Annotated in this window: 48 protein-coding genes and 1 tRNA gene (1 of these 49 cut by a window edge); 18 read left to right on the forward strand and 31 right to left on the reverse strand. The window is 69.6% G+C overall.

Annotation, left to right across the window (positions count from 1 at the left end; all coding sequences use genetic code 11):
• Positions 1–90: 90 nt before the first annotated feature.
• Both glmS and ACFVBH_RS32940 read right to left on the reverse strand, forming a co-directional pair.
• The gene (gene glmS / locus ACFVBH_RS32935) at positions 91–1929 is read right to left on the reverse strand and encodes a glutamine--fructose-6-phosphate transaminase (isomerizing) (protein WP_379007671.1); all 1839 of its coding nucleotides are present in this window, start codon (positions 1927–1929) and stop codon (positions 91–93) included.
• Positions 1930–1946: 17 nt separating this feature from the next.
• A complete protein-coding gene (locus ACFVBH_RS32940; protein ID WP_354988208.1) occupies positions 1947–2216 on the reverse strand; it encodes a hypothetical protein in 270 nt (89 codons plus the stop codon).
• Positions 2217–2380: 164 nt separating this feature from the next.
• Between ACFVBH_RS32940 and ACFVBH_RS32945 the strand changes: the two genes are divergently transcribed.
• Both ACFVBH_RS32945 and ACFVBH_RS32950 read left to right on the forward strand, forming a co-directional pair.
• Positions 2381–2908 (forward strand): peptidylprolyl isomerase, encoded by a 528-nt coding sequence (locus tag ACFVBH_RS32945; RefSeq protein ID WP_354988207.1) that lies wholly within the window; start codon positions 2381–2383, stop codon positions 2906–2908.
• Positions 2909–2936: 28 nt separating this feature from the next.
• Positions 2937–3818 (forward strand): rhomboid family intramembrane serine protease, encoded by an 882-nt coding sequence (locus ACFVBH_RS32950; protein ID WP_379007676.1) that lies wholly within the window; start codon positions 2937–2939, stop codon positions 3816–3818.
• A 42-nt stretch (positions 3819–3860) separates the two neighbouring features.
• Here the strand turns inward: ACFVBH_RS32950 and ACFVBH_RS32955 are convergent, their stop codons facing one another.
• Complete coding sequence (locus tag ACFVBH_RS32955; RefSeq protein ID WP_379007679.1) at positions 3861–4301, reverse strand: PH domain-containing protein; 441 nt, start codon at positions 4299–4301, stop codon at positions 3861–3863.
• Between the two features lie 73 nt (positions 4302–4374).
• The gene (gene crgA, locus ACFVBH_RS32960; protein WP_354988204.1) at positions 4375–4641 is read right to left on the reverse strand and encodes a cell division protein CrgA; all 267 of its coding nucleotides are present in this window, start codon (positions 4639–4641) and stop codon (positions 4375–4377) included.
• A gap of 341 nt (positions 4642–4982) precedes the next feature.
• Here crgA and ACFVBH_RS32965 point away from each other — a divergent pair, with 341 nt between their 5' ends.
• Genes ACFVBH_RS32965 through ACFVBH_RS32975 form a run of 3 tightly spaced genes read left to right on the forward strand, consistent with a single transcriptional unit; the run spans position 4983 to position 6808 of the window.
• A complete protein-coding gene (locus ACFVBH_RS32965; protein ID WP_354988203.1) occupies positions 4983–5621 on the forward strand; it encodes an aminodeoxychorismate/anthranilate synthase component II in 639 nt (212 codons plus the stop codon).
• Positions 5622–5643: 22 nt separating this feature from the next.
• Positions 5644–6357: a dihydrofolate reductase family protein gene (locus ACFVBH_RS32970; protein ID WP_354988202.1), complete on the forward strand. Its 714-nt coding sequence runs from the start codon at positions 5644–5646 to the stop codon at positions 6355–6357.
• Complete coding sequence (locus tag ACFVBH_RS32975) at positions 6332–6808, forward strand: deaminase (RefSeq protein WP_354988201.1); 477 nt, start codon at positions 6332–6334, stop codon at positions 6806–6808. Before ACFVBH_RS32970 ends, ACFVBH_RS32975 begins: the two co-directional genes overlap by 26 nt.
• A 106-nt stretch (positions 6809–6914) precedes the next feature.
• Here ACFVBH_RS32975 and pknB read toward each other — a convergent pair whose 3' ends face one another.
• The 7 genes from pknB to ACFVBH_RS33010 all read right to left on the reverse strand — a co-directional run bounded on the left by pknB (position 6915) and on the right by ACFVBH_RS33010 (position 16957).
• On the reverse strand, positions 6915–8822 hold the full coding sequence (pknB, locus tag ACFVBH_RS32980; RefSeq protein WP_354988200.1) for a Stk1 family PASTA domain-containing Ser/Thr kinase: 1908 nt from the start codon (positions 8820–8822) through the stop codon (positions 6915–6917).
• Positions 8819–10393, reverse strand: coding sequence for a protein kinase (locus ACFVBH_RS32985; RefSeq protein ID WP_354988199.1), 1575 nt, complete (start codon positions 10391–10393; stop codon positions 8819–8821). The genes pknB and ACFVBH_RS32985 overlap by 4 nt, the downstream gene beginning before the upstream one ends.
• Positions 10394–10427: 34 nt before the next feature.
• Positions 10428–11897 (reverse strand): peptidoglycan D,D-transpeptidase FtsI family protein, encoded by a 1470-nt coding sequence (locus ACFVBH_RS32990; RefSeq protein ID WP_379007686.1) that lies wholly within the window; start codon positions 11895–11897, stop codon positions 10428–10430.
• Positions 11894–13366 (reverse strand): FtsW/RodA/SpoVE family cell cycle protein, encoded by a 1473-nt coding sequence (locus ACFVBH_RS32995; RefSeq protein ID WP_354988197.1) that lies wholly within the window; start codon positions 13364–13366, stop codon positions 11894–11896. Before ACFVBH_RS32995 ends, ACFVBH_RS32990 begins: the two co-directional genes overlap by 4 nt.
• Complete coding sequence (locus ACFVBH_RS33000) at positions 13366–14826, reverse strand: PP2C family serine/threonine-protein phosphatase (RefSeq protein ID WP_354988196.1); 1461 nt, start codon at positions 14824–14826, stop codon at positions 13366–13368. Before ACFVBH_RS33000 ends, ACFVBH_RS32995 begins: the two co-directional genes overlap by 1 nt.
• Positions 14823–15290, reverse strand: a complete 468-nt coding sequence (locus ACFVBH_RS33005; protein ID WP_354988195.1) for an FHA domain-containing protein — start codon at positions 15288–15290, stop codon at positions 14823–14825. The genes ACFVBH_RS33000 and ACFVBH_RS33005 overlap by 4 nt, the downstream gene beginning before the upstream one ends.
• Positions 15291–15511: 221 nt before the next feature.
• Positions 15512–16957, reverse strand: coding sequence for an FhaA domain-containing protein (locus ACFVBH_RS33010; protein ID WP_379007691.1), 1446 nt, complete (start codon positions 16955–16957; stop codon positions 15512–15514).
• Positions 16958–17240: 283 nt separating this feature from the next.
• Between ACFVBH_RS33010 and ACFVBH_RS33015 the strand changes: the two genes are divergently transcribed.
• A tRNA-Leu gene (locus ACFVBH_RS33015) sits at positions 17241–17323 on the forward strand.
• Positions 17324–18078: 755 nt separating this feature from the next.
• Here the strand turns inward: ACFVBH_RS33015 and ACFVBH_RS33020 are convergent.
• Positions 18079–19149, reverse strand: a complete 1071-nt coding sequence (locus ACFVBH_RS33020) for a stage II sporulation protein M (protein ID WP_379007693.1) — start codon at positions 19147–19149, stop codon at positions 18079–18081.
• An 87-nt stretch (positions 19150–19236) separates the two neighbouring features.
• Here ACFVBH_RS33020 and ACFVBH_RS33025 point away from each other — a divergent pair, with 87 nt between their 5' ends.
• The gene (locus ACFVBH_RS33025; RefSeq protein WP_354988192.1) at positions 19237–20022 is read left to right on the forward strand and encodes an RDD family protein; all 786 of its coding nucleotides are present in this window, start codon (positions 19237–19239) and stop codon (positions 20020–20022) included.
• 129 nt (positions 20023–20151) lie between these two features.
• Here the strand turns inward: ACFVBH_RS33025 and ACFVBH_RS33030 are convergent, their stop codons facing one another.
• The 5 genes from ACFVBH_RS33030 to ACFVBH_RS33050 are packed head-to-tail and all read right to left on the reverse strand — an operon-like array spanning position 20152 to position 24971.
• Positions 20152–21447, reverse strand: a complete 1296-nt coding sequence (locus ACFVBH_RS33030) for a DUF58 domain-containing protein (protein ID WP_354988191.1) — start codon at positions 21445–21447, stop codon at positions 20152–20154.
• Between the two features lie 3 nt (positions 21448–21450).
• Entirely contained in the window at positions 21451–22479 is a 1029-nt protein-coding gene (locus ACFVBH_RS33035) for an AAA family ATPase (RefSeq protein WP_379007697.1), read from the reverse strand.
• Positions 22455–23525 carry a DUF4129 domain-containing protein gene (locus ACFVBH_RS33040; RefSeq protein WP_354988189.1) on the reverse strand — a complete coding sequence of 357 codons (1071 nt, stop codon included), beginning with the start codon at positions 23523–23525 and terminating at the stop codon, positions 22455–22457. The genes ACFVBH_RS33035 and ACFVBH_RS33040 overlap by 25 nt, the downstream gene beginning before the upstream one ends.
• The gene (locus ACFVBH_RS33045; protein WP_354988188.1) at positions 23522–24394 is read right to left on the reverse strand and encodes an MYXO-CTERM sorting domain-containing protein; all 873 of its coding nucleotides are present in this window, start codon (positions 24392–24394) and stop codon (positions 23522–23524) included. The genes ACFVBH_RS33040 and ACFVBH_RS33045 overlap by 4 nt, the downstream gene beginning before the upstream one ends.
• Before the next feature lie 10 nt (positions 24395–24404).
• A complete protein-coding gene (locus ACFVBH_RS33050) occupies positions 24405–24971 on the reverse strand; it encodes a TetR/AcrR family transcriptional regulator (protein WP_379007700.1) in 567 nt (188 codons plus the stop codon).
• A gap of 93 nt (positions 24972–25064) precedes the next feature.
• Between ACFVBH_RS33050 and ACFVBH_RS33055 the strand changes: the two genes are divergently transcribed.
• On the forward strand, positions 25065–26654 hold the full coding sequence (locus ACFVBH_RS33055; RefSeq protein ID WP_379007703.1) for an MFS transporter: 1590 nt from the start codon (positions 25065–25067) through the stop codon (positions 26652–26654).
• A 397-nt stretch (positions 26655–27051) separates the two neighbouring features.
• On the opposite strand, the gene ACFVBH_RS33060 is transcribed toward ACFVBH_RS33055, so the two are convergent.
• Positions 27052–28986 carry a DUF4407 domain-containing protein gene (locus ACFVBH_RS33060; protein WP_379007705.1) on the reverse strand — a complete coding sequence of 645 codons (1935 nt, stop codon included), beginning with the start codon at positions 28984–28986 and terminating at the stop codon, positions 27052–27054.
• Positions 28987–29887: 901 nt separating this feature from the next.
• On the opposite strand from ACFVBH_RS33060, the gene gltB reads away from it, so the two are divergent.
• From gltB to ACFVBH_RS33075, 3 genes are all read left to right on the forward strand, one after another.
• Positions 29888–34561 (forward strand): glutamate synthase large subunit, encoded by a 4674-nt coding sequence (gene gltB / locus ACFVBH_RS33065; RefSeq protein WP_354988184.1) that lies wholly within the window; start codon positions 29888–29890, stop codon positions 34559–34561.
• A 119-nt stretch (positions 34562–34680) separates the two neighbouring features.
• Complete coding sequence (locus ACFVBH_RS33070; RefSeq protein ID WP_354988183.1) at positions 34681–36150, forward strand: glutamate synthase subunit beta; 1470 nt, start codon at positions 34681–34683, stop codon at positions 36148–36150.
• A gap of 388 nt (positions 36151–36538) precedes the next feature.
• Positions 36539–37435 (forward strand): cutinase family protein, encoded by an 897-nt coding sequence (locus ACFVBH_RS33075; protein ID WP_354988182.1) that lies wholly within the window; start codon positions 36539–36541, stop codon positions 37433–37435.
• Between the two features lie 114 nt (positions 37436–37549).
• On the opposite strand, the gene ACFVBH_RS33080 is transcribed toward ACFVBH_RS33075, so the two are convergent.
• From ACFVBH_RS33080 to lysX, 3 genes are all read right to left on the reverse strand, one after another.
• Positions 37550–38164 (reverse strand): histidine phosphatase family protein, encoded by a 615-nt coding sequence (locus ACFVBH_RS33080; protein ID WP_354988181.1) that lies wholly within the window; start codon positions 38162–38164, stop codon positions 37550–37552.
• Positions 38165–38219: 55 nt separating this feature from the next.
• Positions 38220–38453: a hypothetical protein gene (locus ACFVBH_RS33085; RefSeq protein ID WP_354988180.1), complete on the reverse strand. Its 234-nt coding sequence runs from the start codon at positions 38451–38453 to the stop codon at positions 38220–38222.
• Between the two features lie 124 nt (positions 38454–38577).
• Entirely contained in the window at positions 38578–41937 is a 3360-nt protein-coding gene (gene lysX / locus ACFVBH_RS33090) for a bifunctional lysylphosphatidylglycerol synthetase/lysine--tRNA ligase LysX (protein WP_379007712.1), read from the reverse strand.
• 99 nt (positions 41938–42036) lie between these two features.
• Between lysX and ACFVBH_RS33095 the strand changes: the two genes are divergently transcribed.
• The gene (locus tag ACFVBH_RS33095; protein WP_354988179.1) at positions 42037–42258 is read left to right on the forward strand and encodes an RNA-binding S4 domain-containing protein; all 222 of its coding nucleotides are present in this window, start codon (positions 42037–42039) and stop codon (positions 42256–42258) included.
• A gap of 68 nt (positions 42259–42326) precedes the next feature.
• On the opposite strand, the gene rraA is transcribed toward ACFVBH_RS33095, so the two are convergent.
• On the reverse strand, positions 42327–42830 hold the full coding sequence (gene rraA, locus ACFVBH_RS33100; protein WP_379007715.1) for a ribonuclease E activity regulator RraA: 504 nt from the start codon (positions 42828–42830) through the stop codon (positions 42327–42329).
• A gap of 171 nt (positions 42831–43001) precedes the next feature.
• Between rraA and ACFVBH_RS33105 the strand changes: the two genes are divergently transcribed.
• Entirely contained in the window at positions 43002–45245 is a 2244-nt protein-coding gene (locus ACFVBH_RS33105) for a serine/threonine-protein kinase (RefSeq protein WP_379007868.1), read from the forward strand.
• On the opposite strand, the gene ACFVBH_RS33110 is transcribed toward ACFVBH_RS33105, so the two are convergent.
• The 7 genes from ACFVBH_RS33110 to ACFVBH_RS33140 all read right to left on the reverse strand — a co-directional run bounded on the left by ACFVBH_RS33110 (position 45214) and on the right by ACFVBH_RS33140 (position 49889).
• Positions 45214–45696 carry a DUF1707 and DUF4190 domain-containing protein gene (locus ACFVBH_RS33110; RefSeq protein WP_379007717.1) on the reverse strand — a complete coding sequence of 161 codons (483 nt, stop codon included), beginning with the start codon at positions 45694–45696 and terminating at the stop codon, positions 45214–45216. The two genes, ACFVBH_RS33105 and ACFVBH_RS33110, sit on opposite strands and share 32 nt — an antisense overlap.
• Positions 45697–45905: 209 nt before the next feature.
• Positions 45906–46367 carry an SRPBCC family protein gene (locus tag ACFVBH_RS33115; protein WP_354988175.1) on the reverse strand — a complete coding sequence of 154 codons (462 nt, stop codon included), beginning with the start codon at positions 46365–46367 and terminating at the stop codon, positions 45906–45908.
• 77 nt (positions 46368–46444) lie between these two features.
• Positions 46445–47380, reverse strand: coding sequence for a CopD family protein (locus ACFVBH_RS33120; RefSeq protein WP_379007722.1), 936 nt, complete (start codon positions 47378–47380; stop codon positions 46445–46447).
• Positions 47381–47420: 40 nt separating this feature from the next.
• Entirely contained in the window at positions 47421–47954 is a 534-nt protein-coding gene (locus ACFVBH_RS33125) for a copper resistance protein CopC (RefSeq protein ID WP_379007724.1), read from the reverse strand.
• Positions 47951–48598 (reverse strand): YcnI family protein, encoded by a 648-nt coding sequence (locus ACFVBH_RS33130; RefSeq protein ID WP_354988172.1) that lies wholly within the window; start codon positions 48596–48598, stop codon positions 47951–47953. The genes ACFVBH_RS33125 and ACFVBH_RS33130 overlap by 4 nt, the downstream gene beginning before the upstream one ends.
• A gap of 48 nt (positions 48599–48646) precedes the next feature.
• Positions 48647–49165 (reverse strand): hypothetical protein, encoded by a 519-nt coding sequence (locus ACFVBH_RS33135; RefSeq protein WP_379007726.1) that lies wholly within the window; start codon positions 49163–49165, stop codon positions 48647–48649.
• An 88-nt stretch (positions 49166–49253) separates the two neighbouring features.
• Positions 49254–49889: a DUF6474 family protein gene (locus ACFVBH_RS33140; protein ID WP_354988170.1), complete on the reverse strand. Its 636-nt coding sequence runs from the start codon at positions 49887–49889 to the stop codon at positions 49254–49256.
• Between the two features lie 231 nt (positions 49890–50120).
• Here ACFVBH_RS33140 and ACFVBH_RS33145 point away from each other — a divergent pair, with 231 nt between their 5' ends.
• The 3 genes from ACFVBH_RS33145 to ACFVBH_RS33155 all read left to right on the forward strand — a co-directional run bounded on the left by ACFVBH_RS33145 (position 50121) and on the right by ACFVBH_RS33155 (position 54267).
• On the forward strand, positions 50121–51770 hold the full coding sequence (locus ACFVBH_RS33145) for a TM0106 family RecB-like putative nuclease (RefSeq protein ID WP_379007730.1): 1650 nt from the start codon (positions 50121–50123) through the stop codon (positions 51768–51770).
• Positions 51767–53722 (forward strand): molecular chaperone HtpG, encoded by a 1956-nt coding sequence (gene htpG / locus ACFVBH_RS33150; RefSeq protein ID WP_379007732.1) that lies wholly within the window; start codon positions 51767–51769, stop codon positions 53720–53722. Before ACFVBH_RS33145 ends, htpG begins: the two co-directional genes overlap by 4 nt.
• Before the next feature lie 344 nt (positions 53723–54066).
• Entirely contained in the window at positions 54067–54267 is a 201-nt protein-coding gene (locus ACFVBH_RS33155; protein WP_354988167.1) for a cold shock domain-containing protein, read from the forward strand.
• A gap of 96 nt (positions 54268–54363) precedes the next feature.
• Here ACFVBH_RS33155 and ACFVBH_RS33160 read toward each other — a convergent pair whose 3' ends face one another.
• Complete coding sequence (locus ACFVBH_RS33160) at positions 54364–55131, reverse strand: SDR family NAD(P)-dependent oxidoreductase (protein WP_354988166.1); 768 nt, start codon at positions 55129–55131, stop codon at positions 54364–54366.
• Positions 55132–55293: 162 nt separating this feature from the next.
• On the opposite strand from ACFVBH_RS33160, the gene ACFVBH_RS33165 reads away from it, so the two are divergent.
• Together ACFVBH_RS33165 and ACFVBH_RS33170 are read left to right on the forward strand one after the other, a co-directional pair.
• Positions 55294–56205 carry an SDR family NAD(P)-dependent oxidoreductase gene (locus ACFVBH_RS33165; protein WP_354988165.1) on the forward strand — a complete coding sequence of 304 codons (912 nt, stop codon included), beginning with the start codon at positions 55294–55296 and terminating at the stop codon, positions 56203–56205.
• A gap of 28 nt (positions 56206–56233) precedes the next feature.
• Positions 56234–56908 carry a TetR/AcrR family transcriptional regulator gene (locus tag ACFVBH_RS33170; protein WP_379007736.1) on the forward strand — a complete coding sequence of 225 codons (675 nt, stop codon included), beginning with the start codon at positions 56234–56236 and terminating at the stop codon, positions 56906–56908.
• Here the strand turns inward: ACFVBH_RS33170 and ACFVBH_RS33175 are convergent.
• A protein-coding gene (locus tag ACFVBH_RS33175) for a glycerophosphodiester phosphodiesterase (protein WP_354988163.1) crosses the window boundary here: on the reverse strand, positions 56905–57242 show its end. It continues 430 nt past the right edge of the window; 338 of the gene's 768 nt are visible here — the last part of the coding sequence; its start codon lies beyond the right edge, outside the window; its stop codon occupies positions 56905–56907. The genes ACFVBH_RS33170 and ACFVBH_RS33175 overlap by 4 nt on opposite strands.

Consider the following 57242-nt stretch of genomic DNA (forward strand, 5'->3'; position numbering starts at 1 on the left):
CGGGGGGGCTCGAGCCCCACCCCATGGTTGACACCCGGGGGGGGGCCGGGGGGGCCCCCCCCCCGGCCCCCCGACTCTGCTGCCGGTTGCCTATTCGACGGTGACGCTCTTGGCCAGGTTTCGGGGCTTGTCCACGTCCCGGTCCAGCGCGATGGCGGTGTGATACGCCAGCAACTGCAGCGGAATCGTGAGGATGATCGGGTCGAGTTCGGGCGCCACCGCGGGCACCCGAATGACCGCGTCGGCCAGCCCGTCGGGCAGTTCGGTGTTGGTGACCGCGATGACGGGCCCGCCGCGCGCCTTGATCTGCTCGATGGTGGTGATGTTCTTGGCCAGCAGTTCGTCGCCGGGAATCAGCACGACGCTGGGCATGTCGGGATCGATGAGGGCCAGCGGGCCGTGCTTGAGCTCGGAGCCCTGGTACGCCTCGGCGTGAATGTAGGAGATCTCCTTGAGCTTCTGCGCGCCCTCGCGGGCCACCGGCCAGCCGCGCACCCGCCCGACGAAGAACATGCTGCGAGCCTTGGCGTAGTTGGCCGCGATCTCGGCGATCTCGGCGTCCTGGGCGAGCACCGCCTCGATGGCGTCCGGCAGCGCCCGCAGGCCGCTGACGATGCGCTCACCGCCCGCGGCGGACAGGTCGCGCACCCGGCCGAGCAGCAGCGCCAGCATGGCGAAGGACACGGTCATGTTGGTGAGCGCCTTGGTGGAGGCCACCGAGACCTCGGGCCCGGCGTGCAGGAACACCCCGGCGCCGCATTCGCGGGCGATCGCGCTGCCGACCACGTTCACCGCGCCGATCACGCGCCCGCCCTTGCGCTGCAGCTCCTGGACCGCGGCCAGGGTGTCCAGGGTCTCCCCGGACTGGCTGATGGCGACGTACAGCGCGTCCGGATCCACCACCGGGTTGCGGTAGCGGAACTCGGAGGCGGGTTCCGCTACCGCGGGAATGCGCGCCAGTTCTTCGACCAGCTGGGCGCCGAGCTGCCCGGCGTAGTAGGCCGAGCCGCAGCCCAGGAACACCACCTTGCGAATGCCGCGCAGTTCGCGCGCGTCCATGTTCAGTCCGCCCAGGATGGCGGTGGCGAAGCGTTCGTCGAGCCGGCCGCGCAGCGCGCGCCGGACGGCGTCGGGCTGTTCGGCCATCTCCTTGCGCATGAAGTCGTCGTAGCCGCCCAGCGCGTAGTCCTCGGCCGCCATGGCGATGGTGGTCGGGGTCTTGTCGGTGCGGCGTGCTTCCAATCCGAGTGTGCTGGTGCGGAATTCGCCGGCGCGGACGGTGGCCAGCTCGCCGTCGTCGAGGAAGACGACGCGCTGGGTGTGGTGCACCAGCGCGGCCACGTCCGAGGCGACGAACATCTCGCCGTCGCCGACGCCCAGCACGATGGGGCTGCCGTTGCGGGCGACCACGAGTTCGTCGGGGCGGCGCGGGTCGAGCACGAGCAGCCCGTAGGTGCCCTCGACGCGGTGCAGCGCGGTGCGGACGGCGTCCTCCAGGGAATCGGCGTCCGCCAGGGCGGCCGCCACCAGGTGGGCGATGGCCTCGGTGTCGGTGTCGGAGACGAATTCCACACCGGCAGCGGTCAATTCGGCGCGCAGCTCCTCGGCGTTCTCCACGATCCCGTTGTGCACCACGGCGATTCGTCCGGCGCCGTCGGTGTGCGGGTGGGCGTTGGCGTCACTGGGCTCGCCGTGGGTGGCCCAGCGGGTGTGCGCGATGCCGACGTTGCCGCGCAGGCGAGCGCCCTCGGCGTCCACGCGGTTGCGCAGGTCCTGTACCCGCCCTTGGGTTTTGGTGATCCGCAACCGGCCCCGGTGCGGGATGGCGAGTCCGGCGGAGTCGTACCCGCGGTATTCGAGCCGATGCAGGCCCTCGAGCAGGACCGGCACGGCGTCGCGGTGCCCGATGTATCCGACGATTCCACACATTGCGGCGAGGCTCTCCTCTATCCGTAGACGATGCGGCGCAGTTGCCGTTCGGTGAATTCGGGGGCGGCGACCGGCCGCCCGGCGAGTTCGGCGGCGAGCTGCCGCCAGATCTCGGCGTTGCGCACCTGCCGGCGCTGGAGTTCGGCGTGTCTGCGTCGCACGAACTGTTCGGCGGTCTCGTCGAAGTATCCGGCGACATCGGCGACCACACGGGCCGCGACCGCCGCGGGTAGACCGGTGGAGGCCGCCACGTGGCGCACCAGATCCTCCGGAACCCCGTCATTCACCGCACCGAACCTGCCATGATCACCCGCACTCCGCAACTTATCTGCCCGGATTCGGGCAGGAAGTGACGCGAACCTCCCGGGCGGCGGTCGCGGCGCTCGATCCGGGCGGGCACCGGCCCGAGTGTCGGGAAACCCTGGACGCACAACCAACTACCCTTGGCTCCGTGACCTCACCGAATCAGACCGCCGTGGCGACCCTGCACACCAATCTCGGCGATATCAAGATCGCGCTCTTCGGTAACCACGCCCCCGCGACCGTCCGCAACTTCCTCGGACTGGCCGACGGTTCCGCGCCCTACACCACCGCGAACGCCTCCGGCACCAAGTCCGGCCCGTTCTACGACGGCGCGGTCTTCCACCGGATCATCGACGGCTTCATGATCCAGGGCGGCGATCCGACCGGCACCGGCCGCGGCGGCCCGGGCTACGAGTTCAAGGACGAGTTCCACCCGGAGCTGCGCTTCGACCGCGGCTACCTGCTGGCCATGGCCAACGCCGGGCCGGGCACCAACGGCTCGCAGTTCTTCATCACCGTGGGCCCGCAGTCGCACCTGAATCGCAAGCACACGATCTTCGGTGAAGTGGTGGACCCGGATTCGCGCAAGGTGGTCGACACGATCGCCAACGCCGCGACCGATCGCAACGACCGTCCCAAGGACGAGATCGCGATCTCCAGCATCACCATCTCCTGAGTCCACCCGATCCAGAAGAGAATTCGACATGAACCCGCAGCAGCCCGCACCGACCTGTTTCCGGCATCCCGACCGGCCCACCGGTCTGGGCTGCACGCGGTGCGGGCGCCCGGCCTGCCCGGAGTGCCTGACCCCGGCCGCGGTCGGGCAGCACTGCGTGGAGTGCGTGCAGCAGGGCCGCCGGGATGTGCGGCCGGTGCGGTCGATGACCGGTGCGGTGCAGTCGGCCGCCGGCAAGCCGTACGTCACCTGGACGCTCATCGGGCTCAACGTCCTGGTCTTCGCGATCACCGCGATCCAGGCGCGGAATCCGGTGCAGAACACCGCGTCCCAGCTGTTCGTCGATTGGCGGCTGATTCCCGCCCTGGTCGGCGAGGGGGAGTGGTGGCGGGTCGTCGGTTCCGGGTTCCTGCACTACGGCCCGCTGCATCTGCTGGCGAACATGTTCGCGCTGTACGTGCTCGGCCCCTACTGCGAGGCCGCGCTGGGCCGGGCGCGCTACGTCTCGGTGTATCTGGTGTCGCTGCTGGGCGGCTCGGCCGCGGTGACCCTGCTGGGTAATCCGGCGGTGGCCACGGTCGGCGCCTCCGGCGCGATCTTCGGCCTGTTCGGCGCGGTCGCGGTGATCATGCTGCGCACCCGCCAGAACCTGACGCAGATCCTGATGCTGCTGGTGCTCAACCTGATCATCACCTTCGCGGTGCCCGGCATCTCGATGCTCGGGCATCTGGGCGGGCTGTTCGCGGGCACGCTGGCCGCGGGCGGGATCCTGTACCTGCCGCGCTGGCTCAAGGCCAAGACCCCGCAGGCGGCCATGACCATCGGCTGGGTCTCGGTGGCGGCCCTCGCGGTGATCTCGATCGCGGCCATCGCGGTGGGCGCGCCGGACTTCACCGATCTGCTGAACTAGCGCGCCGCGGGGCGATCGACGCGCCCGGCGCGGGACCCGCGATCAGCGCGGGAGATAGGCCCGCAGGACGTCCAGGACGTCCTCGGGATGGGTGCCCAGATCCCAGCGGCCGAAGATGAGCAGCCGCTCGTCGCCGCCGGGTTCGGCGATGTCCATCTCGAGCATGGGCATGCGCCGGCCGAGCCGGCGATAGCTGACCACGCGGGTGCGCACGATGCGGTCCGGGGTGTAGCGCTGGGCCCCGGTCAGGCCGCGCACCACGATCCGCGGCGGATCACCGGGTTCCACGGCCAGGCGCGGGCGCTGCCGCAGCCCGAGCACGAACAGGAAGAGCAGGCCGAGCGCGGCCACCCCGATGAGCAGCCGGCCCGCCGCGTCGGTGGCGAGCGCGGTCGCCGCGAGCAGGCCGAGGCCGCCGATTCCGCAGGCGATCACCGCCGGCAGGGGTGTGGACCAGTCGAGTCGCGGGGTGGGCTCGGTCACTGTCCCCAGTCTCTCCTCGAGTTGTCCACACGGTTATCCACAGGTGTGTATGAATAACAATCGTGTAAGGCACTCATCGCCAGCGCATGGTCATGATCAGACCGACCACCATGAGGCCGAAACCGATCAGGAAGTTCCACGGCCCGAGGTCGTTCATCCAGGCGATCTGCTCGGCGGCCAGGTAGTAGACCAGCAGCCAGACCAGGCCCGCGAGCATGAAGCCCAGCATGATGGAGACGTACCAGACCGGCGACGGACCGGCCGATTTCACCTTCACGGGCGTGCGGCTGGCCGGGTTGATCGTGTAGTCGGTCTTCTTCCGGACCTTCGACTTGGGCATGACGTCCTCAATTTCGGCGTGCAGTCTCGATGAGATTATCCCAGGTCACTCGGGGACTGCTTCCCCAAGCCCCGTGAGGAGTGTCGAGGGATCGGCCCCCGAACTCCGGGACCGGGCGGTCTGCCCGGGTCTCTGTGGCAAGCGTGCCCCATAGTTCACCGGCTGGGGAAGGAACGATCCGCGATCGTTGTGGATCGTTGTGGATCGATGTGGAGCGATGGTGGATCGATGTCGTGCGGGCTGTGGATCGGCGGGCGGGGCGGGCTGTGGATCACTGTGGACGGGCGCGCCGAGCCGGTATTGCGTGCGACGGGCGCGCGCGGGCCAACTACTCTCGACGTATGCGTGTTCTGGTCGTCGACAACTACGACAGCTTCGTGTTCAACCTGGTGCAGTACCTGGGCCAACTGGGTGCCGAGGCGACCGTCTGGCGCAACGACGATCCCCAGCTGGCCGACGTGGACGCTGTCGTGCGGGCGTTCGACGGCGTGCTGATCTCGCCCGGTCCCGGCACCCCCGAACGCGGCGGGGCCAGCATGGACCTGGTTCGGGCGGCGGCCCGGAACGAGCGCCCACTGCTCGGGGTGTGCCTCGGCCACCAGGCCATCGGCGCGGCGTTCGGCGCGACCGTCACCCGCGCACCGGAACTGCTGCACGGCAAGACCAGCGAGGTCTTCCACATCGGCGCCGGCGTGCTGGCCGGGCTGCCGGATCCGTTCATCGCCACCCGCTACCACTCGCTGACCGTGGTCGAGGAGACCATGCCGCCGGAGCTGGAAGTGCTGGGCCGCACCGAATCCGGCATCGTCATGGCCATGCGGCATCGCACCCTGCCCATCCACGGCGTGCAGTTCCATCCCGAATCCGTGCTCACCCAGGGCGGGCACCGCATGCTCGCCAACTGGCTCGGCGTGTGCGGCGAGCGCCCCGACGAGGGCCTGGTCCGCACGCTCGAGGCGGAGGTCGCGGCCCTCATATGAGCCGGGTCGCGGTGGGGACGGCGTGAGCGCGCCCGGTGCGCGGCCGTACGTGCTGCTGTCGGTGGCGGTCAGCGTCGACGGCTATATCGACGACGCGTCCCCGGAGCGGCTGCTGCTGTCCAACGCCGCCGACTTCGATCGGGTGGACGAGTTGCGCGCGGAGTCGGACGCGATCCTGATCGGTGCGGGCACGCTGCGCGGCGATGATCCGCGACTGCTGGTCAACAGCGCCGACCGGCGGTCGCGGCGGCTGGCCGCGGGCAAGCCCGAATACCCGCTGCGCGTGGTCGTCTCGGCGTCCGGCGCGGTGAGCCCGTCGGCGCGGCTGTGGCACACCGGCGGCGACAGAGTGCTCTACACCACCGATTCCGGGCGAATCGCGCTGGGCGGCCGGCTCGATGCCCACGCCGATGTCGTGTCCCTGGGCCACGCGATCGACTTCGCCGCGCTGCTGGACGATCTCGCCCGGCGCGGCGTCGGCCGGCTCATGGTCGAGGGCGGCGGCTCGATACACACCGCGTTCCTGTCCGCGGGGCTGGCCGACGAGCTCAGCATGGCCGTCGCGCCCCTGGTGGTGGGCGATCCCGCCGCCCCGCGCTTTCTCGGACCCGCCGAATTCCCGGGCGGTCCCGCGTATCGCATGCGATTGGCCGAGGTCGGCCGCGTCGGAGATGTGGCCGTGCTGCGCTATCTGCCCAAGGAGGGTTCGGATGTCCATGCCGCACAAGAACGATGAGGCGCGCACCGATCGCGGCTGGATGCGGCACGCGATCGGCCTCGCCCGCCTGAGCCCGCCCAGTTCGACCGCGTTCTCGGTGGGCGCGGTCATCGTCGGCGCGGACGGCGTGGAGATCATCCACGGCTGGTCCCGCGAGACGGACGAGAAGGTGCACGCCGAGGAGTCGGCCCTGAACAAGCTGGAGCCCGGTGACCCCCGGCTGCCGCACGCCACCCTCTACAGCACCCTCGAGCCCTGTTCGCAGCGCGCGAGCCGGGATCGCAAGCCCTGTGCCGACCGCATACTGGCCGCGGGCATCCGCCGCGTGGTCATCGCCTGGCGTGAGCCGGGAACCTTCGTGGACAACTGCCAGGGTGTGGAGAAACTGCGTGAGCACGGCGTCGAGGTCGTGGAACTCGGGGATCTGGCCGACGAGGCCATGTCGATGAACCGGCATCTGTCGCTCTGACTTTCGCGCCCGCCGGGCCGAATCGGGCTGCCGGGCGGGATGTCTCGCCCCGGAACTACGAAAGCCGCACCCGTGGGTGCGGCTTTCGTGGTCTATCGGTCGAGCCTCACGGCGGTCCGAGGGACAGCACCCCGGTAGTGATCGTCACCGTCTGGCTCTTGGAGATGGACGATCCGGCCGTCGGTTGCTGGGCGAGCACCCGTCCCACGGCGGAGGCGTCCAGCGTGCTCTGCGTCGTCTGGCTGATCTGGCCGTTCCAGCCGCGCTGGCGCAGGATGTCCACGGCCTGGGCCGGGGACAGTCCGATGAGGCTGGGCATGGGGATCTGATCGCCGCTGGAGACCTGCACGGTCACCGCGGAGCCCTTGTCCGCCATGGTGCCCGCGCTCGGCGTGGTGCCGATGACGGTGCCCTTGGGCTGGGAGTTCGGCACCTCCTGCACGGTGACCTTGAATCCGGCGCTGTCGGCCAGGTTCGGCTGGGCCACCTCGATGTTCTGCCCGACCACGTCCGGGACGCGCACCTTCTCCGGCCCGGAGCCGAGGGTGATGGTGACCAGCCCGCCGGCGTCGATCTTCTGGGCCTCGCCGGGGACCTGGCTGGTGACCTTGTCCTTCTCGTCGGCGGCGGAGGCCTCGCGCTGGGTTTCCGGATTGAGCCGCAGCCCCACCGAATTCAGCTGCTGTTCGGCCTGCTGCTGGGTGAGCCCGGCCAGGCGCGGCACCGGGACCTGCGAGGGCCCGGAGGAGATCTGCAGGGTGACGGTGCTGCCCTTGTCGATGCGCGAGCCGCCCAGGGGCTGGCTGGCGATGACGTTGCCCTCGGCCACCTTGCCGTCGGGTTTGGTGGCGGTGACGACGGTGAAGCCGAGCTTCTCCAGATCCCGTTGCGCGAGCTGGCCGTTCTTGTTGGCCATCTCGGGCACGGTGATCTGCTCGGCGTTGCTGCCGGGCCCGAGCAGCGCCCAGAACAGGCCGAAGGCGACGGCGAGGGTGCCGAGCACGCCGGCCACGATGAGCGCGGTGCGCCGCGGGTTGCCGTCGTTGTCGACGATCTCCTGTTCGGTGGTGTCGTCGCGGCGCTCGACCGTGCGGTAGCTGCGCGGCGGCGGCAGATCGTCGTCGAGGAAGCTGTTGCGGTCCTCGTCGCTCATGACCATGGGCGCGGTGGGCTTCTGCCCGCCCAGCACCCGGATCAGGTCGGCGCGCATCTCGGCGGCGGTCTGGTACCGGTTGGCCGGGTTCTTGCTCATGGCCTTGAGCACGACCGAGTCGAGTTCGCGCGGCACGCTCGGCAGCACGTGCGAGGGCAGCCGCGGATCCTCGCGGACGTGCTGGTACGCCACCGCGACCGGCGAGTCGCCGGTGAAAGGCGGTTCGCCGGTGAGGATTTCGTACAGCACGCAGCCGACCGAGTACACGTCCGACCGCGCGTCGACCTGTTCGCCGCGCGCCTGTTCGGGCGAAAGGTACTGTGCCGTGCCGATGACCGCGGCGGTCTGGGTCATGGGGTTGGAGCTGTCGGCCAGGGCGCGCGCGATGCCGAAGTCCATGACCTTCACCGCGCCCGCGCGGTTGATCATGATGTTGGCGGGCTTCATGTCGCGGTGCACGATGCCGTTTCGATGCGAGAAGTCCAGCGCCGCACACACATCGGCGATGATCTCCATGGCGCGCCGGGGCGGCATCGGTCCCTTGCCGCGCACGATGTCGCGCAGGGTGTCGCCGTCGACGTACTCCATGACGATGTACGGCAGCGGGCCGCCGTCGACCTCGGCCTCGCCGGTGTCGTACACCGCGACGATGGCCGGATGGTTCAGCGCCGCCGCGTTCTGCGCCTCGCGCTTGAACCGCAGATAGAACGTGGGGTCGCGGGCCAGGTCGGCGCGCAGCACCTTGATCGCCACATCCCGCGCCAGGCGCATGTCGCGCGCCTTGTGCACCTCGGACATGCCACCGAAGCCGATGATCTCGCCCAGCTCATAGCGGGACGAGAGGTTCTTCGGGGTCGTCATCGCGGTCCTTGGGGGATGGCTGGATCACTGTCGGCAGCGCCCTCGACTCCTCGAGCACCGGGGATGGGAAATGATGGTATGCCGATGCCCGGACGGCCCGCCGTGGTGGTCGTGGTCGCGCCCGCCGTGGTGGTCGGCGCGGCGGTCGTGGTCGGCGGGACCGTGGTCGTGGTCTTGGGAACCGTGGTGGTCACCGGCGGCTTGGTGGTCGTCGGCGGCACCGTCGTGGTCGGCGGTTCCTCGGTGGTGGGCGGCGGCTCGTAGGTGGTCACCGGTGGCGGAACCGGCTTCTCCTTCGTCGTAGTGGGCGGGGTGGTGGTCGTCGTGCTCGGCGGCGCCGTCGGCGCGATGACCGCACTGGTGCGGGTGGTCGGGGCCGGATCGTCCGGCGTCCCGCTGAGCAGCACGAAACCCGCCGCGGCGCCCAGGATCAGCGCGCCGACACCGAGTCCGGCCAGTGCCTTCTGACTGTTGGTGAACCGGCCCTGCGGCTCCGGCGCACCGGCCGGGGGCGCACCGAAAGCGGTGTTGCCCACCGGGGTCTGCGAACCCGACATCATGACCGTCGCGCCGGTCGGCGGCGCGGGCGGCGCCTGCCGGTGTGCCTGCGGCGGCGTCGGGTAGCGGGTGGTGGCCGAGTCGGGCCGCGGCGCGTTGGGGATGATCACCGTCGGCCCGGGCGGCAGCACCCGGGTGGCGCCGGTCTGGGCGGGCAGGCCGCCGCCGGGTGTTGGCACCCGCCGGCCCGCGCGCACCGCGGCCACCGCGTCGGCGAACTCGCCGCCGGTGGCGAAGCGCTGCTGCGGATCCTTGGCCATGGTGATCTCGATGAGCTCGCGCACGTTCGGCGGCAGATCTGCGGGCAGCGGCGGCGGGGTCTCGCGCACGTGCTTCATGGCGACGGTGAGCGCGCCGTCCCCGGTGAAGGGCCGTTCGCCCGCCAGCGCCTCGTAGCCGACCACGCCGAGCGCGTACACGTCCGAGGCCGAGGTGGCGTCCTCGCCGGTGGCCTGTTCGGGCGCGATGTACTGCGCGGTGCCCATGACCATGCCGGTCTTGGTGACCGGTGAGGCGTCGACGACCTTGGCGATGCCGAAGTCGGTGATCTTCACCTGGCCGGTGGGCGTGACGAGGATGTTGCCGGGCTTGACGTCCCGGTGCACCACGCCGGCGGAGTGCGCCACCTGCAGTGCGCGCCCGGTCTGCTCGAGCATGTCCAGGCCCTGCTGGACCGAGAGCCGCCCGAGCCGGGACAGCACCGCGTTGAGCGGTTCGCCCTGCACCAGTTCCATGACCAGGTAGGCCATTTCGCCGCCCGAGGGATCCAGCGTCTCGCCGTAGTCGTAGATGCCGGCGATTCCCGGATGGTTCAGCTGCGCCGTCGTCCTGGCCTCGGTGCGGAACCGATGCCGGAACGTGGGGTCGGCGGAGAACTCCGCCTTGAGCACCTTGACCGCGACCCGGCGGTCGAGGCGGGTGTCGAGCGCTTCCCAGACCTGGCCCATGCCGCCGGTGGCGATGAGCCGCTGCAGCCGGTAGCGGTCCGCGATCATCGCACCGTTGTTCAGCATTCCTGACCCTGTCTACCTTGCGCCTTCATGTCGTTCAGCCCCCCAGTCCGGCATCGAGCACCGCGCGGGCGACCGGAGCCGCTACCGAGCCGCCGGTGGCGGCCAGGGCGCGGTCGCCACCGTTCTCGACGATCACCGCGATCGCGATCTGCGGTTTCTGCGCCGGCGCGAACGCGATGTACCAGGCGTGGGGCGGGGTGTTGCGCGGGTCGCTGCCGTGTTCGGCGGTGCCCGTCTTCGAGGCGATCTGGTAGGCCCGCTGGCCTCCGCCCTGCGTGTTCTTCTCCGATTCGATCATCATGGTCGTCAGCTGGGTGGCCACCGGCGCGCTGATCGCCTGGCCGACCGACATCGGCTTGATGGTCTCCAGCATCGTCAGGTCGGGTGCCTGCAGCTGATCCACCAGATGCGGTTGCATCCGGACGCCGCCGTTGGCGACGGTCGCCGCGATGACGGCGTTGTCCAGCGGGGTGAGCGCCACATCGCGCTGGCCGATGCTGCTCTGGCCCAGGGCCGCGCCGTCCGGGATGGTCCCGACGGTGCTGTCCGCCCACGGAATCGGAATGTTGGGATGCTGGCCGATTCCGAACGCGGCGGCCTCGTCCTTGAGTTTCGCGGCTCCCACCTTGATACCGAGTTCCACGAAAGCCGTGTTACACGAGTACTTGAACGCCTCGGTGAGCGAGGCGGTCACGGAATCGCCCGGGCCGCAATGACTCCCGTTGTAGTTCTCCAGCGTCGTCGTGGTGTCCGGCAGTGTGATGCGGGACGCGGCGGTGAGCTGGTCGTCGGGCTTGGCCGCGCCGTTGGAGAGCGCGGCCGCGGTGGTGATCACCTTGAAGGTGGAGCCCGGCGGATAGGTCTGGGACACCGCGCGATTGAGCATGGGCTGGCGCGGATCGGTGCGCAGCGTCTGCCACGCCTGCGCGGAGGCGGCCCCGTCGTGCCCGGACAACAGGTTCGGGTCGTAGGACGGGGTGGACACCATGGTCAGGATGCGGCCGGTGCTCGGCTCGATGGCCACCACCGAACCGGTGTAGCCCTTGGCGGTGAGCTGCTCGTACGCGACCTGCTGCATGACCGGGTTGATCGTGGTGATCACGTTGCCGCCGCGCGGATCCCGGCCGGACACCATGTCGATGAGCCGCCGCCCGAACAGCTGGTTGTCCGAGCCGTTGAGCACCGAGTCCTCGGCGTGTTCGAGCCCGGTGCTGCCGTACTGCATGGAGTAGAAGCCGGTGACCGGCGCGTACCCCAGCGGGTCGGTCGGATAGGTGCGCAGGTACCGGTAGCGGTCGTCGGTGGAGACCGAGCTCGCCAGCACGGTGCCCTGCGCGGAGATCTGCCCGCGCTGGCGGGCGTACTCGTCCAGCAGCACCCGGACGTTGCGCGGATCGTTGCGCAGACTGTCCGCCTTGAAGACCTGGACGTAGGTGGCGTTGGCGAGCAGGGCCAGCACCATGACCATGACCGCCATCGCGACCCGGCGCAGCGGAGTGTTCACGCGAGGCCCCCCTTCGGCGGGCGGCGCACCATCTGGGTGGGCGCTTCCGCGATCGGCTCGGGCGCTTTCTTGCGCACCGGGGCGGGCGCGCGCGCCGCGTCGGACACCTTGATCAGCAGCGCCAGCAGCGCGTAGTTGGCCAGCAGCGACGAGCCGCCGTAGGACACGAACGGGGTGGTCAGGCCGGTCAGCGGGATCAGCTTGGTGACGCCGCCGACCACCACGAACAACTGGATGGCGATGGTGAAGGACAGGCCCGCGGCGAGCAGCTTGCCGAAGCTGTCGCGCACCGCCAGCGCGGTCCGGAGACCGCGAATGACGAAGACGCAGAACAGCATCAGCACGGCGGTCAGCCCGATCAGGCCGAGTTCCTCACCGATCGAGGTGATGATGAAGTCGGTCTTGGCGAACGGCACCTGGGAGGGCCGTCCGCTGCCCAGGCCGGTGCCCGCGAGTCCGCCGGTGGCGAGCCCGAACAGCGACTGGGAGATCTGGTAGCCGGTGTTGCTGTAGTCGTCGAACGGGTGCAGCCAGGTCTCCACGCGCACCTGCACGTGCCCGAACATCTTGTAGGCGAAGAAGAATCCGATGCCGAGCAGTCCGAGGCCGATGACGACCCAGCCCACCCGCTCGGTGGCGATGTACAGCATGACCAGCACGGTGCAGAAGATGAGCAGCGATGTGCCCAGGTCCTTTTCGCGCACCAGCACGCCGATGCAGACCAGCCACACCACCAGGATCGGGCCCATGTCGCGGGCGCGCGGCAGTTCCATGCCGAACACGTGCTTGCCCGCGGCGGTGAACAGATCGCGCTTGGCGACCAGCACCCCCGCGAAGAAGATGATCAGCAGGATCTTCGCGAACTCACCGGGCTGCATGCTGAAGCCCGGCAACCGGATCCAGATCTTCGCGCCGTTCACCTCGGAGTACTTGCTGGGCAGCAGCGCCGGGATGGCGAGCGCGATCAGGCCGACGAGCCCGAGGGTGTACGCGTAGCGGGCCAGCGTGCGGTAATCGCGCAGCACGATGATGACCCCCATGAAAACCACCATCCCCAGCCCCGTCCACAGCACCTGCTGATTGGCATCGGGGGAGGGGATGGACTTGGAGGCGAAGATCGCGTCCTGCTTCTCGGCCAGGTCCAGGCGGTGGATCAGTACCAGCCCGAGCCCGTTCAACAGGGCGACGATCGGTAGTAGGAGGGGGTCCGCGAAGGCCGCGAAACGCCGCACCGCCAGGTGCGCCACCCCGAACAGGGCCATGTAGGCCGCGCCCAGTTTGGCGATGTCCCAGGAGATCGACTGTTCCTGGCTGGCCTCGACCAGCACCAGCGACACCGTCGTGATGAGCGCCGCCAGTCCGAGGAGCAACAGTTCCACATTCCGCCGAGTGGACGGCGGAGGCGCGGGAGCGAATCCGCCCGGCGGACTGGGAAAGGCCCCAGCGGACGGTGGTGCCGGTGCGGACATCAGTCCGCCACCCTGCAGTTCTGCCCCGGCGTCTGCGGCGCGGTCGTGGTGGTGGCCGACGGCTGGTCGGTCTTGCGGGGTTCCAGCGGGCGGTTCTCGCCACCGGGCTGCGCCTCGGGCGTGGTGGTCGGGACGACCGTGGTGCTCGCGGGCGGGGTGGTGGTCGTGGTGGTGTTCGGCGTCGAGGCGGCCTGCTTCTCACACGGCGGCAGCAGTTCGCGCTCGGCGAGGGCGCGCATCTGCTTGACGGCGTCGTCGTGCGAGCCCGGGGGCAGCCCCTTGTCGACCGAATCACGGCCGGTGGGCTTGAGATCGATGAGTTTGAGTTCGCGGCAGCCGGCGGGGAATTCCGCGTCCGGCGCGACCAGTTGGAGTTCGCCGCCGCGGGTGACGCAGCCGCGCTGATCGACATCGCGAATGGAGTAGCCGAGTACCGAACCGGGCAGACCGCGGTGAATCACCACGCGGTCACCGTCGGCGCCCACGTAGTAGTTGCCGCGAATCATGTTGTAGCCCACCGTCAGACCCGCCCCGACGGCCACCAGCAGCGCGAGCGACAGGGCCACCCAGCGCAGTTTGTGACTCTTCTTGGGCGGATCGGGCTCCGGCTGCGCGACCGCGCGCCGGGGTGCGGCGCGCGGTGGTCTCATGGCGGCGGCCCGCCCGGCGGCGGTGTTCGGCGGGGGAGTGTCCTCGTCCTGCCCCGACGCCGCGCCCGCGACGATGGGGTGGCTCTGCCCGTAGTCCAGGTCGATGACATCGGCGACCACGACGGTCACGTTGTCGGGACCGCCACTGCGCAGGGCCAATTCGATGAGCCGATCCGCCGACTCGTCGGTGCTGCCCTCGCGCAGGGTGTTGGCGATGGTCTCGTCACTGACCACGTCCGACAGGCCGTCGGAGCACAGTAGGTAGCGATCACCGGCCCGGGCCTCGCGCACCACCAGGGTGGGCTCGATCTCGTTGCCGGTGAGCGCCCGCATGATGAGCGAGCGCTGCGGATGGGTGTGGGCCTGCTCGGGGGTGATGCGGCCCTCGTCCACCAGCGACTGCACGAAGGTGTCGTCGCGGGTGATCTGGGTGAGCTCACCGCCGCGGAGCATGTAGGCGCGGGAGTCGCCGATATGGGCCAGGCCGAGTTTGCGGCCGGCGAACAGGATGGTGGTGAGCGTGGTGCCCATGCCATCGAGTTCCGGCTCCTCCTCGACCTGATCGGCGATGGCGGCATTGCCCTCGCGCACAGCGCGATCGAGCTTGCCGAGAAGGTCGTCGCCGGGCTCGTCGTCGTCGAGATGCGCCAGCGCGGCGATCATCAACTGGGAGGCGACTTCACCGGCGGCGTGGCCGCCCATGCCGTCCGCCAGCGCGAGCAGTCGCGCGCCGGCGTAGACGGAGTCCTCGTTGTTGGCTCGGACGAGACCGCGGTCGCTACGCGCGGCGTAGCGGAGAACAAGAGTCACGATCGCAGCTCGATCACTGTCTTACCGACACGGACAGGGGTGCCGAGTGGAACTCGCACCGGGGTGGTGACCTTCGACCGGTCGAGGTAGGTCCCATTGGTGGAACCGAGATCCTCGACGTACCAGTCCTCCCCGCGCGGCGAGAGTCGCGCATGCCGGGTGGAGGCGTAGTCGTCGGTGAGGACCAGTGTGGAGTCGTCCGCGCGCCCGATCAGCACCGGCTGCGCGCCGAGCGAGATTCGAGTGCCGGCGAGTGAACCCTGAGTCACCACGAGATATTTGGCGCCCTTCTGGCCTCGGCGCAAGGATGGGAGCACCGCTGAACCGCCAGGGGCCCGTGGTGCGACCCGGATGCCGGAGGCCGCGTAGATATCGCTGCGCAAGGTCCGGAGCACCGCCCATACGAACAGCCACAACAACAGCAGGAACCCCGCACGGGTCAATTGCAGGATCAATCCCTGCACGGTGCTCCACCTCCTGTTCGACCGTGTCGTAGGTACGGCTTTCGACCCCCAACCGGTGTGCTGGTCGAAGCGGCCCTATTCGCTACGCGTGCCGGGCATTCCGACAGTGGTAGCAGCCGCCGCGCGTGCTGGCAGCATCATAGGGCCGTAGACCGGTTGCGATCACGATACGACCGAGGATTCTCGGGTCATATCGTGACCTGCACCGCGAGCTTACGGGATCAGACGATCCGGATCAGGATCTCGGAATGCCCGGCGCGGATGACATCACCGTCGGCGAGCTGCCAATCCTGTACCGGAGACCCGTTGACCAGCGTTCCATTGGTCGAACCGAGGTCCGAGAGCATGGCCGTCTGGCCGTCCCAGCGAACCTCGATGTGCCGCCGGGAGACACCGGTGTCGGGCAGGCGGAAGTGCGCGTCCTGCCCGCGGCCGATGATGTTGCTGCCCTCACGCAACTGGTACGTGCGGCCGCTGCCGTCGTCGAGTTGCAGGGTCGCGGAGTAGCCGGACGCCGCGGCGGGCGCGTAGCCGCCGCCACCGCCCTGCTGCCCGTAGCCGCCGCCCTGCTGGCCGTAACCCTGGTCGCCGTAACCCGCCTGGCCCTGGTCGGCGTAGCCCTGCTGGTTCGGGTCGGCGTAGCCCTGCTGGCCCTGCTGCCCGTAGCCCTGGTCGGCGTAGCCCTGGTCGTACCCGCCCTGCTGGCCGTAGCCCTGGTCCGCCGGGTAGGCGGGCTGCTGCCCGTAGCCGCCGCCCTGCTGCCCGTAGCCCTGGTCGGCATAGCCCTGCTGGCCCTGATCGCCGTAGCCCTGCTGGCCCTGCTGCCCGTAGCCCTGGTCGGCGTAGCCCTGGTCGTACCCGCCCTGCTGGCCGTACGCCTGGTCCGCCGGGTACGCGGGCTGCTGCCCGTACGCCTGCTGGTCGTAACCCTGCTGGCCGTAGCCCGCTTGGTCGCCGTAGCCGCCGCCCTGCTGGGCGCCGTAGCCCTGCTGGCCTTGCTGGTAGTCGTACCCGTTCTGGTACTCGCCGTAGCCCTGGTCGGCGCCGTAGCCACCCTGCTGGCCGTAGCCGGCCTGGTCGCCATAGCCCCCCTGCGGTGCGGGGCGGCCCGCAGGCGGAGCGCCGTATCCACGGCGTGGATCGGACTCCGCGGGCTCACGGCTGGGGTCGTAGCCTGAGTTCTGCGTCATGGGGCCAGCTCCTGGTTGCGGGTTGGGTCGTGGTCTGCGTTCAGGTCCTGCCGCCGGACCCGCCCGGCGGTCGACGCTACCGCCGACGGCGTCCGGATCCACTCGGCCGCGAGTCCTGAACTGTCCGGTGTGCAGCGTAGGGGATGCCTCGAACTCGACGTGTACTTCGCCGTAGGTCTGCCACCCTTGTTCGCGGATGTAGTCCTGCAGATGCTTGGCGAATGCGCGCACGGTGAGGTCGTGATCGGCCTGTCCTTCGCCCTGGACGAGCTGCCCCAGGTCCGACTCGTTGACGGTGATGACGTAGCTGTTCGGTGCGAGCCGATGTCCGCCGCCGATGTCCTGCACGTTGTCCGAGGCCTCGCGCTGCAGCGCGGCCTCCACCTCCTGCGGGACAACGCTGCCGCCGAACGCACGCGCGAAGGCGTCACCGACTGCCCCTTGGAGGCGACGTTCGAATCGCGAAACAATCCCCATCGCCCCTCCTCTCGGGTCAAGGACGCTCCCTCGAGTGAAGCGTTCGTCGTGTCGGGTCTGCGGGTGTGACGCCGTTGACCTGCGCGTTCGTCCGATACAGCGGCACGCGAGCATGGCGTGTCGCTGTGGGGACACGGTGCTTGCATGATATCCGCGTTCGCCCACACCTGTAACTCTTGACGGCACCCCTGGGTTCCCAGCCTGCCATCACCCGCCGGGATAGCCGGTAACCAGCGGATTTCGTTTTGGCGCATACCCCGTGATACGTTTCTTCCCGTCGCTCGGGCGAGTGGCGGAATGGCAGACGCGCTGGCTTCAGGTGCCAGTGTCCGTAAGGACGTGGGGGTTCAAGTCCCCCTTCGCCCACAAACAGTAGGCCCCATCCGAATCCGGATGGGGCCTACTGCGTTTCGTGCTGCCTCCGGGTTCGCGCCTGTGTGCGCTCCCGAGCTTGCGCTCGATCGCACTCCCCGGCGATACCCCGTTTTTCGGGTCTTGTGCGGCGCCGTTCGAACCTCGGCGCCGATGCCCGGGAATCCGCAGGTCAAACGTAGTGTGACGAAGATCGCAGACACGCGCGTGAACTCCTCGGCCGGGGCGTTGCCGGAGTGCCTCCGACGGTCCGCGCGGGGGTGTAAATCGATTGCCGGAAGGTATCGAATCGGGTATGCGCCCGATTTCCTTCCGCCATTGCCGGATGCCCGTTTGGCCAAAATGAGGTTAAACAGACTTGGGGTCTGTTTCACTTTCGGTGACCGCTGGGCAATGGCGCTGAGATGGTGAGAAACACCAGCTTAACGCGGGTTGAACCACCGGCGACGGGTATTGGCCGGACTGATCGGCAAACGGCGCCGGGCGTCGCCGGCGGGGGTGCGCGGCGGGGGTGAAACGGCCCGGAGAAATGGCTCGGGCGCACGGTTCGGAAACGGCTCGGCAGCCGCCCCGCAAAGCCGAAGCTGGAAATTAGCGATGTTCTCGGGTTGCCTTCGTGCGAACCATGTTTCGCCTGGTCGCGTCGTGCGTCCGCTGAGCGAGTCGGAGGTTGCGTAGCCATAACGATTGTGTAGAGTCGTCGGCAACGCTGGCCGCAGCTGAGCCGGACTCGCTGCGGCCAGTGCAAATCAATTCCTGGCCGTTGTCGCCGGCGTTCGAGTCGCCGGTGCCGCAGGGAATTCCGGGCTCTCGCCCACATGAACAGCGGGCATCGCCGGATTGCCGAAAATGTGCGCGGCCGCCGCCGCTTCCTCGTCCCGGACCACGCGCCGTCCCAGCCCGAAGACGTAGAGCAGGAAACCGAGTTCGGCGAGCGCGCCGATCCCGACCCGAACCGCGGTCGGCCAGCCGCTCGGGGTGACGAAGCCCTCCAGCAGACCCGACACGAACAGCACCACGACCAGACCGAGCGCGATGACCGCGGTGGCGCGTCCCTGCCGGGCCAGCGCTCGCGCCCGGGTCTCGTGCCCCGGATCGATGAGCGTCCAGCCCAGCTTCAGACCCGCGCCGCCGGCCACGAAAATGGCCGTCAACTCCAGCATTCCGTGCGGCAGGATGAATCCGAAGAACGATTCCAGCCGGCCCGCCTCGGCCATCAGCCCGGCGCTCACGCCGAGGTTCATCGCGTTCATGAACATGACGTAGACCGCGGGCAGGATCAGCACCCCGGTGAACAGCGCCGCCGCCGCCACCGAGGCGTTGTTGGTCCACACCTTGGCCGCGAAGGCGTCGTGCGAGTGTTCGGAGTAGTAGGTCTCGAAGGCCCCGCCGGGCCGGGTCAGCTCGTCGGTGTCCGAGTCGATGCCCAGATGCCGACGCGCCGAATCGGATTCGGCCACCCACGCGCCCAGCGCCGTGGACACCGCCAGGAACAGCGCGGCCACCGACACCCACCACGGCCACGCGCGATAGGCCGCCGCCGGGAAGCGCCGGGTGAAGAACAGGCCGATCTCGCGCATCGTGTCCACCTGCGCGCCGAGCGCGCGCCCGCGCGCCCGCGTCAGGACCGCCGAAAGCCCGGCGATGAGCTCGGGATCGGCCGAGCGGGTCTGCAACCGGGCCAGCTGCTGCGAGCCGATCCGGTACAGCCGCACCAGCTCGTCCGCCTCCGCCCCGGTGAGCCGCTTGCGGCGCGAGGCCAGCTGGTCGAGCCGATCCCACGAGCGCCTGTGCACGAAGGTGTACGCGTCCAGATCCATCGGTTGCCTTCCTGTGCTACCACTCGACAGAATGCTATCCATCGAATCGGACCGCGAACCCGCCGCAGCGAAGCGAAGGCAGAAGATATGGCACTGTTCACGACCGGTGAGGCCGTCGCGGTCGAATTGCCGATCGCTCGCATTCCCACGCGGGCGGCGGCGTTTCTGCTCGATCTGATCCTGCAGCTGTTCATCGGCCTGGTGCTGGTGGTGATCACCCAGCTCACGCTGGACGCCTGGGACGCGGATTCGGCGTGGCACGACGCCGTCATGGTCGCCACCATCGTCGGGGTGCTCATCGGTTATCCGACACTGAGCGAGACGTTCTCGCGCGGGCGCTCGATCGGGAAGCTCACCCTGGGCCTGCGCGTCGTGCGCGCGGACGGCGGCCCGGTCGACTTCCGGCACGCGGTCACCCGCGGGCTCGCCGGCACCGTCGACTTCTGGTTGCTCGGCACCGGACTGGTGGCCGTGGTGAGTTCGCTGTGCTCGGCCGACGGCCGCCGGATCGGCGACGCGCTGGCGGGGACCGTGGTGGTGCACGATCGCAGCCGCCTGCCGTTCGCGGCGCTGGCCGCGCCGCCGCCGTGGCTGCTGGCCTGGTCCCGGCCGCTGGACCTGACCGGCCTCACCGACGAGCTGGCGCTCGCGGTCCGCACCTACCTGACCCGCTCGCGCACCCTCACCCCGATGGCGCAGGAGCAGCTGGGCCGCACCCTGGTGCTCGCGGTGTGCACGCAGCTCGCGGTGCCCCCGCCCAACGGCTATCCGCCGCTGCAGATCCTGGGCGCGGTGCTGGCCGAACGGCAGCGCCGCGCCATCATGGCCGTTGCGCCTCCGCCCGTGATCGCGCGCCCGGCGTTCGCGACCTAGCGTTCCGGAGCGGTTGCGGCGGAACCGGACTCGTCGTCCTCGTGCGCAACCGGCCCCGATCCCGGTGATTCCAGCCGGATCCGGCGGCGCCGCCCGGCCGCCGCCCATCGGACACGACGGCCGGTCCCGTCAGAGCGCGCCGGTGCGCTTGAGTTCCAGGTACTCGTCGGCCAGGGCCTCGGGGAGCCGGTCGGGCGACGCGGTGATCACGCGGACGCCGATGCGGCGCAGGTTCTCCCGGGCCACCGCGTCGTCGGCGACGACGTTCTCGGCCGCCGCGGCCGCGTACAGATCGGACAGGCCCGAACGCCGGGTGACCGCGTGCGCGACCTCGGGGTCGGTGACCGAAACGACCAGCACCCGATGGCGTTCGGTGAGCACCGGCAGCACGGGCAGCAGCCCCTCCTGCACGGTGGCCGCGTCGAGATGGGTGAACCACACCACCAGGCTGCGGCGGCGGGCGCGCTGCAGCGTGGTGCGCAGCAGACCCTGGTAGTCGGTGTCCACCAGCTCCGGGGTCACCGCGGCCAGCGCGTGCATGAGCTTGAGCTGCAGGCGTTTTCCGCCGACCCCGCGCACCTCGGCGCGCACCCGGCGGTCGTACGCGAGCAGATCCACCGCGTCGCCGCCGGCCGCGGCCAGCCCGCCCAGCAGCAGCGCCGCCTCGATGGTCGCGTCCAGGCGGGTGCCCGCGCCGACGTGGCCCGCGCTCACCCGCCCGGTGTCCAGCAGCATGACCACGTGCCGATTGCGTTCGGGCCGCCAGGTTTTCACCAGTACGTCGTTGGCGCGGGCGGTGGCGCGCCAGTCGATGGTGCGCACGTCGTCGCCGGCCACGTATTCGCGGAAGGAATCGAATTCGGTGCCCTGCCCGCGCACGGTCGTGGTGTTGCGGCCCTCCAGGTGCTGCAGCCGCCTCACCTTGGAGGCCATCAGCTTCTCGCTGGTGAACGGGGGCAGCGCGCGCAGCCGGGCCGGGACCGCGCGGCGCACCTGGCGTCCGGCCAGGCCGAGCGGCCCGTAGAGCCGCACGGTGACGGGCCCGGCGATCCGGTCGCCGCGGTACTGCGGCGTGAGTTCGGTGTGCAGCCGGGTCATCGTGTTGGGCGGCAGCCGCAGCGCGTGCCCGCGGTGATCGGCGTGCGCGCTCGCGGGCCAGTCGTCCCACAGCACGCCGCGCAGCGTCCGCGCGCCGGTGTTGAGCGCGACGAGTTCGACCTCGATGGTCCGCCCGCTGCGCACCGTGGTGATCGGCGCGCGCGAAAGCTCCAGCGCCGCCGCGGAACCCGCCAGCGCGAGATCGGCGAGCGCCAGCGCGGCGAGCACGCCGGTCGCCAGCAGCACCCCGGGCCAGGACGGCAGCACGAAGGTGACGAACAGCGCCGCGAGACCCGCCGCGGCGGCCAGCCGGCCGGTGACGATCACGCGCTACACCGGGACGGGCACGGACATCAGCAGGGACGCCATCACGCCCTCCGCCGTCACGCCCTCGACCTCGTGTTCGGGCCGCAGTTGCAGGCGGTGCCGGAGCACCGCCGTCGCAACGGTTTTCACGTCGTCGGGGGTGGTGTAGCCGCGGCCGTTCAGCCAGGCGAACGCACGGGCCGCGGCCATCAGGGCGGTGGCGCCGCGGGTGGAGGCGCCGTGCGCGACGGCGGGGGAGGTGCGGGTGGCCCGGCACAGGTCCACGGTGTACGCGAGGACCTCGGGGCTGACCGTCACCCCGGCCACGGCCCGGCGGGCGGCCGCGATGTGCGCGGGCCCGGCCACCGGGCGCAGGCCCGCCGCGACCAGATCACGCGGATCGAAGCCGGCCGCGTGCCGCTGGAGGATGCGGAATTCGTCGTCGCGCCCGGGCAATTGGATGTCGACCTTGAACAGGAACCGGTCCAGCTGCGCCTCCGGCAGCGGGTAGGTGCCCTCCTGTTCGATGGGGTTCTGCGTCGCGATCACCACGAACGGGTCGGGCAGCGGCTGCGGCACGCCGTCCACCGAGACCTGGCGCTCCTCCATCGATTCCAGCAGCGAGGACTGGGTTTTCGGCGGGGTGCGGTTGATTTCGTCGGCGAGCAGCAGGTTGGTGAAGACCGGTCCGCGCCGGAAGGTGAACTCGGCCGAGTGCGGGTCGTAGATCTGCGATCCGGTGACGTCGCCGGGCATCAGGTCCGGGGTGAACTGGATGCGCGCGTGCTCCAGATCCAGGGCGGTGGCCAGCGCCCGCACCAGCAGCGTCTTGGCCACGCCCGGAACGCCTTCCAGCAGCACGTGACCGCGGCACAGCAGGGCCAGCACCAGGTACATCACGGCCTGGTCGTTGCCGACGACCGCCTTGCCGATCTCACCGCGCAGTGCGAGCAGCGCCTGCTGGGCCTGCTCGGGGGTGACGGTGTGATTGGTTGTGGCGAACGTGTCCACCTGGGGCTCCGATCGGGTCACAGGACCTCCGCTTCGATCCATTCGAGTTGTGCGGCCACGACTTCCAGCGTGGCCCGGTCGGCGACCGGTTCGTACAGGGCGGCGCGGACCAGCGCCGGATCGGCGCCGCTGCGCGCGGCGACGGCGCCGACCACCAGCTCCGGCGAGCTGTCGGCGGTCAGGCTCAGCACCGGCCGCAGGCGGCGCAGGGTGGCCGCGCGCAGCTTGCCGGCCACGTGATCGTGGTCGTGGGATTTGCGGTACAGCCCGGCCTGCCCGGCGAGCAGCTCGTGCGCCGGAGCCCGGACCGGCAGCGGTTCCTCGACCACGGTGCCGCGCCTGCGGCCGCGCCAGCACAGCACCAGACCCCAGGCGATGAGGAACTGCAGGCCGCCGAACGCCGCCCAGGCGGGCATGGTCTCGAAGATCGAATCCTGGCCCTCGCCGAATTCGCGCGGCCGATCCGGCACCTCGGGGGGCTTGCTCGGCGGATCCGGTTTGTCCGGCACGTCCGGAACATCGGGCGGCGCACCGGCATTCAGCAGCACGTAGATCAGCACCAGCACCACGAGCGTCCCGCCGAGCACGGCCCAGAACCGCCAGTCGCTCAGGATCGGCGGCCAGCGGAACGGCTCGCGATCCCGCTTGTCCCGGGTCTTGCGGACGCGTTTCTTGCGCCGCGCGGCGGTGACCTCGGCGGGTGCGCTCTTGGGCGCCGGGGCGACAGAGAAGCGGTCGGCCTCGGCCAGGCGCCGGTACTCGGCCTCGCCCGCGGGGCGGCCGCCGTACACGACCTCGTCGAAACTGTGTGCCGCCCAGGGGAGTTCCGCCGCGTCCTCGGGGACAGCGGCGGAGGCCGCGCGGGCGGTCTCCCCGGCGGTGCGGGCGCGCTGCTCCTCGAGAATGCCGCGCTGCTCCAGGCCGCGGGTGACGGCGCGGTAGCGCTCGCGCAGCGCGGTGCCGAAGTCGGCGCGGCGCGCGGCGTCCTCGGCGGCGGCCAGGTGCGCGGCGGCGGGGCCGAGCGCGGGTTCGGGCGGGGCCGCCTGCGGCTGTCCGGAATTCGGCTGTCCGGCGGGGTGATCGGTCACGGCCGCGCCTGCCCGGGCACCCGGATGTCCCAGGCTTCGCGCCGGCAGCGCCGGTCCACGTAGGCCACGACCTGCGCGGCGGACTCCACCATCTCGGCGAACGCGATCATGAGCAGGGAGATGGTGATGATCAGGACGGTCACCGTCCAGCGCCGGGTGCCGGAGATGTCCGAGACGTAGTTCCACAGCGCGAACAGCGGCACGAGCAGCACGACCATGAGCGCGCGCAGGTACAGCCACACCCCGACCAGCTGCCATTCGGTGCCGCCGGTCAGCAGTCGCGAGCGGGCGGTGGCGGCCTTGTACGGCGCGGAGTCGTCGAAGATCACCGGCAGGGTGAGCGAGCGGCGCGCCCGCAGCCAGGCCAGCCAGAGGACGGCGAGCGGCAGGGTGATCATCAGCGGCGTCCCGAGCGCCAGCACGCCGATCCCGATGAGCGTGAACATGACCTGGTACCCGAGCACCGGTCCGGCCACCTCGGACAGCCGCGCGAACGCGCCCCCGCGGTCGAGCGGCCGCCGGTGCACCACGGCCAGGCCCATCGGCACGGTGACCCCGCGCATGATCAGCCGGACCACCCACGCGCACAGCAGGGTCGCGATGATCGCGCCGACCAGCACGCCGTCATCGGAATCGCGGGTGGCGACCGAGATCAGGACCGTCGCCGCGATCGCGATGGCACTCGCTCCGGCCACCGCCACCGCGGCCACGCGGGCCAGCGGTTTGATCCGCGCCTGCAACAGCGCGAAGGGGAGATCGAGGAGTTCGCGAAACTGCAGCGGGCGAACGGGCACGATCACCGAATCGGTGGTCGTCCCCCCCACCGAGCCGGTCGACGGTCCGACGGAGTCGGCGGCGGCTGGCAACACGGGCCCGAGTCTAACCGGACGAACCGCCGGTTAGCCGGGTGACGACCTGGCGATAGACCTCCGCGTCGACCGGCGGCATGCCGAGCAGAGCGCGCAGGTAGACCCCGTCGCCGACGAGCCGGATGATCTCGGCGTCCACCGGGTCCTCGATCTCGTTGTCCAGCACGCCTTTCCAGGAGTCGAGCACCTCGAACAGCGCGCGGTCGGTCTCGTCGCCGCTCTGGTCGACGGGACCGTCGACGGTCCGCATGGCCGCGAGCATCGAGCGGTACAGGGCGAGTTCGTGCGCGTCGGCGTCGTCGTAGTGCTGCGGGTTCTGCAGGTACCACTCGGCGACGGACTGTCCGCTGTCCACCACGGTGCGGACCTGCTCCTCGGTGCGCCGGCCGAGCCTGCGCACCAGTCCGGCGAGCAGGGCGTCCTTGGATTTGAAGTGATAGAGCAGGCCGCCCTTGGAGACGCCGGCCGCGGCGGCGACGCTCTCCAGCGTCACCTGGGCCATGCCCTTCTCCAGCAGCAGGGTCTCCAGCGCGTCGAGGATCCGGTTGCGCGTGCCGGCGGGATCACGGGTGGTCACGGCGATCAACTGTACCGTCTGGACGGTTGATCTGTTACTGTACCGTCTGGACGGTTCACCTCTGATCGAAGAGACCCCGAAAGAGAAAGACACATGAGCCCCGACACCACGGCACGTTCCGGACCCGTGTCACCCCAGGACGAGACCACCGCGAGCGGCCCCGCGATCCGGCCCGGCGATCCCGCCCCGAGCAAGGCCACCGCCCGCACCTGGGCGGGCCTCGGCGTCCTCGCGCTGGCCCTGCTGCTCATCTCGGTCGACGCCACCGTGCTGGACCTGGCGGTCCCCGCCATCACCGCGCACCTCGCGCCGACCACGCCGCAGCTGCTGTGGATCATCGACGTCTACTCGTTCGTGCTGGCCGGTCTGCTGATCACCATGGGCACCCTCGGCGACCGCATCGGCCGGCGGCGACTGCTGCTCATCGGCGCGGCCGGATTCGGCGTCGCCTCCGCCCTCGCGGCCTGGGCGGTCAGTCCCGAGATGCTCATCGCGGCCCGCGTGCTGCAGGGCGTCGCGGGCGCGACCCTCATGCCCGCGACCCTGGGCCTGATCCGGTCCATGTTCACCGACTCCCGCGAACGCACCCTGGCCATCTCGGTCTGGGGCGCCATGGCGGGCAGCGGCGCGGCCTTCGGCCCGCTGCTGGGCGGCTGGCTGCTCGAGCACTTCTGGTGGGGCTCGGTCTTTCTGATCAACCTGCCGGTCATGGCGGGTCTGATCGTGGCCGCTCCGTTCCTGGTGCCGGAGTCGCGCGACCCGAACCCGGGCCGCTTCGACCTGGTGAGCGCCGCGCTGTCCATGCTGGCGCTGATCCCGATCGTGTACGCGGTCAAGGAGTTCGCCGCGCACGGCCCGAGCGTGAGCCTGCTCGCGTTCCTGGTCACCGGCGTGCTGGCCGGATGGTTGTTCATCCGCCGCCAGCGCGCGCTCAGCACCCCGCTGATCGATCTCGACCTGTTCCGGCTGCCGCCGTTCCGGGCCGCGGTGTTCGCCAACCTGCTGGCGGTCTTCGCGCTGGCCGGCGTGCTGTTCTTCGGTTCGCAGTACCTGCAGTCGGTGCTGGGCCGGACGCCGTTGCAGGCCGGTCTGCTGCTGATCCCGGGCACCCTGGGCAGCATCGCCGGTTCGCTGGCCGCGGCCTACGCGGTGCGGTACTGGCGGCCGGTGACGGTGCTGTCCGCCGCGCTGGTCACCGGCGCCGCGGGTGCGTCGCTGTTCTGGTTCGCGGGCGCGGATCCGTCGGCCACGGTGCTGCCGTTCGTGCTGGGCTTCGTCCTGATCGGCCTCGGAGTCGGTGTGGCGCTGACGGTTTCGTCGGATCTCATCGTCAGCACCGCCCCGGCCGAACGCGCGGGCAATGCCGCCGCCATCTCCGAGACCGCGATGGAGGCCGGCATCGCCCTGGGCGTGGCCGTGCTGGGCAGCGCCGTCATGGCGGTGTTCCGCCGCGGCCTGGATCTCACCGGCGTCCCGGCCGAGCAGACCGCGGCCGCCCGCGAATCACTCGGCGGCGCACTGGAAACCGCGAAGCAGCTCCCGGCCGCGGCCGGACAGGCCCTGACCGAGGGCGCCCACCGGGCGTTCGTCGACGGCGTGCACGTGGCCGCCACCGGCACCACGGTCATCCTGCTGCTGACCGCGTACCTCACCTATCGCAGCGCGAAGACGAAGCGGCGCTGACACCTCACCGCACCCCGCCCCGGTGCGGTGAGCGGACAACTGAAAATCAGTGTGACCCGGGTGTTCCATGCGGATCACCCGGGTCACAGTGTCATTCGGGCCGATGCGTCTCGGTATCCGGTTCTTTCGCGTCCGGGCCACGATCGGACGCGCCCTCGGGAGGTCCGCTGGGCCATGGGAGTAACGCCGAGGCCGCCGGTTGTCACTACCACTGCCGCGCTGTGTATTCGGCCGTGCCGGTTACGCCGGGCGACCGGCACGAGGCAAGCGTGAAGTCTCCGGCCCCGTCGTGATCGCTGGACTTCCGCGAGATCAGCGCGTCGCCGACCATGTGGATTCGGCCCCGGTACAGCGCGGATGCAGATGGCCGGCACGCCCGGGGCAGTGCCGCGGACAGTTAAGAGCCTGTGCCCGGGGGCAACTCGCGCTGATCGCGGCCACCCAGTTCGGGGGTGTGGCGGTGGTCCAGTTCCGGGCGATGCTGGGCGGGCAGCGCACCCTGCCGGTCGGCGGGCGGCAGCGGGTAGCCGGGCTCGACCACCGGGCCCGGCCCGAGCGCGGGGTAGCCGGGGGACGCGGCGTAGTGCTGCTGGTACTGAGGATAGGGATGCAGCACGTCGGCGGCCACGCGCTGGGCGTAGACGTGCTGGGGCGAACCCGCGGGCAGCTGGTAGCCGTATTGCGGGGGAGCGCCGTACATCTGCTGCCGGGCCTGCTGCGCGGCCGAATCCTCCGAGTCCACCGTCACCTTGCGAGTGCGCCGCAGCGTGAAGGTGATCTCCTCGGCCTCCTCGAACGCCTGGCGCACCGTGCGCAGCGGATGTGTCGCGGTGTCGATCGCGTTCGCCACGAACGAGGGCACCAGCGGCCGGATCCAGCGGGCCGCGGTATCGGTGAACGGCACGGTGCCGATGATCGGAAGCTCCAGTCCGCCACCCTTGTTCGCGGGCGCGGCCTGCGCCGCGACGGGCGCGACGGGCGCCGGGGCCTGCGCCGCCGGTGCGAGCGCCCCGCCGGCGCCGACCGGCGCCACCCGGCCGGGGGCGTACCGGTCGGGCAAGTTCGGCGTGTGATTCACGGTCCCCTCCTGAGGCATGTCGTTGCCGGCCGGGCTCGCGGCCGGTAGTTCCCCCCGTGCCGCCGGGAGCTCACGCTGTGCGGCACGGTCGAATTCGTCGATCGCGCGCTGCTGCGCCGGTTCGGTGATGCCGATCTCGAAATTGCCGATGGCGGCGATGATCCGGGTGCGCTGGCGTTCGCGATCGATGGCGGTGTCCGCGTGCGCGGCCAGTTTGGCCGCGGTGAGCTGTTGTTCGGCCCGCAGGGCCTCGGCCTCCACGCGCACCTCGGCCTGTTTGACGGCGATGGCGGTGCCGGCGGCCTGATCGACCCGATCGGCGACGGTGCGGGCGGCGACGTCGCGATCGAACGAGGTCTCCCCGCGCCACCAGCGCAGCAGCAGCGGCAGCAGGGCCAGCAGCACGAAGAGTAAATCCAGCGCGACGCGCAGCGCCAGCGCGCCGGCGTGCGCGGTGGTGTGGTCGTTCATGGCGACCCAGCGCGCCCCGAGCCCGCGGTCGCCGCCGGTGTACGCGCCCGCCCGGGCGCTGCCGAGCAGAGCGTCCCGATCGGTGACCCGGGCGTCCAGCGCCTCGACCTTGCCCTGGGCGGTGGTCAGGCGGGTGCGCGCGTCCTCGAGCAGTTGGTTGGCGGTGCGCTCCTCGGGCCCGCGCCCGGGCACGCCGGTGATGCGGGTCCGCGGGCATTCGGGCTGCGGGTTGAATTCGCAGCGCGCGGTGATCAGCGCGGCGTCGATGTCGTTCTGCGCCTTGGTCATCTGCTGATCCAGTGCGGTTCGCTCACCCCGCGCCTGCTCCAGCGCGTCCCGGGCGGTCACCACGGCGGGCGCGGATTCGACTCCGCGCCCGGCCTTTTCGTCCAGCAGTCGATCGACGGTGCCGCCGAAGAGCACGGTGCCGGCCAGTTCGGCGACCACGATGCCGACCAGCGCGGCGACCGCGATCCGCGCGGCGAACTGCGCTCCGGCGGGGGTGGCGTAGACCGATCCGCCGCGCTGATCCTCTTCGCGCTCGGGCGTCGCGGCCGTCGCCAGGGCGCGAGATATCGCCCCTACCAACAGGGTTGAGAGCAGCGCCGCGACGACGACGGCGGCGAGATGCCAGTCCGCGGCCCCCGCCGCGAGGGCGACGATCACCCCCGCGGTGATCGCGAACAACGCGACCACGGCTCCGGTCACCGAATAGCCGGTGCGTTCGTGGCGGTCGGACAGGCCCGCGTGCGCGCCCCCGAGCCAGGTGAGCAGAACGGTCATGGGGCTCACATCCTCTAAGTCCCAGGCTTATTCGGGTTCTCTCGAGCGTCGCCGTATCGGTGAAAGGTCACGGTCTTGTCTCAGCGTGACAGGCCGGTGCCGGTTCCACCGACTGTGGCGGCTGGGATGTGGCCAGCCTCACATCGGCACGTTTCCAGCGTGTGACGTGGTGTTGATCACGCTGGTACCGGGCGAAACGGGCTCGCTCGCAGCGACTGGTCACATGTTCAGCGTTTGCTGGACATGTGCTGTAACACACATTCAACAAAGATTCCGTACGGTCGGAACGTTGCGAGAGCATGTCGCCCGGACCGTCGCGGCGTCGACTCGACGTCTCCGGAAAGTTAGCCGCCCCCTGCCCGGTTTGCCGGATGCCCCTGTGGGGAAATCAGTTTCGATGCAGGTGGGAGGTGTTCCGGAGCTGCGCCGGAACCAACCGCCCGAGTTCTCGCGCGCGCGACATCCAGTGGGCAAGTCAACTCGGGCCATCCTGCACTCCTGCTTTACACTGGACAACGCGCAGGTAGTGGAGGATCGATGCAGAAGCCCAGCTAGAGGTTGGTATTAGTGCAACCTAAGTTGGTTGGGTCGCAGGTCTGGACTTATCGTTTGCTCTTACGCCGAACACGACAAGTTCGGCATATCGCTCCATAACCGTCAGAGGCCCACCGGCGCTCAGCGTAATGGGCGAGAACGGCGCGGTTGGTGGCGAGCACGTAAGCGTTCGGTTACCGCCGAGCACCCGACGAGAACTCGAAACGGGTGAAAACAACTGGAGAGTTGACTGCACGGGACGACCATCAGCGCCGCTGGTCTCCAGACACGTCCGGGCGCAGTCCGACGGAGGCGTTCGACGAAGGCCGCAATTCTTCGAAGGCCTGTTTTTTGTGAAGGCAGAGGCATGACGCAACTTCCCGGCCACAGGTCCCCCACCGGCGGTGCCGGCTATGGGCACGGACCCCGCGGGCTCTATGACCCGGCGAATGAACACGACGCCTGCGGCGTCGCATTCGTCGTCGACATGCACGGCCGTCGTAGCCGCGACATCGTCGACAAGGCTATTACCGCCCTGCTGAACCTGGAGCACCGTGGCGCCGCCGGCGCCGAACCCAACTCGGGTGACGGCGCGGGCATCCTGATCCAGCTTCCGGACAAGTTCTTCCGCGCGATCGTCGACTTCGACCTTCCCGCCGAGGGCTCGTACGCCTCCGGTATCGCATTCCTGCCGCAGGCACGCCGCGAGGCGGCCCGCGCCGGGTACGGCGTGGAGCGCATCGTGCGCGAGGAGGGCCTCGAGGTCCTGGGCTGGCGTGAGGTGCCGATCGACGAGTCGTCGCTGGGCGCGCTGTCCCGGGACGCCATGCCGACCTTCCGGCAGATCTTCATCGCCTCCCCGAAGGACGCCGCCGAGCAGCTCTCGGGCATGGACCTGGAGCGCCGGGCCTACGTCATCCGCAAGCGCATCGAGCACGAGCTCGGTAAGTCGGGCGCGGGCGAAGGCGCCACGGGCAAGGAATCGGTCTACTTCCCGAGCCTGTCCGGGCAGACCTTCTGCTACAAGGGCATGTTCACGACCCCGCAGCTGCGCGCGTTCTACCTGGACCTCCAGGACGACCGCGTCGAGTCCGCGCTGGGCATCGTGCACTCGCGCTTCTCCACCAACACCTTCCCGTCGTGGCCGCTGGCCCACCCCTTCCGGCGTGTCGCCCACAACGGTGAGATCAACACCGTGTCCGGCAACGAGAACTGGATGCGGGCCCGCGAGGCGCTGCTGAACTCGGACGCGTTCGGCCTCGACACCGAGGGCAACAACCGCCTCGAGAAGATCTTCCCCGTCTGTACGCCGGGGGCTTCGGACACCGCTCGTTTCGACGAGGTCCTGGAGCTCCTGCACCTGGGCGGCCGCAGCCTGCAGCACGCCGTGCTCATGATGATCCCCGAGGCGTGGGAACGGCACGAGTCCATGGACCCGGCCCAGCGCGCCTTCTACCGCTACCACTCGTTCCTGATGGAACCGTGGGACGGCCCGGCCTCGGTGTGCTTCACCGACGGCACGGTCGTCGGCGCGGTGCTGGACCGCAACGGTCTGCGCCCCGGCCGCATCTGGGTGACCGAGGACGGCCTGGTCGTCATGGCCTCCGAGGTCGGCGTCCTGGACATCGATCCCGCCACCGTCGTGCAGAAGACCCGCCTCAAGCCGGGCCGCATGTTCCTGGTGGACACCGCCCAGGGCCGCATCATCAGCGACGACGAGGTCAAGTCGCAGCTGGCGAGCGAGCACCCGTACCAGGAGTGGCTCGACAACGGCCACACCAAGCTGTCCGATCTGCCGGACCGCCCGCACGTGCACATGTCGCACGACCGCGTGCTGATCCGCCAGCAGATCTTCGGATACACCACCGAGGAACTCAACATCCTCATGTCGCCGATGGCGCAGACCGGTGGTGAGGCGCTCGGTTCCATGGGCACCGACACCCCGATCGCGGTGCTCTCGGCGCGCCCGCGCCTGCTGTTCGATTACTTCTCGCAGCTGTTCGCGCAGGTCACCAACCCGCCGCTGGACGCCATCCGCGAAGAGGTCGTCACCTCGCTGCGCAGCATGGTCGGCCCCGAGGGCGACCTGCTGAACCCGGGCCCGGAATCCGCCGGTCAGATCACCCTGACCCAGCCGATCCTGGACAACGACGAACTGGCCAAGCTGGTCCACATCAACGACGACGGCTCGCACCCCGGGCTGCGTTCGGTGGTCGTGCACGGCCTGTACCCGGTCGCCGACGGCGGCGCGGGCCTGCGCAAGGCCATCGCGGCCGTGCAGCAGCAGGTCTCGACCGCCATCGACGGCGGCGCGCGCATCATCATCCTGTCCGACCGCGAGTCCAACGAGAAGCTGGCGCCGATCCCGTCGCTGCTGCTCACCGCGGCCGTGCATCACCACCTGGTCCGCGAGCGCACCCGCACCAAGGTCGGCCTGGTCGTGGAGGCCGGTGACGCCCGCGAGGTGCACCACATGGCCCTGCTGGTCGGCTTCGGCGCGGCCGCGATCAACCCGTACATGGCTTTCGAGTCGCTCGAGGACATGCTGGAGCGCGGCGCGCTGCAGATGCCCGGGAGCACCGGCGATATCGCCGAGGACTTCAAGAAGGCCGTCTACAACTACAACAAGGCCGCCGGCAAGGGCGTGCTCAAGGTGATGTCCAAGATGGGCATCTCCACCGTCGCCTCCTACCGGGGCGCGCAGCTGTTCCAGGTCATCGGCCTGTCGCAGGAGCTGGTGGACGAGTACTTCACCGGGCTGCGCTCGCCGCTGAACGGCATCGGCCTGGACGAGATCGCCGGTGAGGTCGCCGAGCGGCACAAGGTCGCGTTCCTGGAGAACCGCAACGAGCGCGCGCACCGCGAGCTCGAGGTCGGCGGCGAGTACCAGTGGCGGCGCGAGGGCGAGTACCACCTGTTCAACCCGGACACGGTGTTCAAGCTCCAGCACGCCACCCGCTCGGGCCAGTACAAGGTCTTCAAGGAGTACACCAAGCTCGTCGACGATCAGTCGGAGCGCCTGGCGTCCCTGCGCGGCCTGTTCAAGTTCAAGTCCAAGGGCCGCAACCCGATTCCGATCGAGGAAGTCGAGCCCGCGAGCGAGATCGTCAAGCGCTTCTCGACCGGCGCGATGAGCTACGGCTCCATCTCGGCCGAGGCGCACGAGACCCTCGCGGTGGCCATGAACCGCCTCGGCGGCCGCTCCAACTCCGGTGAGGGCGGCGAGCACCCGGCGCGCTTCGAGCCGGAGGAGAACGGCGACTGGCGCCGGTCCGCGATCAAGCAGGTGGCCTCGGGACGCTTCGGCGTGACCGCGCACTACCTGACCAACTGCACCGACATCCAGATCAAGATGGCGCAGGGCGCGAAGCCCGGTGAGGGCGGCCAGCTTCCGGCCCACAAGGTGTACCCGTGGGTCGCCGAGGTCCGGCACTCCACGCCCGGCGTGGGCCTGATCTCCCCGCCGCCGCACCACGACATCTACTCGATCGAGGATCTGGCGCAGCTGATCCACGACCTGAAGAACGCGAACCCGCAGGCGCGGATTCACGTGAAACTTGTCGCGGAGCCCGGCGTCGGCACCGTCGCCGCGGGTGTGTCCAAGGCGCACGCGGACGTGGTCCTGATCTCGGGTCACGACGGCGGCACCGGCGCGTCCCCGCTGACCTCGCTCAAGCACGCGGGCGGTCCCTGGGAGCTCGGCCTGGCCGAGACCCAGCAGACCCTGCTGCTGAACGGGCTGCGCGACCGCATCGTGGTGCAGGTCGACGGTCAGATGAAGACCGGCCGCGATGTCATGATCGCCGCCCTGCTGGGCGCCGAGGAGTACGGTTTCGCGACCGCTCCGCTGGTGGTCTCGGGCTGCATCATGATGCGCGTGTGCCACCTCGACACCTGCCCGGTCGGCGTCGCGACGCAGAATCCGATTCTGCGCGAGCGCTTCACCGGTAAGGCCGAGTACGTCGTGAACTTCATGATGTACATCGCCGAAGAGGTTCGTGAGCTGCTGGCTTCGCTGGGTCTGCGCAGCATCGACGAGGCCGTGGGCCGCGTCGACCTGCTCGACACCGCCGTGGCCAAGGCGCACTGGAAGGCCGCCAAGCTGGATCTGTCGCCCATCCTCGACGATGTCGAGACGGCGTTCATGCAGCAGGACCGCCGCAACACCAAGGGCCAGGACCACGGTCTGGACAAGGCCCTGGACATCCAGCTCATCGCGCAGTCCACCGACGCGCTCGAGCGCGGCAAGCCGGTCAAGTTCGACACCAAGATCACCAACGTGAACCGGACCGTCGGCACCATGCTCGGCCACGAGGTGACCAAGCTGTACGGCGGCGTCGGCCTGCCGGACGACACCATCGACATCACGTTCACCGGTTCCGCCGGTAACTCGTTCGGTGCGTTCGTCCCCGCCGGCATCACCCTGCGGGTGGTCGGCGACACCAACGACTACGTCGGCAAGGGCCTGTCGGGCGGCCGCATCATCGTGCGCCCGTCGCTGTCCGCGCCCGAGGCCTACGTCGCGGAGCAGAACATCATCGCGGGCAACGTGATCCTGTTCGGCGCCACCAGCGGCCAGGCCTTCATCCGCGGTGTCGCGGGCGAGCGCTTCAGCGTCCGCAACTCCGGCGCCACCGCCGTGGTCGAAGGCGTGGGCGATCACGCCTGCGAGTACATGACCGGCGGCAAGGTGGTCATCCTGGGCGAGACCGGTCGTAACTTCGGCGCGGGCATGTCCGGCGGTATCGCCTACATCTACAACCCGAACGGCACCTTCGAGGCCAACCTGAACACCGAACTGGTGGATCTGGAACAGCTTTCGGAGGAGGAGACCACCTGGCTGCGCGACACCATCGCCCAGCACCGGGACGAGACCGGTTCGGCCGTGGCGGAGCGCCTCGTCGCCGACTGGGCGGCGCAGGTCGGGCACTTCGTGAAGGTCATGCCGCGCGATTACAAGAAGGTTCTGCTGGCCATCTCGGAAGCCGAGAAGGCAGGTCGCGACGTCGACACCGCAATCATGGAGGCCGCACGTGGCTGAGATGAATCTTTCAGAGAAGTCGACACCGCGCAGTGCCCATTCAAGGCCGCACGTGGCTGAGATTGCACGCACCGTAGTTGTCGGGTGCGCCGAGGTCGGCGCGAAAATCGGAGTCGTAAATGGGTGACGCACAGGGCTTCCTGAAGCACACGAGTCGGGAACTGCCGAAGCGCCGTCCGGTTCCGCTGCGCTTGCTGGATTGGAAAGAGGTCTACGAGGAGAAGTTCTCCCACGAGACCCTGCAGAAGCAGGCCAGCCGCTGCATGGACTGCGGTATCCCCTTCTGCCACAACGGCTGTCCGCTCGGGAACCTGATTCCCGAATGGAACGACCTGGTCTACAAGGGTTCCTGGAAGGAATCGTTCGATCGGCTGCACGCCACGAACAACTTCCCGGAGTTCACCGGCCGGCTCTGCCCCGCGCCCTGCGAGGCGTCCTGTGTCCTGGGCATCAACCAGGATCCGGTGACGATCAAGCAGGTCGAGGTCGAGATCATCGAGAACGGTTTCGACGAGGGCTGGGTCACCCCGGTGTACCCGACCCGCCTGACCGGCAAGAAGATCGCCGTGGTCGGTTCCGGCCCCGCCGGTCTGGCCGCCGCGCAGCAGCTGACCCGGGCCGGGCACACCGTGACCGTGTTCGAGCGCGACGACCGCATCGGCGGCCTGATGCGCTACGGCATCCCGGAATTCAAGATGGAGAAGCGCTTCATCGATCGCCGCCTGGCGCAGATGGAGGCCGAGGGCACCGTCTTCAAGACCGGCGTGAACGTGGGCGTGGACATCTCCGCCGAGCAGCTGCGCGAGCAGTTCGACGCGGTGGTGCTGGCCGGTGGCGCGACGATCGCGCGTGATCTGCCGGTTCCGGGTCGCGACCTGGACGGCATCCACCAGGCCATGGAGTTCCTGCCGCTCGCGAACCGCGTGCAGCTGGGCGACGACGTCACCGACGAGGACGGCCTGCCGCGCATCAACGCGCGCGGCAAGAAGGTCATCATCATCGGCGGCGGCGACACCGGCGCGGACTGCCTGGGCACCTCGCACCGTCAGGGTGCGGCGTCGGTCCACCAGTTCGAGATCATGCCGCGTCCCCCCGAGGAGCGCGCTGGCTCGACCCCGTGGCCGACCTACCCGCTCATGTACCGGGTCGCCTCAGCGCACGAGGAGGGCGGCGAGCGCGTGTTCTCCGTCAACACCGAGCGTTTCATCGGTGCGGACGGCAAGGTCACCGGCCTGCAGGCGCACGAGGTCTCCATGGTGAACGGTCGTTTCGAGAAGGTCGAAGGCACCGACTTCACCCTCGAGGCCGATCTGGTGCTGCTGTCCATGGGCTTCGTCGGACCGCAGAAGCACGGTCTGCTCGAGGGTCTGGGCGTGGGCTACGACCAGCGCGGCAACGTGATGCGCGACGGCGAGTGGGCCACCACCGTGCCGGGCGTCTTCGCCGCCGGTGACATGGGCCGCGGTCAGTCGCTCATCGTGTGGGCCATCGCCGAGGGCCGTGCCTGCGCGTCCGCGGTGGACAAGTACCTCGAGGGCGAGACGGCGCTGCCGTCCCCGGTCCGCCCGACCGATGTCGCCCAGCGATAAGAGGTAATTCCGCCTCGACCCGAGAGCGCCCGTGGACTTCGAGTCCACGGGCGCTCTCGCGTTATCGGAAGGGTGATCCGGTCCGGCTCGAATTGCGATTCGATCACGCCGTCCGACCATGATTGTGACTCGGCTCACATTCCAGTTACGGCTCGGCATACAGGTGAAATCGGACAACTTACGAAACACACGTGGCGTCGCTCGTAAGGCCCCTTTATTGTTATTCGCGGTGTGTTGTTGATCTCGGTCATGCGGTCGGGTTCGCACATCTCATACGGGGAGGTAACTGCGGTTAACCCCATATGCACCGGATGGACATCCGGCGACTTCACCATGATCGGGAATCGGGACGGAATCGGCGGTCCCGGGCGGCGCGAACTGGAGCAGAATGCGTGTGAAAAGAATAGTCGCGGCCGCGGGAGCGGCGGCGAGTGTGCTCATGTCGGGAATCGTGGTGGGCAGCGGTTCCGTTACGGCTGATCCGGGCTGCCCGGTCATGTACACCGTGGCCATTCCCGGAACCTGGGAAACCGGCCATGACAAGGAGCCCGGCCCCGGCATGCTGTCCGTGGTCACCAACGGGCTACCCGGCGACGTGGACTACGTGACCTACGCCGCCACCGCCTTCCCGTGGGAGGGCGACGTCTACGGCGCTTCCAAGAAGGAGGCGACCGACAAGGCCCGCGCGCTGGTCCAGAACATGGCCGGCCGCTGCGCCAACACCAAGATCTCGCTCACCGGCTACAGCCAGGGCGCCGACGCCGCCGGTGATCTCGCCGCCGAGATCGGCAGCGGGCTCGGCGTGGTGCGGCCCGAGCGCATCGGGGCCGTCGCCCTGATCTCGGATCCGCGCCGCTCGCCGACCGACGTGCAGGTGGGTCAGCCGGTGCCCGGCGCCGGCGCCGGCGGCGCCCGGGTCGGCGGCTTCGGCTGGATCGCGGACCGGGTGCGCACCGTGTGCGCCTCCGGCGACCTGTACTGCTCCACCGAGGAGAGCGACTTCATCAGCCGGTTCGCCGGATTCCTCGCCCAGACCTCGAATCCCAACCCCGCCAGCATCTGGCGGTACCAGCTCGAGGTCGGCGCGATCATCAACGATCTGATGGCCCAGGGCGGTATTCCCACCCTGCAGTCCCAGCTCAGCGAGGGCGCGAACGAGGCGCGGGTCAAGCAGTTCGAGCAGTTCTTCCGCACCGGACGGCACACCAGCTACGGCAGCTACGGCGTGGGCGGCGGCCAGACCGCGCTCACCTGGATGCACGGCTGGCTGGCCGGGGCCGCGTAAAGAACTCCGCCACACCGCTTTTCGCGAGCGGGCTGTTCCAGGGCGCAACGCCGCGCCCGATCATGCGCAGGGCCGCTTCCCCGAACGGGGGAGCGGCCTTCGCCGTGTACCGGATCAGCCGCGAGCGAGGCTGCGCGGCAGCAGATCCCAGACGTGCCCGTTCTCGTTCACCGTGGACACGGTGCGGCGGCCGGTGCGCGAGTAGAGGATTCGGGTGATCGAGCAGTAGTCGATCGGGAAGGTGAGCGGGCGTTCGAGCCCCAGTGCCTCCTGCAGCAGCACATTGATGACGCCGCCGTGCGCGAAGACGACCACGGTCTCGGTGTGCTCGGCCGCGGCGACGATGCCGTCCACGGCTGCCCGCACCCGGGCCACGAAGGCGTCGCCGTCGATCTGCTCGGGCAGGAACCCGGCCTTGATGCGGTCGTACACCTCGCGGAAGTCCTGCTGGGCGTCCTCGATGGGAATGTAGACCGGCAGCTCGCGATCGTATTCGGCCAGGCCGTCGAGGATCTCGACGTCGAGCCCCGCCTTCTCGGCGGTGGGCCGGGCGGTCTGCCGGGCGCGCAGCTGCGGGCTGCTCACCACGCGGGCGATGCGGTGCTGTGCCAGGGCCGCGGGCACCCGCCCCGCCTGTTCGACCCCGATCTCGGTGAGATCGGGGTCCGCCGGGCCGGACACCCCTTGGACGCGAAGCGGCTGGGCGTGGCGAACGAGGATCAACTGCACGGGGATCACTCTGCCGCACCGCGCGGGACGCGGCGTCGCGGGGGCCGAGCCGCTGTTACTGGCCCTTCTTCTTTTTCTGGGTGAGGAAGTAGACGATCGCCGCGATGGCGACGACGAGCCCGACGCAGCAGATGAGGCCGAAGATCAGTCCGCCGCTGCTCTTCTTCTTTTTCTTGGCGGCCAGTTCCAGTGCCGAGTTCCAGGTGTCGGGGCTGGCCCAGACGTGGTGGTCGAGCAGGCTGGCCTGGGTCATCAGGTCGAGGTAGTGCATCGGGAAACCCCATCTCATCGGTCGGTCACCCCCTCCCCGGGGCCAATCAAGGTTAGCTGGCCGTCCCGGTTCGAGGAGTCCACTGTGAATATGTCACCGCCGCCGAAACGTTTACACCGATCGTGATCTCGCCCGGAATCGGTCAGCTGGTACGGGGTTTCACCAGCGGGAACGGCAGGGTCTCCCGAATGCTGCGACCGGTGAGCAACATGACGACACGGTCGACGCCCACGCCGAGCCCGCCGGTCGGCGGCATGGCGTGTTCGAGGGCCTGCAGGAAGTCCTCGTCGAGTTCCATGGCCTCGGGATCGCCGCCCGCGGCGAGCATGGACTGCTCGGTGAGCCGGCGGCGCTGTTCCACCGGATCGGTCAATTCGCTGTAGGCGGTACCCAATTCGACGCCCCAGGCCACCAGGTCCCAGCGTTCGGTGACGCCCGCGATGTGCCGGTGCGAGCGGGTGAGCGGGGAGACCGAGGTGGGGAAGTCGATGTAGAACGTCGGCTCCTGGGTCTGCGACTCCACCAGGTGCTCGTACAGTTCGAGCACCAATTGCCCTACGTCCCAGCCCAATTGCCAGGCGATGCCGGTCTTGTCGCACAGCAGCCGCAGCCGTTCGGCGTCGGTCTCGGGGCCGATGGTCTCCCCGAGCGCCTCCGAGACCGCGCCGTGCACGGTCTTCACCGGCCATTCGCCCGAGATGTCCACCTCGATGATGTCGCCGTCCGGACCGGGCCGCAGCGCGACCGCCCGGCCGTTCGCGGCCGTCGCCGCGGCCTGGATGAGCTGGCGGCACACGTGCATCATGCGCTCGTAATCACTGTGCGCCTCATAGGCTTCCAGCACCGTGAACTCGGGGTTGTGGCTGAAGTCCACGCCCTCGTTGCGGAACACCCGGCCCAGTTCGAAGACCTTCTCCATACCGCCGACGCACAGTCGCTTGAGGTACAGCTCGGGCGCGATGCGCAGGTACAGATCCAGGTCGTAGGCGTTGATGTGGGTGGTGAACGGGGTGGCGTTGGCGCCGCCGTGCACCTGCTGCAGCACCGGGGTCTCCACTTCCAGGAAGCCCCAGCCGTGCAGGGTGTCCCGCATGGACCGCACCACCGCGCTGCGCTTGGTCATCACCTCGCGGATGTCGGTGTTGATGGCCATGTCGACGTAGCGCTGGCGTACCCGCGCCTCGGGATCGGCCAGGCCCTTCCACTTGTCGGGCAGCGGATGCAGGCACTTGCCGATCATGCGCCAGTCGGCCGCGAGCAGCGACAGCTCGCCGTTGCGGCTGCGCCCGATCTGCCCGCTGACCTCGATGAGGTCGCCGAGATCGAAGAATTCGTCGAACGCGGCGCTGCGCTCGGCCCCGACCCGCCCGCGATCGATGACCAGCTGGATCTCCCCGGACCAGTCCCGCACCAGCGCGAAGGTGACCCCGCCGTAGTCGCGAATGCGCAGGAGCCGCCCGCACACGCGCACGGTGGTGCCCTGCGGGGAGCGGCGCGCGCCGGCGACGGTGTGGGTCGGGGGATAGGCCACCGGGTACGCGTCGATGCCCGCGTCGTTCAGCTTGGCGAGCTTGTCCATGCGCACCCGGACCTGTTCGGGGCGGCGCGGTCCGGTCTCGTCCCGGTCCTCCGGCGGCAGATCGGGCGCGCTGCCGTCCGCGTGCAGTCCGGTCATGGTGTCCGGGACCGAGGATCGGACGCCGGTGTGCGCGGAGGTGTTCGTCTCGGTGCCGATGCGCGGCAGGAAGCCTTCGGCCAGTGCGCTGGCCAGCGCGACCCGGGGTAGCTGGCGGCGTTCCTCGAAGAGCGAGAAACGCGGCACCCAATCCGGCTGGTACTTCACGTTGGACCGGTACAGCGCTTCGAGCTGGTACCAGCGCGAGAAGAACATCAGGATGCTGCGCCACAGGCGCAGCACCGGGCCCGCGCCGATCCGGCTGCCCTCTTCGAAGACGGCGCGGAAGACCGCGAAGTTCAACGAGATTCGGGTGATGCCGTACTGCTCGGAGCCCAGCGCCAGCTTGGAGATCATCAATTCCATGACGCCGTTGGGGCTCTGGCGGTCGCGGCGCATGAGATCGAGCGAGACGCCGGTGCGCCCCCACGGCACCAGCGACAGCATGCCGAGCACGCGCTCGTTCCGGTCGATGGCCTCGACCAGCAGGCAGTCCCCGTCCAGCGGGTCGCCGAGCCGGTCCAGGGCCATGGAGAAGCCGCGCTCGGTCTCGGTGTCGCGCCACGCCTCGGCGCGCCGCATGACCTCGCGCATCTCCTGTTCCGGGATCTCCCGGTGCCGCCGCACCCGGACGGTTACGCCCTGTTTGACGAGCCGGTTCACCGCCTGGCGGACCTGTTTCATCTCGGGCCCGGCCAGGGAGAACGTGCGGGTTTCGAGAATGGCCTCGTCGCCCAGGCGCAGCGCGGAGAGTCCGGCCCGGCGGTAGGCGGTCGCGCCGAGCTCGCTCGCGCCCATGACCGCGGGCGCCCAGCCGTACTGGTCGGCCAGCTGCAGCCAGGCGTCGATGGCGTGCGGCCAGGCTTCCTTCTTGCCGATGGGATCGCCCGAGGCCAGGCAGACGCCGAGTTCGACGCGATAGGTGACCGCCGCCTTGCCGCTGGGCGCGAAGACCACGGCCTTGTCCCGGCGGGTCGCGAAGTAGCCGAGCGAGTCCTCGACGTCGGAGCGTTCGAGCAGACCGCGCAGCGCGGATTCGTCCGTGCCGGTCAGGGCGTTGGCGGCGCGCTGGGAGCGGAACAGCACCGCGACCGCGGCCAGCAGCGCGACCGCGCCGAACAGCCCGAGCAGCAGGTTGATCAGATGGTTCGGTTTGCCGTTGAAGTCCTCGTTGCTGACGAGGATGGCTCCGGTGACCCGGGAGACGGCCCACAGCGGCCGCTGCACGCCGCCCTGCAGGCTGCCGGGGAACAGTTCCACCAGACCCCAGCCGACCATGCAGCCGAGCGCCAGGCCGCCGGCGAGCACCCCGAGCGCGCGCAGTACCGCGCCGCTCTGCACGCGGGTGTAGAACTCCGGCCAGGCGGCGATCAGTACGCCGATCACGCCGATGTGCACCAACAGGGCGATCAGTTCGTTGATATCTCGCTCTTGCGCGAAGCCGAGACCGTTCGCGAGCGCGAAAATCCCCATGTAGCCGACCAGTAGCCACCAGGCGATGCGCTTGCGGCTGGCGGTCGCGCCGGCGAGCAGGCCGACGAACACCGCCCAGACCAGCGAGGTGTCGGGCGCGTCGAAATAGTAGGTGTCGACGTAGTGCCGCAGGCCCGAGGTCAGATAGCGCAGTGCGGGCGAAACGCTCCACAGCGCGCAGAAGGCCGCGAAAACGCCCAGAATCAGCCCGGCGACGTGCGGAACCTCGCCCAGGCGGCCGTGCCCGCGATGCGGTACCTCCGGCGACCGGCCGGTTGCTCTGTGGTCGGTGTCGTGGTGCTGCCGGTCCTGCGTCGAAGTCACCGCACCAGTGTGTCTCTTGTTTTCGCCCATGTGCACTCAGCACCCGCCTCGTGTCGGGGTGAGACAGCTTACCGGCAGGTTGCCGGACCCGTATTTGTTCTGCCGCGCGGCACGGGTGAGGATGTATCCATGTCGGATCCCGTCGATGTGCCGATCGAAGACGATGTCATCCGTCTCGGCCAATTCCTGAAGCTGGCGAACCTCATCGATTCCGGCGCGGAGGCCAAGACGGTCATCGCCGAGGGCCTGGTTCGCGTCAACGACGAGGTCGAACTCCGCCGCGGCCGCCAGCTCCGCGACGGCGACGTGGTTCATCTCGCGGGCCATCAGGCCCGCGTCACCGCCCGCTGAATCCCGGGCGTGTCCTTCGGCCCGGGTTCAGGGGCGGCGGGACACCGGCGGCGTGCGCCCCGGGGAGCTCAGTCCTCGGCGCGGACGACGACGCCGTCGGAATCGCTGTAGAGCATGTCGCCGGGGGTGAAGGTGATGCCCCCGAACTCCACCTCCACGTCCTTCTCGCCGGATCCGGTCTGGGTGCTCTTGCGCGGGTTGGTGCCCAGCGCCTTGACCCCGATGTCCAGGGTGCGCAGGATCGCCGAGTCCCGGACCGCGCCGTTGACGACCACGCCGGACCAGCCGTTGTCCACGCCGCGCCCGGCGATGATGTCGCCGACCAGGGCGGTGTGCACGCTCGCGCCGCCGTCCACGACCAGCACGCGGCCGTCGCCGGGCTCGCCGAGGGTCTGCTTGACCAGCAGGTTGTCCTGGAAGCAGCGGATGGTCACGATGCGCCCGGCGAAGGCCTCACGCCCGCCGAACTGGATGAACTGGGTGTCGCAGCTGCGGATGTCGGGGCCGATCTCGTCGGCCAGGTCCGCGGTGGCCACCACGCTCTTGTCGGATGCACTGTTCGATTGGGTCACTCGATCATCTTGGCAGGGTGAAACGCGTAGGTCGCGTGTGCGGGTCCCCGGTGTGACGACGATCCCGTCGCCGATCGCGGCCGGACATATTCGGCTTTCCGCGAACCTGTGGCGAGCGCATACTTGACACAGTGGCGCCCACCGGAGGGAGGACCGGTAGCCATGGTTCGTATGGAGGGTGAACGGCTCGACGCGGCAATCGAATCCGATGCCGTGGGTGCGGCGCGTTCCTTGCTGGCGGCGGTGGCCGCGCGTTTCGCCGCGGCCTGGGAGGCGCACGGCACGCCCCCGGAGCTGGGGGAGTACCTGCCCGACGCGCCGGAGTTCCGGCGGCTGTGCCTGATCGAACTGATCAAGGTCGATCTCGAGTACCGCTGGATTCGCTACGACTTCCCCAAACGCCTGGCCGACTATCGCGCCGAATACGACGAATTGCGGTACGGCCCGCTGCCGCCGGATCTGGCGTACGAGGAGTTCCACGCGCTGCGCCGCTCCGGCCGCCCGGTCGACCACAGCGGTTTCCCGACCGAGTCCGCGGGCACCGAGATCGCCTGGGGCGAGCGCGACTATCGCAGCACCTGGATCTCGCGCCCGGTGGCCCGCCAGTCCCTGGACGGCATCGAGGTCGGCGACCGGGTCGACGATTTCGATCTGCTGGTGGAATTGGGCGCGGGCGCGTTCGCCCGGGTCTTCCTGGCGCGCCAGCGTTCCATGCAGCGCCTGGTCGCGGTGAAGGTGTCGCAGAATCACGGCACCGAATCCGAGACCCTGGCCCAGCTCGATCACGAGAACATCGTGCGCGTCTTCGATCAGCGGCTGATGGTCGAGCGCGAACTCAAACTCATGTACATGCAGTACCTGCCCGGCGGCACGCTGTCCAAGGTGCTGAGCCTGGTGCGCGAGCGTCCGGTCGCCGAGCGCGACGGCCGGGTGCTGCTGGACGCGGTCGACACGGCCATGCGCGACAAAGGCGGTCTGGCCCCGAGCGAATCGCTCACCCGCGCCGCCGTCGCCGCCATGTCCTGGCCCGAGACGGTGGCCTGGCTGGGCAGCCGCCTGGCCCGCGCGCTGGACTACGCCGCGGACAACGGTGTGCTGCACCGGGACATCAAGCCCGCGAACGTCCTGCTCACCGCGGATGGGGTGCCCAAGCTCGCGGATTTCAACATCAGTTTCAGCCTGCACGTGGCGGGCGCGAGCCCGCTGGCGTATTTCGGCGGATCACTCGCGTACATGTCGCCCGAGCAGCTGGCCGCCTGTCACCCACAGCTGCCGGACAGCGCCGAGGATCTGGACGGGCGCAGCGACATCTTCGCGCTCGGGGTGGTGCTGTGGGAATTGCTCACCGGCGAAAGACCTTTCGACGACGAGACGCGCGCTGGGGATTCGGAGTCCTCGCTCGAGCGGATGCTGCGCCTGCGCAGGCACGAGCTGGATCGGTCGCGCCTGGACGAGCTGCCCCCGGACTGCCCGCCGACGCTGCGCCGCGTCCTGCTGAAATGTCTCGCCCCGCGGCGTGAGGACCGCTGGCGCACCGGCGCCGCCCTGGCCCAGCAGCTCGACCTGTGCCTGGATCAGCGTGCCCGCGATCTGGTGGACCCGCCGCGAAACAGCCTGCGCGCCAAGGTCGGACCGTGGTCGCTGCTGCTGCTGGTCACCGCGGCCAGCTTCGTCGGCGACTTCCTCGGCATGCTGTACGCGAACCTGCACAACGGCCCGCTCTGGAATCTGTGGTTCTCCGCCGCCGAGCAGTCCAGGCTGCAGGCCGTCGGCGCGGGTCTGGCGCTGTGCACCACCCCCGCGGCCATCATCGTCACCAATTACCTGTGCCGCCGGGCCTTCATCGTGTGGCGCGGGCTGCGCCGGGGCCGCGCCTACGATCCGGACGAGCTGGCCGCCGCGCGCCGCGACACGCTGATCAACGGTGATCGCGTCGCCGGCATCGCCTTCCTGTGGTGGGTGATCTCGGCGATCGTGGCCGCCGTCTCGCTGATCGTGTTCACCGATCTGCCCGTCGGCCCGCTGGTGAATCTGACGGCGACGCTGCTGGTTTCGGGTGTGATCGCGGTGGCGTACCCGTTCTTCCTGGTGACGTTCTTCGTGGTCCGCTGCTTCTATCCGCGCCTGCTCACGCACGGTGAGACGGCCTCGGATCAGGACGCGCTGCGGGCGCTGGGGCGGCGGTGCACCCGCTATCTCGCGGTGGCGGGCGCGATTCCGCTGATCGGCGTGGTCACCAGTCTGCTGTTCCTGACCCCGCACGAGGTGTCGCTGGTCATCGGGCCGATCAAATGGCTGTGCCTGGCGGGCGTGCTCGGATTCCTGGGCGACTATTGGCTTTTCCGGCAATTGGAGGCGGATCTGCGGGCCTTCGAACGCGCGGTCAGTTCAGGAGCATCAGCACGAACAGAATGATCCAGAACGCGCCGACCGCGATGCCGGCGACGGCGAAACCCTTGTCCTCGCGCTGGGCGTCCACGCTCAATGCCGCCGCGCCCAGCGCGATCGCGGGAATGGCGGTGATGCCGCAGATGAATCCGAATATGCCGAGCACGAACGCGGTGAGGCCCATGCCGTTCCAGCGCGCGGCCTGGGTGAGGGAATAGCCGCCCGGCCGATTCACAAAAGGTTGATAGGTCACGGGATTGACGTACATCGGGGCCGGGGCCGGTCGCGGCACCGGCAGGTGCACCAGCACCGCGTGCAGATCGCCGAAGGTCCGGGCGTTGAGCGCCAGCCCTATTCGGTCGGAGAGTTCCTGGGCGTTGATGCGACCGTCCTGGAAACAGGTCTTCAGGGTGTCGATCGCGCGTTCCCGATCGGCGTCGCCCGCCAGATAGCGCGGGTCTGTCCAATGAGGTTGCATGGCGTGCTCCAACGAAGCCGAAGCGGTGAAACTCTCTCCCCCCGAGCGTATTCCTCGGCGCGGGCTCGACGCGCGAATCGAGACCGGAAGCACAGGAACTCTTCAGCCTCGCCCGTGCCGCGCCGGAAGACGTACAGCGGGGTGATCCGGGCGAGCCGGGGCCGGAAGCGCTCCGGGCGGGGGTCGGCGGCTCTGACGACCCCGGGTAGTCAGGCGGAGGTGCGAGCGGAGTGGAATTCGGCGACCTGGGTCACCAGATTCTTGGTGGAGCTCTTCACCGCGAGCTTCACGAACGGCTCGATGGTCTTGCCGAGCAATTTGCCCGCGATGCCGCCGGGCACCCGGTAATCGACGATGGCGTCGATGGTGCACGACTCATCGCCCTTGGCCTGGAAAAGGAAGGTGGATTCGATCTCGAAGCCCCTGATGGATTTCACGCCGATGGCGAATCCGGGTTCGTGGCGCACGATTTCGATGGTCGAATGCAGGGTGACCGGGCCGAGTGAGATGGTGCCGTCGAAGGTGGCCCCGACGCCTTCGGTCTGTTCGGTCAGCGGGGTGAAGGCGCTGATCTCATTGATGAACCGGGGCAGATGCCGGTAGTCGTTGACGTAGGAATAGGCGGATTCGGCCGAGGCGGCGCAGTCCGCGACGATCTTGACAGCTGTCATGTAATCGACAGTAACGTGTTCTAATTCTGTTCGCAGATGATGAGGTGAGGGACACATTCAGCCGAATCGGCCGGTACTCACGCGGTCACTGCCAGGGTGGCGGCCACGCCGAACACTACCGCCATCAGCAGCACCTCGGCAATCGCCCGGCGCAGCGAGGACTCCGCGTCCATGCGGTGGTCGCCGGCCACCGGCACCCAGGTCCGCCGCCACCACCAGCCCAGCGCCAGCAGGGCCAGCAGCAACGCCGTCTTGGCCAGCAGGATGCGCCCGTACCCGGTCGTCGCCAGCTCTGCCACGCCGCCGACCCGGACCAGACCGTTCACCAGCCCGGTCAGCGCCACCGTCACCGCCAGCGGCAGCGCCCAGCGCGAATACCGCGGCAGCAGATTCGCCCATTCCCCCCGCGTGCGCACGGTCAGCGCCAGGGCCAGCAACACCCCGAGCCAGGCCGCGGCCGCCAGCGCGTGCACCGCGCCCAGCACCGACCCGAACGCCTGCTGCGACATGTGCCCGGTGATGGGCCGCAGCGCCAGCGTCACCGCGGTGAACACCAGCACCAGATCCGCGGTCGCGCGGTCGGGACTGCGAAAACCGAAGGCGCTGTACGCCGCGACCGCGCCGCAGCCCAGCAGGATCGCGATGCCGATCTGCCCGCCGCTGACCGTGGTGAGGTACTCGCCGAACTGGTTCGCGCCCAGTTCGGTCACGGGCAGGCCCATCACCTCGGCGGATTCCATGGCGAGCATGGCGAATTCCATGGCCGCCCACACCGCGGCGGCGATCGCGAGCAACCGCCACGGCGGCGACAGCCGCTCGGAAAGCCTGGGCAGCGCGGCCGATCCCAGCACGGTCGCGCCCGCGCAGTCGGCGAGCACCCGGGCCGGGGCCTCGGGCTGCACCGGATCCCCGGCCGCGAGCAGCCACGCCGCGCCCGCCCCGGCCAGGCCGAGCGGGACGATCAGCAGCAGCAACCAGCGCAATCGGCTACCGCCGCTGTACGTTCCGCTCATTCGGGGTCCCGGGCGAGGATCGGTGCGGGGTCGAACCGGTTCACGAACGCCGCTTGCTCCGGCCGCCCAGCAGGGCGAAGGCCAGGCCGCCGCCGAACAGCACCACCGCGCCCACGATGAACACCCACAGCGGCACGCCGCCGTCGTCCCCGTTCGAGGAACCGGCGGCGCCGGCCTTCGCGCCGGGTGTGCCGTTGCCGGCCTTGGTCAGGTTGAAAGTGCGCTTGTCCTTCACCGCGTGCCCGTCGGCCGAGGTGACGCGGTAGGCGATGGTGTACACGCCCGCCGGGCCCAGTTCGCCGACCTCGATGCTCACCGTGGAGCCCTCGACCTTGGGATCGCCCTTGGACCAGAGGTTGCCGTCCGGGCCGGTGACCGTCATCGACGGGTAGCTGGGCTGGAGTTCCTCGTTGAAGGTGACGCTGACCCGCGCGGGCGAGGTGTCGATCTGCGCGCCGTTCTCCGGGCTGGAGCCGATGGCGGCCGAATGCGCGTTCGCCGTGCCCGCGCCCAGCAGGGCGAATCCGGTCAGCAGCAGGCCGGTCAGGACACCGGCGAGGATCCTGCGGCTCATGCGCTGCGCCCCCGGATCACGGCGCCCAGGCCCAGGGCCGCGCCGAGTGCGCCCAGGGCCAGGCCGAGGCCGCCGAGCCAGCGGGCGGTGTCGTCGGTGGCTTCGGGGGCGGCCGGGGCGTCGGCGCTGTCGTGGCCGTCGCCCGAGCTCGCCGCGAGCTGCACGGCCGGGGCGGGATGCTCGGGCTCGCTGCCGTCGGCGTTCTCCTGCTGATCCCACTTCACGACCTTGCCGTCGCTGTAGGTCTGGGTCGCGGCGAAGCTCAGGGTCTCCTGCTTCGGGAGCGGGCCCAGCGAGATGACGAAGCGCTGGAACTGGCCCGGGGCCACGCCGGCGTTGCCGGGTTCGACGGCCCAGGTGACCGAGACGGCCTCGCCCTTGTCGTTGCGGTCGACCTTCTCGGACCAGCCCGCGAGGGGTTCGGTGCGGACGCTCTTCAAATTCGGCACCGCCACGGTGAGTTTGGTGGTGGACGCGGTGTCGGATTCGGTGGGCACCTTGAAGGTGGCGACCGTGTATCCGCCCTGGGCCGCGCCGGGGGCGTCGACGGTGACGTGTGCGGACGCGATGCCCGCGCCGAACAGGGTGATGCCCGCGGCGGCGACGGTCGCGGTGCCGAGCGCACGCGAAAGCGAGGTGTGCATGGGTGATATGCCTTCTCTGACAAAGGGATTACGGGGTGTGGGAGAGGTTCACGCCGTAATCGGTGGCGCGCGCGGCGCACCCGCGCCGGAACGGCGCGCGTCCCGGACCGTCGCGGCCGTGCGCGCCCAGCGCCCGCCCGCCGCCACCGGCGCCGAATGCGGCCGGGACAGGACGGCACGCACCGCTCGGGAGACGAACCCGTACAGCCGCTCCGCGAGCAGCAGCAGGGCCGCGAACACCACGGTCGCGAGCGCGTGCGCCGCCGCCATCGACCCGTCGGTCACCAATTCCCTTGCGGGCGAACCGTGTCCGCTGTGTGCGAGCCCGCTCAACGCCACATGGCCCACCGGCTGGCCGAGCGCCATGAGCGCCACCAGCGCGCCGGGGGAGCGCAGCGTCGCCGCCAGCGCCCCGATCGCCGCGGCGGCCGCGATCAGCAGGGTGAGCCCGGCCGAACCGGGTATGCCGCCGCCCGCGACACCGTGCGCGGCGACCGCCAGCACCGCCACGGCGCCGCCCGCTACGACACCGCGCCCGAATCGGCTGTCCGCGCGCTGTTCTCGCACCCCGTGCGTGCCGGTTCCGGCACAGCCGCCGACCCCGCCGGGGAGGTGACCCCGGTGGCGGAGGCGTCGGCGGCGCACGGGAACCGGCTCAGTTCACGCCGAGCCGGGCGAGCACGTCGGTCTCGATGCCCGCGAGCTCGTTCGAGATGGAGGCGTGCACCGCGCGCCGGCGCTGCACCGGCATCTGGTCGGAGGTGCGGATCGCGGCGGACAGGCTCTCCAGCCGGTCGCGCACGTCGGCCACGAACTTCCCGTTGTCCTGCGGGTTCTTCTTCTCGATCTCGGCCAGCGTCGATTCCACGTTGGCCACCCGCGCCTGCAGGCGCGCGCCCGGGCCCGAGAACTCACCGAGCTGGTTCACCCCGACCCCGAGCTGTGCGGCCCGGCGGGTGTCGAGCTGCCCGCGCACGAAGGTCGCGCCCCGGTAGGCGAGCGGCGCGAGCACCGGCACCAGGATCCGCGCCACGCCCAGGTACTTGCGCACCTGCGCGGCGCTGAAGAGCTCGCGATCGGCCCGGGCGGCCACCTTCAGCGCGGCCTTCTCCTCGGCCTGCAACTTGGCGATCTCCGCCTTGGCGACCTTGGCCTGCGTGCGCGCCTCGTTCCGGTTGCGCTTGCGCTCGTTCCGCGCACCGAGCTTGGCCTCCATACCGGCCTTGTGCTTCAGCGCCTTGGCTTCGGCCCGCCGGCTGACCTTCTTCTTCCGCTTGGTGAACAACCCCATAGATGGCCTCCGTCATGCTGGTTCGCCATGGCAGCACAGGGCCGGGGGAAATGCCTGTCCGCCCATGAAACACAGTTTCCGCCCACCCTAGTGCGTCCCGACAACCCGTCGCGAGCGTGTGCCGCCTCGTGGCGAAAATCAGCCGTCTCGCGCCCCCCGGCCCGGCACACCGGCGGCGCGGCGGCACCCGCGAGGGTGGGTGTGTCGGGACATCAAGCCATACTGCTTGTCGTGTATTCGGGCATCGGTGACCATGGCGAGCGCGCCGCGTTCTTGGACGCGCGGGCGTTGATCGGCTGCCGGCACCGGCTGCTACTGGATTCCACCCATCCGCGGGTGCTGACCGGTGTCAGTGAGGATGCTGGCGTGCAGCAGCGGCGGGAAGCCGCGGCCGCGCATCGAATGCTGGTGCGGGACACCCTGGTTGCGGCCGATCCGGAGCGCTGGCTGGTGATCGCCCCGGAGCAGACCGCCGGCCGGCGCGCGGCCGAGACCATGGCCGCCATGGAAGCCGGGATCGAACGCATCTGGGGCGGGCTGCTGCCGCAGGAGTTCGACACCGGGCGGCGCGGCGGCTGCGAGATCCTGCGCCGGGATCCCGATCGCGGCGGCTACGTCCCGATCATCGTGGTCAATCACAAGGTCACCGACCCGCGCCAGCCCGACCCGGCCGACTTCCATCCGCTGACCACCGAGCTGTACACCTGGAATCCCAAGCCGGACAAGCACGTCCGCAACCGCCCGCAGCCGCGCGACCAGCAACGCCTCGCGCACCTGTACCGCATGCTGCAGCGGCACGGCTACGCCAGCCCCGCCCTGGTCGGCGGCGCCATCGGCTACCACTTCGATCGCGTCCTGCTGCACGACCTCGGCCCGATCCTGGACGACTACGACCGCCGCTACGCCGACCGCATCGCGGTGGTGCGCGGCGAGCTCCCCACCGTTCCCTCCAAGGTCCCCGAATGCCGCCAGTGCCCGTGGTGGTCCCGCGCGCCCGAGGAGGGCGGGCAGAGCTGTGAGCAGTGGCTGGTCGGCCGGCGCGATATCAGCCTGGTGGCGCCCGGTTCGCGCGCCGAGGTGCTGCGCCGCCACGGCGTGGAGACCATCGACGATCTGGCCGCCTGGGAGGGCGACGACCCGGACGACTGGCAGTACGAGCCCTTCACCGAGGCCATCGTCACCGCCCGCGCCTGGGCCACCGGCGCGCCGCTGGTCCGGCGCGTGGACCGCGTCCAGGTCACCCGCGCCGACGTCGAGGTGGACGTGGACCTCGAGTCCTATCAGGAACACGGCGCCTACCTGTGGGGCACGCTGCTGGACGGCGTCTACCGCGGCTTCGTCACCTGGGATCCGCTGCCCACCCGCGACGAGGGCCGCTCCTTCGCCGAGTTCTGGTCCTGGCTCATGGAGATCCGCGCGCAGGCCGCCGCGGACGGCAAAACCTTTGCCGCCTACTGCTATTCCCGCACCGCCGAGGACAAGTGGCTCTACGAGTCCGCGCGCCGTTTCGCGGGCATGCCCGGCATCCCCACCGAGCGGGAGATCCAGCGCTTCGTGGACAGCCCGCAGTGGGTGGACATGTTCCAGGCCGTCTCCGAGCAGTTCATCTGCCCGAACGGCAAGGGCCTGAAGAAGATCGCCCCGGTGGCCGGCTTCTCCTGGCGCGATCCCGAGGCGGGCGGCGAGGCGTCCATGAGCTGGTACCGCCTGGCCGTGGCCTACGAGGGCGGCGAACCCGACCTGTCCCAGCGCACCCGCATCCTCGAGTACAACGAGGACGACGTGCTGGCGACCCAGGTCCTGCGCGACTGGATGACCGATCGGGCCGATGCCGAGGTTCCGGCCATCTCCGATTTCGGCCGTCGTAGTATCGCGGAGTGACCGAACACGTCGAACACCTGGAGTTTCAGGCCGAGACCCATCAGCTCCTGGAGCTGATGATCCACTCGGTGTATTCGAACAAGGACACGTTCCTGCGGGAACTGATCTCGAATGCCTCGGACGCGCTGGACAAGCTGCGCATGGAGACCTTCCACGACAAGGACCTGTCGGCGGACATCTCCGACCTGCATATCGAGCTCTCGGTGGACCGCGAGAATCGTGTGCTCACCGTCCGCGACAACGGCATCGGCATGAGTCGTGCCGAAGTTGTGGACCTCATCGGCACCCTCGCCAAGTCCGGCACCGCCGCGATGCGCAAGCAGTTGCTGGAGAACAAGACCGACACCGCCGCCGCCGAAGAACTCATCGGCCAGTTCGGCATCGGCTTCTATTCGACCTTCATGGTGGCCGACAAGGTCGCGCTCACCACCCGCAAGGCCGGCGAAACCACCGGCACCCGTTGGGAATCGGCCGCGGGCAGCCCCACCTACACCATCGAGGAGCTGGCCGAGGCCCCGCAGGGCACCACCGTCACCCTGCACCTGAAGCCTTCCGACGACGAGGACCACCTCTTCGACTACACGCAGGAGTGGAAGCTCCGCGAAATCGTCAAGAAGTACTCCGATTTCATCGCCTGGCCGGTCCGCATGGATGTGGAACGGACCATCATGGACGGCGAGGGCGAGGACGCCGTCGAGAAGTCCATCACCGAGACGCAGACCCTGAACTCCCAGAAGGCCCTGTGGACCCGCCCCAAGAGCGAGGTCTCCGAGGAGGAGTACAAGGAGTTCTACAAGCACGTCTCGCACGCCTGGGACGATCCGCTGGAGATCATTCCGATGAAGGCGGAGGGCACGTTCGAGTACCAGGCCCTGCTGTTCCTGCCCTCGCACGCCCCGTTCGACCTGTTCCAGCGTGAGCACAAGCGCGGGGTGCAGCTGTACGTGCGCCGCGTGTTCATCATGGACAACTGCGAAGAGCTCATGCCGGAGTACCTGCGCTTCGTCAAGGGCGTGGTGGACGCGCAGGATCTCTCGCTGAACGTCTCGCGCGAGATCCTGCAGCAGGACAGGCAGATTCGGGCCATTCGCAAGCGCCTGGTCAAGAAGGTCCTGTCCACGGTGCAGTCGCTGCAGTCCGCCGAGGATCAGGAGAAGTACCAGACCTTCTGGCGCGAGTTCGGCCGGGTTCTCAAGGAGGGCCTGCTCTCCGACACCGACAACCGCGAAACCATCCTGAAGGTCTCGTCTTTCGCCTCCACGCACAGCGCGGACGAGCTGACCACCCTCGCGCAGTACGTCGAGCGCATGCCCGATACCCAGACCGGCATCTACTACATGACCGGCGAATCGCGCGAGCAGATCGAGAACTCGCCGCACATGGAGGCCTTCAAGGCCAAGGGCCTCGAGGTGCTCATCCTGACCGATCCGGTCGACGAGATGTGGGCCACCCAGACCCCGGAATTCGCCGGCACGCCGTTCCAGTCCATCGCCAAGGGCGAGGTCGACCTGGAGACCGAGGACGAGAAGAAGGAGTCCGAGGCGCTGCGCGAGCAGCAGGAGAAGGACTTCGGCGACCTGCTGGGCTGGCTGGGGGAGACCCTCGGGTCCAGCGTCAAGCAAGTCCGCTTGACCGCTCGCCTGACCACGTCCCCCGCCTGCATCGTGGGCGACACGTTCGACTTCTCGCCGATGCTCGAGCGCATGTACCGGGCCTCGGGTCAGGACCTGCCCGAGACCAAGCGCATCCTCGAGCTGAACCCGTCGCATCCGCTGGTCACGGGCCTGCGCGACGCGTACGCCAAGGTCGCGGACGAGGCGGACAAGCCCGCCGAACTGGCCGAGACCGCGGAGCTGCTGTACGGCACCGCGGTGCTGGCCGAGGGCGGCGAGCTCAAGGATCCCGCGCGGTTCGCCCGGGTGCTGGCGGATCGCCTGACCCGCACGCTCTGATCGCCGGGAACGCCCGGTCGGAAGGCTCCGACCTGCGCGTTCGCTGAATCACCCTGCGCTCCCCGCTGTTTCGGCAGCGGGGAGCGCGGCCGCTTCCGGCGGAAAACGGTCATTGCCGCGGGGTTCGAAATGTGACCCTCGCAATGTTTTTCCGATTCCGGGAACCCGCGCCCGCGGCGTACGTTGAACGTCTTGGTCGTAAGTTTTTCGTGTTCGTGTCTCACATGCTCGCGCTGAACATCGTGCGGGCGCTTCTCTTGCCAGGCAAGCTGCAAGTCGCCTTCTGATTTCGACCCGGTCACCGTGACCGCGGCGGCCGATGCAACATCCAGCAGGAGAAAGTTATGGTTCAGGGCACCGTCAAGTGGTTCAACGCGGAGAAGGGCTACGGCTTCATCGCCCGCGAGGACGGCCCCGATGTGTTCGTTCACTACTCCGAGATCGAAGGCAACGGCTACCGCCAGCTCGAAGAGGGCCAGGCCGTGAGCTTCGAGATCACCGAAGGCAAGAAGGGCCCGCAGGCAGCGGCCGTCAAAGCCCACTGAGAATTCCGGTCAGGCGCTGAAGCCTCCGCGTCGGCCGAGCTCGTGAAATAACAAGGCCCGCACCGTGTTCCGGTGCGGGCCTTGTGTTGTTCGCCTCTAGCGCGGAGCCATGCGCAGCGCGCCATCCATGCGGATGGTCTCGCCGTTCAGGTAGTCGTGCTCGGTGATGTACTGCGCCAGCTGCGCGTACTCGTCCGGGCGGCCCAGGCGCGACGGGAACGGAACGCCGGCCTCGAGGCCCTTGCGGTACTCCTCGGTGACACCGGCGAGCATCGGGGTGTCGATGATGCCGGGTGCGATGGTGTTGACGCGGATGCCGAACTGCGCCAGGTCGCGCGCGGCCGGGATGGTCATGCCGGCGACGCCGCCCTTGGAGGCGGAGTAGGCGATCTGCCCGATCTGGCCCTCGAACGCCGCGACCGAGGCGGTGTTGATGACCACACCGCGCGAGCCGTACTCGTCGACCGGCTCGGTCTTGGAGATCGCGTCGGCGGCCAGGCGCATGACGTTGAAGGTGCCCAGCAGGTTCACGGTGATGACCGTGCGGAACAGCTCCAGATCGTGCGGGCCGTTCTTGGACAGGATGCGCCCGGCCCAGCCGACGCCGGCGCAGTTGACCACGATGCGCAGCGGCACACCGGATTCCACGACGGTGGCGACCGCGGCGGCCACCTCGTCACCGGAGGTGACGTCGGTCGGGATGAGGGTGATCCCGGCCGGGACGCTGTCGCCCGCGCGCTCGATCGACTGGGCCAGGTCCAGGCCGAACACGGTGGCGCCGGCGTCGGCCAGGCGCTTGGCCGTGGCCGCGCCCAGGCCCGAAGCGCCTCCGGTGACAATGGCGGCAGATCCCGAAATCTCCACGGGGTGGTCCTCTCGAACGTGGACGGCCCTCTCACTGGCCTTCCGTCAATAGGCACCATAGTGGGGCGGTGCACCGGCCTCGAGGGGGGCCGGGTATGTACGGGTTCGCCCGTACCCGTCAGTTTGCGAACATGACTGTTCGCCGAGTGCTACTGTCGCTGCATGAACGCCGGTCAACCCCCACGTCAGCGCCGTGGTTTCCGTCGCTCCGTCCCGCGCGTGGCCGGCAAACGGATCCTGATCACCGGCGGAGCGCGCGGCATCGGCGCCGCGCTGGCCCGCCAGCTGCACGCGCACGGCGCACGCGTTGCCCTGCTCGGCATCGAGGAGGCGCTGCTGGCCGAGGTCGCCGCCGACTGCGGCGACGCGCCCTGGCGCTACTGCGACATCGGCGATCCCGCGCAGGTGGAGCGCGTGGTCAACTCCCTCACCGCCGAACTCGGCGGCCTCGACGCGGTCGTCGCCAACGCCGGCATCGCCCGCCAGATGTCCCTGCTCGGCGGCGATCCGGAGGTGCTGGAACAGACCCTCACCGTCAACGTGCTCGGCCTCTACTACACGCTGCGCGCCGCGGGCCCCCACCTCGCGCACCGCGACGGCTACGTCCTGATCGTCACCTCGCTGGCCGCCGCGGTCCACCTGCCCCTGGCCGGCGCCTACAGCGCCTCCAAGGCCGCGGTCGAGGCGCTCGGCAACACCCTGCGCATAGAAATGCGGCACACCGGCGCGAAGGTCGGCCTCGCCTACTTCGCCGAACTCGACACCGACATGACCAGCCGCGGCTTCGGAACCCATGCCGCGCACAGCATTCTGGGCCGCTCGACGGTGTCCGGCATCGCCCCGCTCGGCCCCGCCATCGACGCCATGGAACGCGCCCTGGCCCGCCGCGCCCGCCGCGTGGTCTCGCCCTACTGGGTGGGCGTGGTGCTGGAGTTCCGCGGCATAGGTCAGCGGGTGATCGACTACGCTCTGCGCCACGGCGTCGCGTCCGGTCTCGACATAGCTCGCACCGAACAGGTCGGTTTCACCACCGAACAGCCCGCCCGACCGAGCAGAATGGGGAAGTTCGCCTAACCCGTCCCGGCCCAACGGAGTTCACCGCATGCCCGAATCGGCTGTCACCGCCCGCCAGCTGCCCCGCGGCCGCCACGGTCTGCCCCGGGAGATCGTGGTCGCCGCCCAGCGCGACCGGATCCTGCTGGCCATGGCCGAGGCGATGGCGGAGAACGGGTACGTCGGCACCCCGGTCGCCGCGGTCATCAAACGCGCGGGCGTGTCCCGCGAAACCTTCTACGAGCAGTTCCGTTCCAAGGAGGACTGTTTCGAGGCCGCCTACGAGCGCGCGGTGGAACTCCTGCTCACCGGCATGCTCGCCGTCACCGGCCTGGAGATCGAGGGCGAGACCGAAGCGGCCCGCATGGAACGCGTCCTGGGCGCCTACCTCGACGCGCTCTCCGCCGAACCCGCCTACGCCCGCCTGTTCCTGGTCGAGGTCTACGCCGTCGGCCCCGAGGCCATCGCCCGCCGCACCCAGCTCCAGGAAACCTTCGTGGCGATCGTCGCCGACATCCTCGAGGCCGACACCGACCAGCAGCACTTCGCCTGCCAGACCCTCGTCGCCGCCCTGAGCGCGATGGTCACCAACCGGATAGCGATCGGCGACCTGGAAGGCCTGCGCGCGCTCCGCGAGCCCCTCATGGACCTGGTACGCCGCAGCGGCGGCCTGTTCGGCACGATCCCGCTGGCGGACGGGCCCGAGCCCGAGAACGCCGACTAGGCCTCGGGAAGCAGCGTTTTCGTGCGGCCGGGGTGGTTCGTCGCCACCCAGCTCACGCCGAGGTCGGCGCAGAGTTGCACGTCGTCGGGATCGTCGACCGTCCAGACATAGGTCGCCCGGCCCGCGGCGGCGGCCTTGTCGACCAGGTCGGGGTGTTCGCGCAGGGTGCGGACCGAGGGGCCGATCGCGGTCGCGCCGACCGTGGTGGCCGCGCCGCCGGACAGGTAGAGCGAGGACTCGCCCAGCAGCACCGTCGGCAGCAGCGGCGCGGCGCGGCGGATGCGCCACACCGCCGTGGCGGCGAAGGAGATCACCACCGCGCGTGAATGATCGG

This window comes from Nocardia sp. NPDC057668 (genome assembly GCF_042799795.1).
GTDB lineage: Bacteria > Actinomycetota > Actinomycetes > Mycobacteriales > Mycobacteriaceae > Nocardia.

Bases quoted from the DNA above. Each gene is read 5' to 3' on its own strand.
- ACFVBH_RS33155 (WP_354988167.1), top strand. From the start codon at position 54,067: ATGGTTCAGGGCACCGTCAAGTGGTTCAACGCGGAGAAGGGCTACGGC.
- ACFVBH_RS32975 (WP_354988201.1), top strand. From the start codon at position 6,332: ATGTCCATGCCGCACAAGAACGATGAGGCGCGCACCGATCGCGGCTGG.
- ACFVBH_RS33010 (WP_379007691.1), bottom strand. From the start codon at position 16,957: ATGGGGATTGTTTCGCGATTCGAACGTCGCCTCCAAGGGGCAGTCGGT.
- ACFVBH_RS32985 (WP_354988199.1), bottom strand. From the start codon at position 10,393: ATGCTGAACAACGGTGCGATGATCGCGGACCGCTACCGGCTGCAGCGG.
- lysX (WP_379007712.1), bottom strand. From the start codon at position 41,937: ATGGGCGAAAACAAGAGACACACTGGTGCGGTGACTTCGACGCAGGAC.
- ACFVBH_RS33170 (WP_379007736.1), top strand. From the start codon at position 56,234: ATGCCCGAATCGGCTGTCACCGCCCGCCAGCTGCCCCGCGGCCGCCAC.
- gltB (WP_354988184.1), top strand. From the start codon at position 29,888: ATGACGCAACTTCCCGGCCACAGGTCCCCCACCGGCGGTGCCGGCTAT.
- ACFVBH_RS33140 (WP_354988170.1), bottom strand. From the start codon at position 49,889: ATGGGGTTGTTCACCAAGCGGAAGAAGAAGGTCAGCCGGCGGGCCGAA.
- ACFVBH_RS33125 (WP_379007724.1), bottom strand. From the start codon at position 47,954: ATGAGCCGCAGGATCCTCGCCGGTGTCCTGACCGGCCTGCTGCTGACC.
- ACFVBH_RS33070 (WP_354988183.1), top strand. From the start codon at position 34,681: ATGGGTGACGCACAGGGCTTCCTGAAGCACACGAGTCGGGAACTGCCG.
- ACFVBH_RS33060 (WP_379007705.1), bottom strand. From the start codon at position 28,986: ATGACCGTTCTGCTCACCTGGCTCGGGGGCGCGCACGCGGGCCTGTCC.
- pknB (WP_354988200.1), bottom strand. From the start codon at position 8,822: ATGACGACCCCGAAGAACCTCTCGTCCCGCTATGAGCTGGGCGAGATC.
- ACFVBH_RS33020 (WP_379007693.1), bottom strand. From the start codon at position 19,149: ATGGATCTGGACGCGTACACCTTCGTGCACAGGCGCTCGTGGGATCGG.
- ACFVBH_RS32950 (WP_379007676.1), top strand. From the start codon at position 2,937: ATGAACCCGCAGCAGCCCGCACCGACCTGTTTCCGGCATCCCGACCGG.
- ACFVBH_RS33115 (WP_354988175.1), bottom strand. From the start codon at position 46,367: ATGACAGCTGTCAAGATCGTCGCGGACTGCGCCGCCTCGGCCGAATCC.
- ACFVBH_RS33085 (WP_354988180.1), bottom strand. From the start codon at position 38,453: ATGAGATGGGGTTTCCCGATGCACTACCTCGACCTGATGACCCAGGCC.
- ACFVBH_RS33075 (WP_354988182.1), top strand. From the start codon at position 36,539: ATGCGTGTGAAAAGAATAGTCGCGGCCGCGGGAGCGGCGGCGAGTGTG.
- glmS (WP_379007671.1), bottom strand. From the start codon at position 1,929: ATGTGTGGAATCGTCGGATACATCGGGCACCGCGACGCCGTGCCGGTC.
- ACFVBH_RS33025 (WP_354988192.1), top strand. From the start codon at position 19,237: ATGGCACTGTTCACGACCGGTGAGGCCGTCGCGGTCGAATTGCCGATC.
- ACFVBH_RS32995 (WP_354988197.1), bottom strand. From the start codon at position 13,366: ATGTCCGCACCGGCACCACCGTCCGCTGGGGCCTTTCCCAGTCCGCCG.
- ACFVBH_RS33110 (WP_379007717.1), bottom strand. From the start codon at position 45,696: ATGCAACCTCATTGGACAGACCCGCGCTATCTGGCGGGCGACGCCGAT.
- ACFVBH_RS33165 (WP_354988165.1), top strand. From the start codon at position 55,294: ATGAACGCCGGTCAACCCCCACGTCAGCGCCGTGGTTTCCGTCGCTCC.
- ACFVBH_RS33035 (WP_379007697.1), bottom strand. From the start codon at position 22,479: ATGGATCGAAGCGGAGGTCCTGTGACCCGATCGGAGCCCCAGGTGGAC.
- ACFVBH_RS33055 (WP_379007703.1), top strand. From the start codon at position 25,065: ATGAGCCCCGACACCACGGCACGTTCCGGACCCGTGTCACCCCAGGAC.
- crgA (WP_354988204.1), bottom strand. From the start codon at position 4,641: ATGCCCAAGTCGAAGGTCCGGAAGAAGACCGACTACACGATCAACCCG.
- ACFVBH_RS33105 (WP_379007868.1), top strand. From the start codon at position 43,002: ATGGAGGGTGAACGGCTCGACGCGGCAATCGAATCCGATGCCGTGGGT.
- ACFVBH_RS33095 (WP_354988179.1), top strand. From the start codon at position 42,037: ATGTCGGATCCCGTCGATGTGCCGATCGAAGACGATGTCATCCGTCTC.
- ACFVBH_RS33130 (WP_354988172.1), bottom strand. From the start codon at position 48,598: ATGCACACCTCGCTTTCGCGTGCGCTCGGCACCGCGACCGTCGCCGCC.
- ACFVBH_RS32965 (WP_354988203.1), top strand. From the start codon at position 4,983: ATGCGTGTTCTGGTCGTCGACAACTACGACAGCTTCGTGTTCAACCTG.
- ACFVBH_RS33120 (WP_379007722.1), bottom strand. From the start codon at position 47,380: ATGAGCGGAACGTACAGCGGCGGTAGCCGATTGCGCTGGTTGCTGCTG.